Raw genomic sequence first — 57671 nt, 5'->3', positions numbered from 1 at the left:
CGATGCGGCCAAAACCCGCTCTGGCGGTCGTCGGTTACCACCGCTACCATCCCGCAGTCCCGGCTTCACGCTCGGGCGGAGAGCCGGTCGGATGAAGGCGCACGACGCGGGAGAGGACATCCCCCCGCCGCCCGGCAAGGCTCCGTTCCTGCTCGTCGGTCTCGTGGGGATTGGTCTGCTGGCCTGGGGCGGCTACGGCCACTGGCGGCGGGACGCCGAGGCGACCGCCACGCTGGAGCAGACCAAGTCCCTGATCCCGCAGGTCCGCACGGTCGTGGCGGAGCGCGCGGCGGGGCCGCTGGACTTGGTACTGCCCGGCGAGATGCAGGCCTTCACAACGGCGTCGATCGCTGCCCGCGCCACCGGCTACATCGCGGAGCGGCGCGTCGATATCGGCTCCCGCGTCAAGGCCGGAGACCTTCTGCTGCGGATCGCCGCCCCCGACCTCGACCAGCAACTGGCGCAGGCCGAGGCGCAGGTCGGCCAGTTGAAGGCGCAATTGCTCCAGGCGCAGGCGCAGGTCGAGCAGGCCCGCGCCAACGTGAACCTCGCCAACCTGACCAACAACCGCACCACGACGCTGGCCGTTCAGGGCTGGGCCTCGCGGCAGAACGCCGACAACGCGCAGGCCGGCGTGCTCTCCCAGGCGGCGACCCTTGCGGCCGCGGAAGCCGGCGTGAAGGTGGCGACCGCCAACATCCGGACGCAGGAGGCCGCGGTCGAGCGGCTGAGGGCGCTGACCGCCTTCGAGCGGGTCGTAGCGCCCTTCGACGGCGTGGTCACGACCCGCAACGTCGATGTCGGCGATCTCGTGCGGGCCGACAACGGCGGCACGCCGCTTCTGAGCATCGATCAGGACAGCATCCTGCGCATCACCGTCAACGTGCCGCAGAACGATGCAGTCGGGGTCAAGCCGGGCGTCGAGGCGGTGATCACCGTGCCGCAGCTTCCGGGTCGCAGCTTCGACGGCTTCGTGGAGCGCAGCTCGGTCGCATTGAACGCCGCATCGCGCACCCTCACCACGCAGGTCGACGTGCCCAACCCGGACCGGATCCTCCGGGCCGGGCTCTACGCCTACGTGACCCTGAAGATCCCGCGGGGCGCGCCGTCGGTCTCGGTCCCCGCGGAGGCCACGGTGTTCAATACCCAGGGCCTGCAGGTCGCCGAGGTCGGCGGCGACGATCGGGTGACGTGGCGGACCGTGCGGGTGCGGCGCGATCTCGGGCGGACCCTGGAGCTGGAATCCGGCCTGTCGGCGGACAGCCACATCATCTACAGCCCGCCGCCGGACCTCCGCGACGGTCAGGCGATCGAGCGGGTGACGCCGGCGACCGGGGCGCCGGCGATACGCTCGGCCCAGCGCTGACGGGGCTCAGTCCACGCGGACGACGAGCTTCATCTTCGGATGGATGCCGCAGAGGACCTGGAAGGTTCCACGCTCGGTGAAGGTGACCGGCGTCCGGCTGCCGGGTTCCTGATCGCCGGAATCGAAGCTGAAGCTGTCCGATTCGACGAAGACGTGATGCAGCAGGTCGCTGTCGTCGTTGACGAAGGTAATCGTGTCGCCGCGGCCGACGACGAGATTGCCCGGATGGAACATGCGTCCTTTCTGGGACACGGCCGTTCCGGCGGCCTGCCGGGTTCCCGTCAATACCAAGCCGCACAGCGCACCCGCCACCAGGGCCAGCGCGGCGGGGATCATTGTCGGACAGGGTGCAAAGTCGGACACCCGCAGTTTCGAGGCGAACATGTTAGTCCCCGGCATCACGAGATCAGCTTTGCCGGTACTTCCTTGAGAAACCATTTTCTCGATGCGCAAACTATCGCGGATCTCCTCGATCAGTCGGCTTTTAGATCGCCCGATGCGGTCGCCATCCCAGGAAATTCTGGAAACGGACGCATAAGCGCCTCTTAACATGTGGCAATTACACGTGATCGGACGTGCGATGCGGCGACCGGTGCGATGCGAGACCCCGACACAGCGGCGGACGGATACGAGCAGCCTCGGCAGGGACGCGCGGCGCGTCGGACCTTCGGGCTGACCACCACGATCCGGGGCCGGATCTTCGTCGCCTTCCTGGGCATGAGCCTGCTGTCGGGGGCGCTCGGGCTCTACGCGGTGATCGCGATCTCCCACATCGGGACGCTGATCAATCGCACGTACGACGAATCCCTGATGTCCATCAATTACGCCCGCGCGACGGCGGCCGATTTCGCCAAGATGCGGATGGCCTTCGCCCGGCGGATCAGCCGTCACGGCGCGGCCGAGACGGCCAAGCTCGACGCGGAGATCGCGGAGCTGTCGACGACGCTGGCCGAGGATCTGACGATCGCGGTCGAGCGCTCCCAGTCCGATCGGGCGGTCCGGACGGCCGGCGCGGTCCAGGCGGCGGTCGCCGCCTGGGAGGAGATGCGCCGGACGTTCGATCCCGCCACGGCCCGGCCGGAGCGCTGGGATGCCCTCGACCAGCAGGCCAGCGTGGTGGACAATCAGATCGACCTGCTGGTGAATCACACGGCGGGCGACGGCTTCACCTTCCGGCAGGCGGCGCGCACGCTGGTCGCCTGGGAGATGCGGCTCAACGCCATCGCGGCCGCCCTCGCCATCGTGACCTGCGCGCTCATCGCGTGGCTGCTCCACCGGCGCATCAGCGGGCCGCTGGCCGCGGCTTCGGCCGCCGCCGAGCGCATCGCCAGCGGGCGCCTCGAAGACCGCATCCCGGCGGGCGGTCGCGACGAACTGGGCAGCCTGCTGCAATCCATGGCGGCGATGCGCGACAACATCCGGGCCATGATGGCGCGCGAAGTCAGCCAGCGTCGCCGGGCCGAGGCGCTGGTCACCGATGCCCTCCAGACGTCCCGCGAGGCGGTGGTGATCGTCGACGCGGCCGGGCGCATCGCCCTCGCGAACGATCAGGCCCTGCACTTCTTCGACGGCCTCGAGGCCGCCATGGAAGCGGGAACCCGCCTGGACATGCCGGCCGGCGGACCCGAATCCGCCGAAGCCGAGGGCCTGGCGGATTGTTTCCGGGCGCTCGCACGGGATGGCGACCTCCGCCTCGACGACGGCCGCTGGCTGCGGGTCAGCCGCAGCGCCACCCAGCAGGGCGGGTTCATCGCGGTGTGCAGCGACATCAGCCTGCTGAAGGAGCAGGAGGATCGCCTCAGGCAGACCAACCTTCGTCTCGACGCCGCCCTCGACAACATGTCGCAGGGTCTCTGCCTCTACGACGCGCAGGACCGCCTGATGGTGGTCAACCGGCGCTACGGCGAGATCTACGGCCTTCCGCCGCGAGTCGTCGTCCCGGGGATGACCGCTGTCGAGGTCCTCTCGGCGAGCTTGGCGGCCGGCAATCACCCCGGCTGCGACCTGGACACGCTGATCCGGCAACAGGGCGAGTCCTACCTGAACGGTGTGTGGCGCACCCACTTCCAGGAGCTGGCCAACGGACGCATCGTCGCCATCGACCGTCGCCAGACCGCGGACGGCGGCTTCGTGGCCACCTACGAGGATGTCACCGAGCGCCGACGCGCCGAGGCGCGCATCGCGTTCCTGGCCCACCACGACATGCTGACGGGGCTGCCGAACCGCGTAGCCCTGAGCCAGCACATCGAGGCGGCGATGGCCCAGGCCGGGCGCGAGCACGGCTTCGCGGTCTTCGCCGTCGACCTGGACGATTTCCGGCCCGTGAACGAGACCCTGGGCCACGGCGTCGGCGATGAACTGCTGGCCGCGGTCGCCAACCGGCTCACCGCCTGCGTGCGCGAGATCGACTGCGTCGCCCGCCTGGGCGCCGACGAGTTCATCATCGTCCAGCGCGGCATCGACCGCCCGGAGGACGCCGCCGTGCTGGCGCGCCGCATCATCGAGGTGGTGGGTGCCCCCTACAGCCTGAGCAGCCACGAGATCAGCGTCGGGCTGACCATCGGCATCACGCTGGCGCCGGGCGACGGGTCCGGCGGCGAGAAGCTCCTGAAGAACGTCGAGGTCGCCCTCGACCGCGGCAAGGCCGAGGCGCGGGGCTCGTTCCGGTTCTTCGAGCCCGAGATGGATGCCCGTCTCCAGGCGCGCCGCGTTCTCGAACGCGACCTGCGCGACGCCCTCTCCCGCGAGGCCTTCGAGGTCTACTACCAGCCGATCTACAGCCTCGACACGGACCGGATCTGCGGCTTCGAGGCCCTGCTGCGCTGGAACCACCCGCAGCGCGGCTTCATCTCGCCGGCCGAATTCATCCCGATCGCCGAGGAACTCGGCCTGATCGTGCCGCTGGGCGAGTGGGTCCTGCGCCAGGCCTGCGAGGAAGCCACCCGGTGGCCGGACGGGCTCAAGGTCGCCGTCAACGTCTCGGCGGTGCAGTTCACGTCGGCGAGCCTCGTCACGGCGGTGCGCGAGGCCCTGCGCTGGACCGGACTGCCGGGCCGGCGCCTGGAGCTGGAGATCACCGAATCGGTGCTGGTGGCCAATCCCGGCGCCACAACGGCGATCCTGCACAGTCTCAAGGCGCTCGGCGTGCGGGTCGCGATGGACGATTTCGGGACCGGTTACTCGTCGCTGAGCTACCTGCGCAGCTTCCCCTTCGACAAGATCAAGATCGACCAGTCCTTCGTGCGGGATCTCTGCATCAAGGACGGGACGGATTTCATCGTCCGGGCCGTGATCGGCCTGGGCGCGAGCCTCGGCATGACGACCACCGCCGAGGGTGTCGAGACCGAGGCCCAGCTCGCGCAGCTGCGTGCCGAGGGATGCGACGAGGTTCAGGGCTACCTCTTCAGCCGCCCCGTGCCGGTCTCCGAGGTCGCCGCGGTGATCCTGCGCTGGAACGGGGCCAGCCGGGCCATCGCCTGAGCGGATCGAGGGCCTCGGCGACCGCGCTCCAGGGCGGTTCCCCGCCCCCGGCGCGCGGGACAGCGGCGGCGTCGCCCCGGAACCCGGCGCCGGTCGTCGCGCCGCCTCGCTGTCGAGACGGGAGCCGCCCGCGGCCCCGTGCCGTCCGTCCCGGTCCGGGTCCTGCTGTCGCGTCGTCCGTCCGGGACAGGGCCGGCGCGGGCCTGCCGCCCGCGCCCCCGCCCTACTCCGCCGCGTCGAGGCGCGGCCGCTCCACGTGGCTGCGCTCGGCCTTGACCAGCTCGGCCGTGCGGAACGCCACCTCCAGCGCCTGCTCCGCGTTGAGACGCGGGTCGCAGTAGGTGTGATAGCGGTCCTGCAGGTCGTCAGCGGTCAGCGCCCGGGCGCCGCCCGTGCACTCGGTCACGTCCTTGCCGGTCATCTCCAGGTGGATGCCGCCCGCGAAGGTGCCCTCGGCCCGGTGAACGCCGAAGAAGCCCTCGATCTCCTGCATGACCCGCTCGAAGGGCCGGGTCTTGTAGCGGCCCGCCGCCACGGTGTTGCCGTGCATCGGATCGCAGATCCAGACGACCTTGCGGCCCTCGCGCTCCACGGCCCGGATCAGCGCCGGCAGGTGGTCGCCCACCTTGTCGGCCCCGAAGCGGCAGATCAGGCTCAGGCGTCCGGCCTCGTTGTCCGGATTGAGCATGTCGATCAGCCGGATCAGGCCGTCGGCCTTCATCGACGGACCGCATTTGAGGCCGATCGGGTTCTTGATGCCGCGGGCGTATTCCACGTGGGCGTGGTCCGGCTGCCGGGTCCGGTCGCCGATCCACAGCATGTGGCCGGAGGTGGCGTACCAGTCGCCCGTCGTCGAATCGACGCGGGTCAGCGCCTCCTCGTAGCCGAGCAGCAGGGCCTCGTGGCTGGTGTAGAAATCGGTGGTCCGCACCTCCGGATGGGTCTCCGGATTGATGCCGATCGCCCGCATGAAGTCGAGGGCGTCGGTCATGCGGCCGGCGACATCCTGGTAGCGCGAGGATTGCGGCGAATCCTTCACGAAGCCGAGCATCCAGCGATGCGCGTTCTCCAGGTTGGCGTAGCCGCCGGTCGCGAAGGCGCGCAGCAGGTTCAGGGTCGCGGCCGACTGGCGGTAGGCTTCCAGCTGACGCCGCGGATCCGGCACGCGGGACTCGTCCGTGAAGCCGATGCCGTTGACGATGTCGCCGCGGTAGCTCGGCAGACTGACCCCGTCGAGGGTCTCGGTGGGCGAGGAGCGCGGCTTCGCGAACTGCCCGGCGATGCGCCCGACCTTCACCACGGGCGAGCCGCCCGCGAAGGTCAGCACCATCGCCATCTGCAGGAACACGCGGAAGAAGTCGCGGATGTTGTCGGCGGAATGCTCGTCGAAGCTCTCGGCGCAGTCGCCGCCCTGCAGCAGGAAGGCCTCGCCCGCTCCGACACGCGCGAGCGCGGCCTTCAGCTTGCGGGCCTCACCGGCAAACACCAGCGGTGGAAAGCTCGCGATCTGCGTCTCGACGGCACCCAGCGCGGCGGCGTCCGGATAGGCGGGCACCTGCTCGATCGGCAGATGTCTCCAGCTCTTCGGTGTCCAACGCTCGCCCATGACCTCTCTCCGCGCACCTTTCGTGCGACCGCGCTTCGTGCGCGAAGCGCGGCTTATAGAGGGGTTCCCGCCGCGTTGCGAGTGCCGGGCGTGCAGGGGCAGGCACGCCGACGCGTCAGGCCTCGCCGTCCTCGACCTCGATCCCGTGCTCGGCGAGGATCCAGAAGATGGCCTCGAGATCCTCCGCCGAGACGTCGCGGGGCGGCAGGGCCTCCTCAAGGTCGTCGTAGGTCAGGCAGCGGCTGCGCTGGGATTCTGCCTTGGCGAGGAGCTGGTCGATGGCGTGCCGGATGTCCGGCGGCAGCGCCTCGTGGCTCGGCGGCCGGTGGAAGGCCGGGCGCAGGGCGTCGGCCAGCAGGCCGTCGATGACCGCCTGTCGACGCGCATGCGCGTCGTCGCCGCCCCGTCCCTTGCCTGCGCCCTGCTTGCCCATGACCCTGATATGGCTCGGGCGAGCACCGCGTCGAGGGCCTGCGCCGCGGAGTCCTCAGCCGACGCCCACCGGATGCTTGGTGACCTCCGGGACCCGCATGGTCACGAGTTCCTCGGCGGCGGTGGGATGGACCGCGATCGTGCGGTCGAAATCGGCCTTGGTGGCGCCCATCGTCACGGCGATGCCCACCGCCTGGATGACCTCGCCGGCGTCGTGGCCGAAGATGTGGACGCCCACCACCCGGTCGGTGGCGCAGTCGACCAGCACCTTCATGAAGATCCGCTCCTCGCGGCCCGACAGGGTCGCCTTCATGGGGCGGAAACGCGCCTTGTAGACGTCGATCTTCCCGTAGACCTCCCGCGCCGCCGCCTCGGTGTGGCCGACCACGCCGATCTCGGGGGTGGAGAACACCGCGGTCGGGATCAGGCGATGGTCGACGCAGGCCGGCTTGCCGCCGAAGACCGTGTCGGCGAAGGCGTGCCCCTCGCGGATCGCCACCGGGGTCAGGTTGGCCCGGTTCGTCACGTCGCCCACCGCGTAGATCGACGGGACGCAGGTCTGGGAATAGGCGTCGACCGGGATCGCCCCCGCGGCGTCGGTCCCGATGCCCACCCGGTCGAGGCCCAGCCCGGCGACGTTCGGACGCCGCCCCGTGGCGACCAGCACCTGATCGACCGGGATCGCGCTGCCGTCATCGAGCTCGGCCCGGAGGCTGCCGTCGTGGCGCTCGATCCGCGTGAGCGTCCGCCCGAGCCGCAGGTCCATCCGGTGGCCGTAGGCTTCCGCGAGGGCATCCCGGACCTCGTCGTCGAAGCCGCGCAGCAGGCGGTCGCCGCGGTGCAGCAGGGTCGTCCGGCTTCCCAGCGCGGCGAAGACGCCCGCGAACTCCACCGCGATGTAGCCGCCGCCGATGACCAGGATCCGCTCCGGCAGGCTCTCCAGCTCGAACACCTCGTTGGAGGTGATCGCACCCTCGATGCCGGGCACCGCGGGCTCCTTCACCGGATGCCCGCCGACCGCCACCAGGATCCGTTCGGCCCGGACGGTCCGCCCCGATCCGACGAGGCGCACCATGTGCGGATCCTCGATCACTGCCCGCTCGGGCACGATCTCGACCCCGGCGCGGATCAGGTTGGCGTCGTAGATGCCTTCGAGGCGGGTCACCTCGGCGTCGCGGCGGCGCTTGAGGGTGCCCCAGTCGAAGCGGGGCTTCTCCACCGTCCAGCCGAAGCCGGCCGCGTCCTCGAACTCGTCGGCGAACCGGCCCGCGTAAACCATCAGCTTCTTCGGGACGCAGCCGCGGATCACGCAGGTGCCGCCGACCCGGTACTCCTCGGCGAGCATCACCCGGGCGCCGTAGCCGGACGCGATCCGCGCCGCGCGGACGCCCCCCGAACCGCCGCCGATGACGAAGAGGTCGACGTCGTACGCGCTCATGCCGAATCGTCCATCCCGGATCCCGTGATCGCGCCGGGCTTCGAGGCGGCGCGCATCCACGAGATGGCAGCGCCGAGCCCCGCCGTCCACCACGCGGCCCAGCCGTTGTGCTCGACGAACGCGATCGCCGCCGTGCCGGCGACGAGACCGAGGGCCGCGGCCCGGTCCGGCTGGGGCAGCCGGGCGATCCGGGCGAGGAGCAGCATCAGCGCGAGGCTGGCGAGGACCGCGCCGGGCAACCCCAGTTCGGCCCAGACCTGGAGGAAGCTGTTGTGCGGGTGCCCGACCCCGAGCAGGACCCGCATCTCGGGCGGGACCGTCCCGGCGACGGGTGTCTCGGCGAAGCGCGCGCTGGTGCCGACGCCCGCGCCCCGCCAGGGATCGGCGGCGACGCTCGCCCCGAAGCTCCGCGCGATGGCGACCCGCGCCCGCGACGAGGACTGGACGAGGCGCTCGTGGGCGGCCTCCGGCATGATGCGGGCCAGGAGATCGCCCTCGACCGGGGCGAGGGCCACCGCGAGGCCGAGGCCGAGGCCGGCCAGCCCGATCCCGATCCGCGGCGGCAGCACCCGGGCCAGGGCGAACATCGCGGCGCCGGCCAACAGGCCGAGCTGCGCGGCCCCGCTGATCGAGCGCAGCACCCCGAGCGCCGCCAGGGCGATCACCGCCGTCGCGGGGCCGCGGGCGCGCCGCCGCCACAGGACCAGCGCCACCGGGCCGGCCACGAGATCGAGCGTCAGCGCCGGCCTGTTGTGCACGAAGGCGGCGACGCGGCGCCCCAGCGCGCGTTCCAGGGCGAGATCGGACGCCAGATCCCCCGCGATCAGCAGGCCCGCGAGGCCGATCACGCCTGCGGCCAGGCGCGGCGCGAAGGCCGGGATGCGGCCGGGCGCCAGGGCGGCGAGCAGGTAGGCGGCGGCCAGGGTCGGCAGGAACTCGCCGAGCACCCGGAGCGCGCTCGCCGGGAACGGGGTCCAGCTCAGCGAGACGAGACACCAGGCCAGGAACGCCAGGGCCGTGCCCCCGAGCGCGCTCGCGAGGGGCCGGAGGAGATGCTCCCGGCAGGCGGCGGCGTCCTCAAGGCAGCGCCCGGCCAGGAAGGCGAGCGCGGCGAGGCCGACGACCGCCGGGCTCGACCGGTTGGCGAGCACCATCGCGAGCGGCATGACGGCAAGCAGCCCGCCACCCGCCGCGAAGAGGCGGCCGGCCGCGACCATGCGGTCCGTCACCGTGACCCGCTCCCGGGCGCGGCCGTCCTCACTGCATCTGGTGTCCGCGCTTGCCCATCTCGGCGCGGACGCGGACCATCACGTATTCCGAGACGTCCTGCGTCCAGTCCTGCATCTCCTGCACCATCTCGTCGAGGAGCTGCGGCTGCGCCTCGACGTAGTGCTTGCCGGCGGGCGAGCGGAAGAAGGTTGCGATCTCCTTCAGCTCGGTCTCCGAGAACTTGGTCGCGTAGGTGCGCGCCGCGATGCCGATCATGCGCTGCTTCTGCAGCTCCATCTCCGGCTGGAGCGAGGCTAGGACCTCGTCGAGGTCTTTGGCGAGTTCGGGCCGGGTGACCGCCTGCTTGCGGATCTGCTCCGCGAAGGACGGCAGCACCGAATCGAACGAGCGGGCGATGCCGGAACTCAGCATCACCTCGCGGGCGAGCGCGAGGTGGCTCTGGGAATAGGTCTCGCCGGGCGTGTTGGCGGCCGCCGTGCCGGGCGTCGCGGCCGGCTTGGCGGGCGCGGGCTTGTTCGCCTGGGCGGAGGCCGCCTGCGGAGACGCGAGGAGCGCGAGGCCGAGCGCGGCGATGAGGCGTCGGGACATGCGGGGCTTTCTTGAGACGATGGCCTGAGGGGAGCGCGGCGCCTCAGGCGAGGCTGCCGAGAACGGTGACTTCGGCCGTCCCGTCGCGGGCGGCGGCCAGGATCGCGGCGTCGGCGATGCCGAGGAACAGGCCGTGTTCGACGACGCCCGGCACGGCCCAGAGCGCGGCGCCCAGGCCTTCCGGATCGAGGATCGTGCCGAGATGCGCGTCGAGGATATGGTGCCCGCCGTCCGTGACGACGGCGCCGCCGTCCGGCCCGTGCCGGAGGCGGACCGGGCCGGCGCAGCCGGCGCGTGCGACCGCCGCCTCGACGGCGCGCTGGGTGGCGGTGAGGCCGAACGGGTTCACCTCGATCGGCAGGGGAAAGGCGCCCAGCGTCGCGACCCGCTTGGCGGCGTCGGCAATCACCACCATCCGGCGGCTGGCGAAGGCCACGATCTTCTCGCGCAGGAGCGCGGCGCCGCCACCCTTGATCAGGCGCAGCTCAGAATCGACCTCGTCGGCGCCGTCGATCGTCAGGTCGAGGTCCGGCTGCTCATCCAGGGTGGCGAGGCGGATGCCGAGGCCCTCGGCCTGCAGGCGCGTCGCCTCCGAGGTCGGCACCCCGATGATGTCGAGCCCGTCGCGCACCCGCTCGCCAAGGAGCGCCACGAAGGCCGCGGCGGTCGAGCCGGTTCCGAGGCCGAGCCGCATGCCGGGCTCGACGAGATCGAGGGCGCGTGCCGCCGCCGCGCGGCGCAGGTCCGGCCCGCTCACCGCGCGGGGTTCCTGTCGGCGATGTCGGTCGAGGGAGCGCGCATCCTGTGCCGATCGTCCTTCCGCTGAGTCCGGCCGGCCCCTAGCATGGGACAGGTCCGATCGGAACGCCCGCTCCGACAATGCCGCGACAATGCCGCGTCACCGGCGGCCGGCGCGCGTCGGCCGCCTCAGGGGCGCCCGCCCTGCGTCGGCGTGGCGCTGGCCCCGGCGCGGCCGGGCGCCGAGCCGGTCAGCGGCGCGTCGGATCCGGCCTCGGCTCCGGGCTTGCCCTGCTGGGTGCAGACCACCTGCTCCTTCTTCACGAGCACGAAGCAGATGCTCATCTCGCCGGTCCGGTAGTTCACGCGGAAGACGCCGGCCTCGCGGCTGTGGCGGCTCGCCACCAGCCCGTATTCCGACGGGGTCTGGGCGCCCGCGCCCTCGCCCGGGCCGAAGCAGACGGTCTGGCCGATCCCGCCCACCGATTCCTGCAGGCCGTACTGGCAGGAGGTCACCTCACCGGTGACCTTGTCGACGCGATACATGCGGTTGAGGTCGGTCTGGGGCGCGGGCACGAACTCGTAGGACGCCGCCGCGGCCGGCAGGGCGTGGAGCGCGGCGCACACGGCCAGGAGGGGCAGAGACGGTTTCATCGCGGATCCCTCGGGGCGGGTGAACGCAGCCTCTCGCGCCGCTTTCGGGCGAGTCTGGGGCGTGGCGTCCCATATACCGGGCCCGTCCGGAAAGGTACCTGCACGCGCCCGGACCCGCGTCGCGGCGTCGGGTTGCTCCGCGTGCCGCGCACCGCTAGCGAGACCGGACCCAACAGGAGCCCCGCATCCATGTCCGCCGAACCGTCGTCCCGCCCGCCGATCGCCGTGTTCGACCTGGACGGGACCCTCGCGGAGACCGCGGGCGACCTGATCGGCACCCTCAACGTGCTGATGAAGCGTGAGGGGTTGGCCGAGCTGCCCCTGTCGCAGGCCAGGGGCCTGATCGGGGCCGGCGCCAAGGCGCTGATCCGGCGCGGCTTCGAGGCTGAGGGGCGCGCCCTCTCGCCGGAGGATCACGAGCGCCTGTTCGACGACTTCATCGCCCATTACGGCGACCACCTCGCCGACACGTCGCACCTCTACCCGGGCGTGGTCGAGGCCCTCGACGCGCTGGAAGCGGCGGGCTTCCGGCTCGCGGTCTGCACCAACAAGTACGAGGGACAGTCGGTCGAGCTGCTGCGGATCCTCGGCATCGGCCACCGCTTCGCGGCCATCTGCGGCCGCGATACGTTCCCGCAGTTCAAGCCCGATCCGCGCCACCTCGCCGGCACGATCGCGCAGGCGGGGGGCGACCCGGCCCGGGCCGTGATGGTCGGCGATTCCCGCACCGACATCGACACCGCCAAGGCGGCGGGGATCCCGGTGGTCGCCGTCACCTTCGGCTACACCGACCGCCCGGTCGCCGAACTCGGGCCCGACCGGGTGATCGAGCATTTCGCGCAGCTGTTCGAGGCGGTCGGCGATCTGGTGCCGGTGGAAGCCGCCTGACCGTCAGCGCAGCCAGGCGCGCAGGCGGGAGACCGCCTCGCGGCACTCGGCCTCCGAGCCCGCGAACGAGAACCGGACGTGGTGGTGACCCTCCTCCGGGTCGAAGTCGAGCCCCGGCGTCGCCGCGACATGCGCCTCGTCGAGCATCCGCCGGCAGAAGTCGGAGGCGTCGCCGGTGAGGTTCGCCACGTCGGCGTAGAGGTAGAAGGCGCCGTCCGCCGGGTGGAGGCGCCCCAGGCCGAGGCCGGGCAGCGCGTCGAGCAGGATCCCGCGGTTGCGCGCGTATCCGTCGCGCACGGCGTCCAGTTCCGCCGTGGCATCGAAGGCCGCCAGCGCGGCGACCTGCGAGAGGTAGGGCGCCGAGATGTACAGGTTCTGCGCCAGGCGCTCGATCGGGCGGACCAGCGCCTCCGGCACCACCATCCAGCCGATGCGCCAGCCGGTCATGCAGTGGTACTTCGAGAACGAGTTGATCACCACCGCGTCCGGATCGAACTGGAGGGCCGTGACGGTGGGCAGCCCGTAGCTGAGGCCGTGGTAGATCTCGTCCGAGATCAGTGGCAGGCCCAGGGCCCGGGTCGTCGTGCAGAGGTCGCGCAGGGCTGCCTCCGTGATCACCGTGCCGGACGGATTGGCGGGGCTCATCACCAGCACGCCGGCCACCGCGGCACGCGCGTGGGTCTCGCGGAGGAGGGCGGCCGTCGGCGCGAAGCGATCCTCGGCGCGCAGGATCATGGGCGCCGGGACGAGGTCGAGGGCCGACAGGATGTTGCGATAGGCCGGATAGCCGGGCTGCGGCACCGCCACGCGGGCTCCGGCGTCGAACAGGCTCATGAAGGCCAGGATGAAGCCGGCCGAGGACCCGGTCGTGATCACCACGCGCTCCGGACCGACCGCGACGCCGTGCCGCTCCGCGTAATCCCGGGCGATCCGCGCGCGCAGGGTCGGCAGCCCGAGGGCTTCCGTGTAGGGCACGCGGCCGGTGGCCAGGGCCGCCTGCGCGGCCGCGATCACCGCCTGCGGTGCCGGCGCGGAGGGCTGGCCGACCTCCATCCGCACCACGTCGCTCCCGGCGCGGGCCTTCGCGGCGGCGGCGGCCATGACGTCCATGGCGAGGAACGGCTGGACGGCGGCGGCGCGCCGGGAAATCGGGGTCATGCGGTTGCCATTCTGCGCCGGGCGAGGCCGGCCCCCCGGGGTAGCCCCTCGCGGTGCCAGCCTCAAGCGGAGGGCCCGCTGGGCCGCGTCAGGACCTTGGCCGCCTGGGCCCGGCCGCCCGTACCCTCGGCCGCAAAGCCGTGCCTGATCCCGCCCTTGCCGTCCCGCCTGTCGTCAGTGCTGGCTGAGCGCCTTGGCCCCGGTGCGACCGAGCCGGTCCTCTGGCCGGGCGCGGCCGCCCGGCTTCTGGATTCGGGCGCTGCCGGACCGACGGCGGCCGCTGTATCGCCCCGCGAAGTCGTCACCGGATTTGACCGGGTGCCGTGAAAACGCCAAACCCGGTTCCTACCGCTCGCCCCACGCGCGGGCCGGCTTGCCCCGCAAGCGAGGATCCATGCCGTTCATCCGCCCCCTGCCCGCTCTGATCCTCGCGCTCGGCCTCGCGGCCGCGCCAGCGCTCGCGCAGACCGCGCAACCGCCCGCGGCGGCGCCGTTCACGGACGCGCAGCGCGCCGGTATCGAGGCGATCGTCAAGGATTACTTGGTCAAGCACCCCGAGGTTCTCCAGGAAGCGCTCGCCGAGGCCGAGAAGCAGCAGACCGAGACGCAGCGCCTCGCCCAGGCCGCCGCTCTCAAGGAGTCGCGCGAGGCGCTGCTCAACGGCCCGCACGACGTGGTCGCCGGCAACCCGTCGGGCGACGTCACGCTGGTCGAGTTCTTCGACTATAATTGCGGCTACTGCCGCAAGGCGCTGGGCGACGTGCAGGCGCTGATCAAGTCCGATCCGAAGCTGCGGGTCGTGATCAAGGATTTCCCGGTGCTCGGTCCGGAATCCCTCGAGGCCAGCCAGGCTGCCGTCGCGGTGCGTCAGCAGCTTAAGGGCGAAAAGCTGTTCGAATTTCACCAGAAGCTTCTGGAATCCAAGGGCCGGGTGAACGGCGCCAAGGCCATCCAGGTGGCCAAGGACCTCGGCGTCGACACCGCCAAGTTGCAGAAGGACATGGCCTCGCCCGAGGTGAAGGCCGCGCTCAGCGAGAATCGCGGTCTCGGCGACCGGCTCGGCCTGTCGGGCACGCCGGCCTTCATCATCGGCGACGAGGTGATCCCGGGCGCGGTCGGCGTCGAGCCGATGCGCAAGACCATCGCCGACGTGCGTCAATGCGGCCACGCCTCCTGCTGAGCGGCAGGGTCGGCCCGCCGCATGACGGAAGGTGCTCCGCGTGGCCTTGTCGCGCCGGGCTGCCTTCGTCTAAGAGCCGCCAGCCGCAGGGCCACGGTCCAGCGCCGTTCCGGATGAACCGGGCGGCGCGCCGCGATACGAAGTAGGCCGGATGCCAAAGAACGACGCCATCGATCCCGAGCTCGTGCGCGAGCTCGCCAACCTCGTCACCGAGACCGGCTTGTCCGAGATCGAGGTCGAGAAGGGCGACCTGCGCATCCGCGTCGTGCGGCGGCTCGAACCCGTGAGCGTGCAGGTCGCGGCCCCGGCGCCGATGGCGGCGATCGCCGCCCCCGTGCCGGCGGCGCCCTCGGCTTCGTCCGCCCTCGCCCCCGCCGAACCCGTGCGGACGCAGCCCGGCAGCGTGCCGTCGCCGATGGTCGGAACCGCCTATCTGCGGCCCTCGCCCGACGCCAAGGCCTTCGTGGATATCGGCTCGACGGTCGCGGTCGGCGACAAGCTGCTCCTCATCGAGGCGATGAAGACCTTCAACGAGATCGTGGCGCCCCGCGCCGGCACGGTCACCGCCATCTTCGTGGAGGACGGCCAGCCGGTCGAGTTCGGCGAGGCCCTGCTCGTCATCAGTTAGGACGTCCGCCGGGCTCGCCGTTCAGTCCTGGAAGACGCCGCACAACAAGAGGATAGTGCCTCCTGCGCGGTTCGGATCGCCAGGACGCCCTAACGGGTCCGATGTTCGACAAGATCCTGATCGCGAACCGCGGCGAGATCGCCCTGCGCATCCTGCGGGCCGCGAAGGAGCTCGGGATCGCCACCGTGGCGGTCCACTCGACGGCGGATGCCGACGCCATGCATGTGCGGCTGGCCGACGAGAGCGTCTGCATCGGGCCGCCGGCCGCCCGCGACAGCTATCTCAACATCCCGTCCCTCATCGCGGCCTGCGAGATCACGGGCGCGGACGCGGTGCACCCCGGCTACGGCTTCCTGTCGGAGAATGCGCGCTTCGCCGAGGTTCTGGCCCATCACCAGATCGGCTTCATCGGCCCCAAGGCGCAGCACATCCGCACCATGGGCGACAAGATCGAGGCCAAGCGCACGGCGCTGAAGCTCGGCATCCCCTGCGTCCCCGGCTCCGAGGGCGGCGTCGAGGATGCCGTCACCGCCAAGCGGGTCGCCGCCGAGATCGGCTACCCGGTCCTGGTCAAGGCCGCGTCGGGCGGCGGCGGGCGCGGCATGAAGGTGGCGCGCACCGAGGCCGATCTGGAGCAGGCGATCGGCATGGCCAAGTCCGAGGCGAAGGCGGCGTTCGGCGACGACGCGGTCTATCTGGAGAAGTACCTGGAGAAGCCCCGCCACATCGAGGTGCAGGTCCTGGGCGACGGGCGCGGCGGCGCGGTCCACCTCGCGGAGCGCGACTGCTCGCTCCAGCGGCGTCACCAGAAGGTCTGGGAGGAAGGCGGATCGCCGGCGCTCAACGAATCGATGCGCGCCGAGATCGGCGGCATCTGCGCCAACGCCATGAAGGAACTCGGCTATCTCGGCGCCGGCACCGTCGAGTTCCTGTACGAGGACGGCCGGTTCTACTTCATCGAGATGAACACCCGGATCCAGGTGGAGCACCCGGTCACCGAGATGATCACCGGCATCGACCTCGTCATCGAGCAGATCCAGGTCGCGTCGGGCGGTCCGCTGTCGGTGTCGCAGGCCGACATCAAGGTCGAGGGCCATGCCATCGAGTGCCGGATCAACGCCGAGCACCCGGAGACCTTCCGCCCGTCGCCGGGCGAGATCACCCACTACCACACGCCGGGCGGTCTCGGCGTCCGGGTCGATTCCGCCGCCTTCCAGGGCTACCGGATCCCGCCGCACTACGACTCGCTGATCGGCAAGCTGATCGTCCACGGGCGCACCCGCAACGAGTGCCTGATGCGCCTGCGCCGCGCGCTGGACGAATTCGTCATCGACGGCGTCGACACGACCCTGCCGTTGTTCCGGACCCTGGTTCGTAACGCGGACGTGCAGAACGGGCTTTACGACATCCACTGGCTGGAGCATTTCCTGGAAGACGGCGGCATGAAGGCCTGACCGGCTCAGGCCGGATCTGCGGCGACCGCGCCCCGCCCGGGCTCTGGTCTTCGCGCCGCCCGCGCGCGACACTGAGGCCATGCACGATCCCAGCCGCGTGGACATCACCCCCGAGATCCTGCTGAAGGCCTACGCGGCGGGCATCTTCCCGATGGCCGAGGATGCCGACGACCCGACCCTCTACTGGGTCGAGCCCAAGGCGCGCGGCGTCCTGCCCCTCCACGATTTCCGCGTGCCCCGGCGCCTCGCCCGGACGGTGCGGTCCGACCAGTTCGAGGTCCGCTGCGACACGGATTTCCACGGGGTGATCGACGGCTGCGCCGCGCCGCGCCGGGACAGCGAGCGCACGTGGATCAACGGGCGGATCCGCGACCTCTACGGCGCGCTCTACGATCTCGGCTACGTCCACACCGTGGAGGTCTATGCCGGGGAGGACCGCCGCCTCGTCGGCGGCCTGTACGGCGTCTCCCTCGGGGCGGCCTTCTTCGGCGAGAGCATGTTCCACGAGGTGCGCGACGCCTCGAAGGTCGCTCTCGTCCACCTGATGGGCCGCCTGCGCGCCGGGCGATACCGGCTCGCCGACACCCAGTTCGTCACCGAGCACCTCTCGCAGTTCGGCGCCGAGGAACTGCCCCGCCATATCTACAAGCGGCGGCTCGCCGAGGCCCTCGAACAGGCCGCGGATTGGCACGTCTGGCCCTGCGACGGCTCGGTCAGGGGCGCCCGGGTGCTCGCGGCCCTCGGGAGCGGCGACGAGGCTTAGGCGCCGCGACGGGTGCGTCCGATGGCGCCGCGCTTCCGGGGGCAAGCTGTCGGGCCGTCACGGCCGGCCCCGTCCGACCCGAGGCCCTCAGGCCGAGCTTCAGGATGAGGGTGGGCTGGAGCGTCCGCCCATGGGTCCGAATCCCGGCACCGGACGCGTTTCAGGGTTCGGGATCTGTCCTATCGGAACAGCGCGTCGAACAGGTTCTGCGGCTGCTGCTGCACGGGTGGCGGCGCCGGCGCCGGGCCCTCGTTCGACGGGAAGAATTTGCGCGACGGCTTCTGGCGGGGCTGGACCGGCACTCCGCGGGGGGCCTCCACGTCCACCTGGCCGGCGGCGTTGAGCTGCTGGGCGGTCTTCGTGGCGTCCCGGCCCGGGCGCTTGGCCTTCTCGGGCTTGGCCGCGACGGCGGGAACATCCTCCTGCTCCTTGGCCTCGGCGATCACGTCGCTGCCGCCTTTGCAGTCGACCAGCCACACGTCGTAGATCGGATGCTCGATGGCGTGCAGGCCGGGGCTCGACGCGAACATCCAGCCGGTGAAGATCCGGCGGTACTTGCTGTCGAGGGTCACCTCGTCGACTTCGAGGAACGCCGTGGTCTTCACGCTCTCGGTGGGCGGCCTCGTGTAGCAGACCCGCGGGGTGAGCTGCAGGGCGCCGAACTGCACGGTCTCGTCCACCGCGACCTCGAACGACACGATGCGGCCGGTGATCTTGTCGAGACCGGAGAAGACGGCGGTCGGGTTCTTGATCTTGTCGGCGGCGGCCGGGCTCGCGCAGAGAGCGAGCGCGAGGCTCGGGGCGAGCACGCGGCGTGCGAGGGTTGTGATGCGGCTCAAGGCTCGGACCCCTAGACGAGGGTGGCCGGCCGCGCCGTCAGGTGCGCGGCGGACGTTCGGGATTGGCCCGCCATGAACACCGCAACGGTGGCGGCAAAAGGGCGCCGCAGCGGCCGGAGCGCCGCGTCCTACTCGCCCGGCGTCCAGGACACGTAATCGCCGGTGGTCGCCGGCCGCTGCCCCCAGGAGAGCTGCGATCCCGCGGGCCGGTAGGCGTTCGGCGTCCCGGTCTGGTTCTCGACGTGGGACTTCTGCCACGCGCGCGGCTCGTAGGTCTCCTCGCTCGGGGCCACGTCGACGTTGTGGCAGAGCCAGCCGCGCCAGCCCGGGGGCACCTTCGAGGCGTCGGCGTAGCCGTTATAGACCACCCAGCGCCGCTCCGAACCGACCGAGCGGTCGATCAGGGCGCCCTCGGCCTTGTAGTACTTGTTCCCGAACTCGTCCTCGCCGACGAAGATGCCGGTGCGCGCGGTCTGCATGGCGAGGGAGACGGTCTGACCGTTCCACCACGTGAAGACGCGCAGCAAAGTGTCCTTCAGCGCCATCGCCGATCCCGAGGTCGTGCCGCGCCGCCACGGCGCGTCTGGGCGCCGTTATGGTCAGCGCGCACGTCCAAGTCCAGCCGCCTGGCGGTTGTGTCGCTCTCCGGCAACGCACCGACTCCGGATCGGGCCTTCCGCCGCACCCGATGGACCCCGGCTTCGCGTTGCGCTGTGAATCCAAAATTTTCCCGAGGCGATTCCGGGAAGCCGGAAGGACACTTATCCGGACCGCCCGGGATATCCACAGGCTTTTGCGAGCCGGCACAACATCTAGCGTGGAACAGAGTCGCCGCACACCACTTGTTGACGTGAGTGGCTTGGCGGCGGTAGTGTCCCTGCATCGGTCGCGCCCTTGAGTGGTGCGTTAGAGCAGGGCTGGCCGTTCCAAGATTCCATTCGCGGATCCGCCTCGCGCCCGGCCTTCGGGCGCGGCGGACTCCGAGTCCCATCATCGGGCACAGACCCCGCTTCGAGGCGGGGCCGGGACCGTCGTGTCCCGTCGGGAGAGGTGTGTTTCATGCGGTTCGAGCGTCGCTACACCACGGCCGGACAATCGCCCTATTCCGGCATCCCCTTCCGCAAGGCGCTGAGCGAGATCCGCAACCCGGACGGATCGATCGTCTTCCGCCTCGACGGCATCGACGTGCCGGAGAGCTGGAGCCAGGTCGCGAGCGACGTGCTCGCGCAGAAGTACTTCCGCAAGGCGGGCGTGCCGGCCCGGCTGCGCAAGGTCGAGGAGAACGCGGTCCCGTCCTTCCTCTGGCGCGCGGTGCCGGACGACGCGGCGCTGGCCGAACTCCCCGAGGATGAGCGCTTCATCTCCGAATCCTCCGCCACGCAGGTCTTCGACCGGCTCGCAGGCTGCTGGACCTACTGGGGCTGGAAGGGCGGCTACTTCTCGTCCGAGGACGATGCCGCGGCCTTCATGGACGAGCTGCGCTTCATGTTCGCCCGCCAGATGGTGGCGCCGAACTCGCCGCAATGGTTCAACACCGGCCTGCACTGGGCCTACGGGATCGATGGCCCGAGCCAGGGCCATTATTACTGCGACCCGAAGACCGGCGTGCTGACCAAGTCGGCCTCGGCCTACGAGCACCCGCAGCCGCATGCCTGCTTCATCCAGTCGGTCCAGGACGACCTCGTCAACGAGGGCGGCATCATGGACCTGTGGGTCCGCGAGGCGCGGCTGTTCAAGTACGGCTCAGGCACCGGCTCCAACTTCTCGATGCTGCGTGGCGAGAACGAGAAGCTCGGCGGCGGCGGCAAGTCGTCGGGCCTGATGAGCTTCCTCAAGATCGGTGACCGGGCGGCCGGCGCGATCAAGTCGGGCGGCACCACCCGGCGCGCCGCCAAGATGGTGATCGTCGACATCGACCATCCGGACATCGAGTCCTTCATCGACTGGAAGGTGAAGGAGGAGCAGAAGGTCGCCGCCCTGGTGACGGGCTCGAAGGTGGTCTCCAAGCACCTCAACCTCGTGATGAAGGCCTGCACCCAGTGCGAGGCGGAGGGGGACGCCTGCTTCGATCCGGAGCGCAACCCCGCCCTCAAGCGGGAGATCAAGGCCGCCCGCCGCGCCTCCGTGCCGGACGCCTACATCAAGCGCGTCGTGCAGTTCGCCCGGCAGGGCTTCACCAAGATCGACTTCCCCGTCTACGACACCGACTGGGACTCGGAGGCCTACCTCACGGTCGCGGGCCAGAACTCCAACAACTCGGTCTCGCTGACCGACGACTTCCTGCGCGCCGTCGAGGCGGATGCCGACTGGAGCCTCCAGGCCCGCACCACCGGCAAGGTCACCAAGACCCTGAAGGCCCGTGAGCTGTGGGAGCGGATCGGCGAGGCGGCCTGGGCCTCGGCGGATCCGGGCCTGCACTTCAACAGCACGATGAACGACTGGCACACCTGCCCGGCCGGCGGGCGGATCCGGGCGTCGAACCCGTGCTCCGAGTACATGTTCCTCGACGACACGGCCTGCAATCTCGCCTCGGCGAACCTGCTGACGATGTACGACCGGGAGACCAAGCGCTTCGACGTGGAGGCGTTCGAGCACCTCAACCGCCTCTGGACGGTGGTGCTCGAGATCTCCGTGATGATGGCGCAGTTTCCGTCGAAGGAGATCGCGGAACTCTCCTACCGCTACCGCACGCTGGGTCTGGGCTACGCCAACATCGGCGGCCTGCTGATGACCATGGGCCTGCCCTACGATTCGGACGCCGGCCGGGCACTCGCCGGCGCGCTCACGGCGATCATGACCGGCGTCGCCTACGCGACCTCGGCCGAGATGGCGGCCGAACTCGGCACCTTCCCGGCCTATGAGGAGAATGCCGACGCGATGCTGCGGGTGATCCGCAACCATCGCCGGGCCGCGCACGGCGAGGCGGAGGGCTATGAGTTCCTCAACGTCGCGCCGGTCGCCCTCGACCACGCCAACATCCCGCAGGCCGATCTCGGCGACCATGCCCGCGCCGCCTGGGACCGGGCGCTGAAGCTCGGCGAGGAGCACGGCTACCGCAATGCGCAGGCCACCGTGATCGCGCCCACCGGCACGATCGGCCTCGTGATGGACTGCGACACCACCGGCATCGAGCCCGACTTCGCCCTGGTGAAGTTCAAGAAGCTCGCCGGCGGCGGCTACTTCAAGATCATCAACCAGGCCGCGCCGGACGCCCTGCGGGCCCTGGGCTACCGCGAATCCGAGATCGCCGAGATCGAGGCCTACGCGGTCGGTCACGGCTCCATGGGGCAGGCGCCGGGCGTCAACCCGACGACGCTGCGCGCGAAGGGGTTCTCCGACGACAAGATCGCCGCGGTGGAGAAGGGCCTGAAGTCGGCCTTCGACATCAAGTTCGTGTTCAACCGCTGGACGCTCGGCGACGACTTCCTGACCCAGACCCTCGAGGTCCCGGCCGAGAAGCTGTCGGACCCGACCTTCGAGCTGCTGCCCTTCCTCGGTTTCTCGAAGAAGGAGATCGAGGCCGCCAACACCCATATCTGCGGGGCGATGACGCTGGAGGGCGCGCCCTTCCTCAAGCTCGAGCACTACGCGGTCTTCGATTGCGCCAATCCCTGCGGCCGGATCGGCAAGCGCTACCTCTCGGTGGAGAGCCACATCCGCATGATGGCGGCGGCGCAGCCCTTCATCTCGGGGGCGATCTCCAAGACCATCAACATGCCCAACGACGCCACGGTGGAGGATTGCAAAGCGGCCTACCTGCTGTCCTGGCGCCTCGCCCTCAAGGCGAACGCCCTCTACCGCGACGGCTCGAAGCTGTCGCAGCCGCTGAACGCCGCCCTCATCTCGGAGGAGGACGACGAGGCGGACGAGGGCATCGAGGCGCTGCTCCAGGCGCCGGCGGCCGCCAAGGCCGCGGCGGTGGCGGAGAAGATCGTCGAGCGGGTGATCGAGCGCGTCGAGCGGATCCGGTCCCGCGAGAAGCTCCCGACCCGCCGGAAGGGCTACACCCAGAAGGCGGTGGTGGGAGGCCACAAGGTCTACCTGCGCACCGGCGAGTACGACGACGGCCGCCTCGGCGAGATCTTCATCGACATGCACAAGGAGGGCGCGACCTTCCGGAGCCTGATGAACAACTTCGCCATCGCGATCTCGCTGGGCCTCCAGTACGGCGTGCCCCTGGAGGAGTACGTCGAGGCCTTCACCTTCACGCGGTTCGAGCCGGCCGGCTTCGTGCAGGGCAACGACGCGATCAAGAACGCGACCTCGCTCCTCGACTACGTGTTCCGGGAGCTGGCGGTCTCGTATCTCGGCCGTGCCGACCTCGCCCATGTCAGCCCCGCCGAGATCGGCGGCACGGTGATCGGCGGCGGCGAGAGCGGCGACACGACCCGCGAGGGTCCGAAGCCGGCGCCGGCCTCCTCGGTGGTCTCCCGCGGCCTGCTGCGCGGCTCGGCCGACCGTCTGACCCTGATCCAGGGCGGCCCGGCCGGCGGGACTGTCGGCGTCGGCGCGGTGAGTGCCGGCCAGTCGGCCCCGGCCGGCGGCGTCGTCCACGCGATCCGCGGCAGCGCGGCGCTGAAGGCCGAGCCGGCGGCTGCCGGCCACGCCGAGACCATCGCCGACACCCTCCCCTTCGCCAAGGCGGAGCGGAGCGTCGCCGACCGCCGCGCCGAGGCGAAGATGAAGGGCTATGTCGGCGAGGCCTGCCCGGAATGCGCGAACTTCACGCTGGTCCGCAACGGCACCTGCCTGAAGTGCGACACCTGCGGCGGCACCACCGGCTGCTCGTGATCGGAGCCGTCTGATCCGGCGGGCGAGCAGCGCAGGCTGCGCGCCCGCCCGGAAACCGTGTCGAACGCGTCCCGGCGGGGCGCGGTCGGCTACAGCGTCCGGACGACCGACGGCGATGCGCCCGAACGGGCACCGGACCTTACGACCGCCCGTCGCACCGGCCGCCATGCCGCGGAAAACCGGGAGCGTCCGCAGGCATTTCGCTGGAATACCAATTCCCGCTACCCGCCGGCGCCCTCTTGCACTAGCCTGGCCGCAGGGTTCGGCCGAAACGACCGGTTGGGCTCACCCATCCCGTACGGGGGCCCCATGCGTTCAGGCGACACCAAGACAGTTCGTGGCGGTTCCACCCGCCGGAAGCTCCTGCAGACCGGCCTCTCGGTCGCTGCCCTCGGATCGCCCCTGGTCTGGTCCCGCTCCGCACGGGCTGAGGCCGGCGAGCTGCGCATCGCGAAGCAGCCCGGCCTGTCCTACCTGCCCGCCGTGATCGCCGAGAAGCTCGGCCTCGTCGAGAAGCACGCGAAAGCCGCCGGGATCGACAATCTCCGGGTGAGCTGGACGCGCCTCACCAACGGCGGCGCCAGCAACGACGCGCTGCTGTCGGGCGGCGTCGACATGGTCATCAGCGGCGGCCCCAACATGCTGATCATGTGGGGCAAGACCAGCGGACGGGTGAAGGGCGTCGTGGCGACCGGCGCGCTGCCGATGAAGCTCGTCACCAACAATCCGAACGTGAAGGCGCTGAGCGATTTCGGGCCGAACGACCGCATCGCGGTTCCGACCATCCGGGTCGGGACGCAGCCCGTCGTGCTGGGGATCGCCGTCGAGAAGCAGTTCGGGGCCGGAGCCCTGGAGAAGTTCAACGCGATGACCGTCGGGATGGGTCACCCCGACGCGATGATCGCGCTCCAGAACAAGAACAACGGCGTCACCGCGCACTTCTCCCAGCCCCCCTACCAGGACCAGGAGCTGGCCATGCCGGACGTCCACGAGGTCCTCGACTCGGTGGCGGTGATGGGCGGTCCGCTGACGAACGGCTGCGTCTACAGCACGACCACCTTCCACGACGCCAATCCCAAGATCATCGCGGCGTTCGTCGGGGCCATCAAGGAGGCCATCGCGCTTATCGAGACGGACAAAGCGGCGGCGGCCGGGATCTATCTCGAGATCAACAAGGAGAGCATCTCCGCGGACGCGCTCGCCGCCCTGATCGCGCGGCCCGGGATGGTGTTCTCGGCGGCGCCGCAGAACCTCCTGCCCGCCGCCCAGTTCTTTTCCCGGGCCGGCTACATCAAGCAGAAGCCGACCAGCTGGAAGGAATTCTTCTTCGAGGAGGTCCACGATCTCCCCGGAAGCTGAAGCGCCGGCGCGGATCCGGCCGTCCTGACGGGCGCATCGACGAGGCGGGTGGGTTGGAGGGCGCCTCCGGCCGCTCGCGTCCGGCGTCGCAGATCGCTGGCGGGGACGATGGCGTCCGCCCGATCCTAACGCGGTCCTTATAAGTTCACCCCCGCGGCCGTCTCGAACCCTCACGCGGTTCGGGGCCATTCTTCCGGCCGGCCAAGACCGCCGCCGGACCTCCGCGGCCGGTCCGCCGAACCGGACCGGATCACCATGCTCGACATCGTCTTTCTCGCGGGGGGGCTCGCCGCCTTCGCGGCTTCCGCCGGCTACGCCGCCCTGTGCGAGCGGCTCTGAGCGAGGCCGCCGTGACCCTGGACCTCGCCCTCGGCGCGTGCGTGACCGCCGGCCTCCTCGTCTACCTCACCTACGCCCTCGTCCGCCCCGAGCGGTTCTGAGCGGCTGAGCACGGACCTCCCCCATGAATCTCGACGGCTGGATCCAGATCGCGCTCTACGGCGCGGTCGTTCTGGCGCTCGTGAAGCCCCTCGGGTCGTACATGACCCGCGTCTTCACCGGTGAGCGCACCCTCCTCTCGCCCGTGCTCGGCCCCGTCGAGCGCGGGCTCTACCGGGCTGCGGGGCTCGATGCCCGCCAGGAGCAGCACTGGCTGGCCTACACCGGCGCGGTGATCCTGTTCCACCTGCTGGGCTTCGCGGTGCTCTACGCGATCCTGCGCCTGCAGGCGGTCCTGCCGCTCAACCCGGCCGATCAGGGCGCGGTGGCGCCGGACCTCGCGTTCAACACGTCGACCAGCTTCATCACCAACACCAACTGGCAATCCTACGGGGGCGAGACCACGCTCTCGTACCTGTCCCAGATGCTGGGGCTGACGCACCAGAACTTCCTGTCGGCGGCGACCGGCATCGCGGTGGCGGTCGCGCTGATCCGCGGCTTCGCCCGCGCCTCCTCGGGCACGATCGGCTCGTTCTGGGTCGATGTCACCCGCGCGACCCTCTACGTGCTCCTGCCGATCTGCGTGCCCTACACCCTGTTCCTCGTCTGGCAGGGCATGCCGCAGACGCTCGGCGCCTACGCCGACGCCACGACGCTGGAGGGGGCCCACCAGACCATCGCGCTGGGGCCGGTGGCGAGCCAGGTGGCGATCAAGATGCTCGGCACCAACGGCGGCGGCTTCTTCAACGCCAACGCCGCGCACCCGTTCGAGAATCCCACCGCCCTATCGAACTTCGTCCAGATGGTGTCGATCTTCGCGATCGGCGCCGCGCTCACCAACGTCTTCGGCCGCATGGTCGGCGACGAGCGCCAGGGCTGGGCGATCCTCGGCGCCATGGGGATCCTGTTCCTGGCGGGCGTCGCCGTCACCTACTGGGCCGAGGCCCACGGCAGCTCGGTGCTTAACGGCTTCGGGCTGACCGGCGGCAACATGGAAGGCAAGGAGACCCGCTTCGGCATCGCGGCCTCGGCGCTGTTCGCGGTGATCACCACGGCGGCCTCCTGCGGCGCCGTCAACGCCATGCACGACTCGTTCACGGCGCTCGGCGGCCTGATCCCGCTGCTCAACATGCAGCTCGGCGAGATCATCATCGGTGGCGTCGGCGCCGGCCTGTACGGCATGCTGATCTTCGTGATCGTGGCGATCTTCGTGGCGGGCCTGATGGTCGGCCGCACCCCCGAATATCTCGGCAAGAAGATCGAGGCGAAGGAGGTGAAGATGGCCATGCTCGGCATCCTCTGCCTGCCGCTGATGATGCTGGGCTTCACGGCGCTCGCCACCGTGCTGCCGGCGGGTCTCGCCGGCCCGGCCAATGCCGGCCCGCACGGCTTCACCGAGATCCTCTACGCCTACACGTCGGCGGCGGCCAACAACGGATCGGCCTTCGGCGGTCTGTCGGCCAACACGCTGTTCTACAACAGCACCCTGGCCATCGGCATGCTGGTCGGGCGGTTCTTCGTGAAGATCCCGGTCCTGGCGATCGCGGGTTCGCTCGCGGCCAAGAAGACGGTTCCGGCCTCCGCGGGCACGTTCCCGACCCATGGCGGCCTGTTCGTCGGGCTCCTCGTCGGCGTGATCCTGATCATCGGCGGCCTGACCTTCTTCCCGTCACTGGCGCTGGGCCCCGTGGTCGAGCACCTCGCGGGCGCGGCCGGCCAGACCTTCGCGACGGGGGGCTGAGATGCCCCGCGCCCTCCCCGCCCGGCGTCTGCCGCGCCACCACCTCGCGCTGCGCCGGCAACCACGGCGGCGCGACCGCGCCGCGTCCCAGCCGGTGCGGACCTCCGACCTCGTTCTGGCGCTCCTCGGCGTGGTGCTGCTCGGCGGCTTCGCCCTGCTGGCCGCCTACGCGCTGACGGCCGGCAGGCTGGCCTCCTGATCCCGACAGTGCCCGGCGCGCGGCGCCGAGTTCCCCATCCCTTCCGGACATCCCCCATGTCGCGTCAGACATCATCCCTGTTCAGCGCCGCCCTGATCGGGCCGGCCCTCCTCGGCTCCGTCAGGAAGCTCGATCCCCGCGCCATGATCCGCAACCCGGTCATGTTCGTGGTCGAGGTCGTGGCGGCGCTGACCACGGTCCTGTTCGCCCGCGACCTCGTCGCCGGCGGCAGCGACCTCGCATTCTCCGGCCAGATCATCCTCTGGCTCTGGTTCACCCTGATCTTCGCCAACTTCGCCGAGGCGCTCGCCGAGGGCCGCGGCAAGGCCCAGGCCGACAGCCTGCGGCGCACCCGCACCGAGATGACGGCCAAGCGCCTCAAGGGCCCCGGCGCGACCTACGAGACGGTGCCCGGCACCGCCCTGAAGGTCGGCGACGTCGTCCTCGTGGAGGCCGGCGACCTGATCCCCTCCGACGGCGAGGTGATCGCGGGCGTGGCCTCCGTGAACGAGGCCGCCATCACGGGCGAGTCCGCCCCGGTGATCCGCGAATCCGGCGGCGACCGCTCGGCCGTCACGGGCGGAACGCAGGTCCTCTCCGACACCATCAAGGTCCGCATCACCGCTGCCGCCGGCTCGACCTTCGTGGACCGCATGATCGCCCTGGTCGAGGGCGCCGCGCGCCAGAAGACGCCGAACGAGATCGCCCTGAACATCCTGCTCGCCGGGCTGACCATCGTGTTCGTCTTCGCGGTGGCCTCGATCCCGAGCTTCGCGAGCTACGCCGGCGGTGCGATCCCGGTGATCGTGCTGGTGGCCCTGTTCGTCACGCTGATCCCGACGACCATCGGCGCGCTGCTGTCGGCGATCGGCATCGCCGGCATGGACCGCTTGGTGCGCTTCAACGTCCTCGCCATGTCGGGCCGGGCTGTCGAGGCGGCGGGCGACGTCGACACGCTGCTCCTCGACAAGACCGGCACCATCACCCTGGGCAACCGGCAGGCCACCGAGTTCCGCCCGGTCTCCGGCGTCACCGAGCAGGAACTGGCCGACGCGGCGCAACTCGCCTCCCTGGCGGACGAGACGCCGGAAGGCCGCTCGATCGTGGTGCTCGCCAAGGAGAAGTACGGCATCCGCGCCCGCGACATGGCCGCGCTCAACGCCAGCTTCGTGCCGTTCACCGCACAGTCGCGCATGTCCGGCGTCGATCTGGAGACCGCGTCGATCCGCAAGGGCGCGGTCGACGCGGTGATCGCCTCCCTGTCCGGGGCGCCCATGGCGAGCCGGGGCTCGAACGCCGCTCTGGCCTTCCGGCCGGACCCGGAGACGGCCGCCGCCACGGAAACCCGCGCCATCGCGGAGGCGATCGCCAGGGCCGGCGGCACCCCGCTCGCGGTCGCCCGCGACGGGCGGCTGCTCGGGATCGTCTACCTGAAGGACATCGTGAAGGGCGGCATCCGCGAGCGCTTCGCGGAGCTGCGCCAGATGGGCATCCGCACGGTGATGATCACCGGCGACAACCCGATGACCGCGGCCGCCATCGCGGCCGAGGCCGGGGTGGACGACTTCCTCGCCCAGGCCACCCCCGAGGACAAGCTCGCGCTGATCCGGAAGGAACAGGCGCAGGGCAAGCTCGTCGCCATGTGCGGCGACGGTACCAACGACGCGCCCGCGCTCGCCCAGGCCGATGTCGGCGTCGCCATGAACACCGGCACGGTGGCGGCCCGCGAGGCCGGCAACATGGTCGACCTCGACAGCGACCCGACCAAGCTCATCGAGATCGTCGGCATCGGCAAGCAGCTGCTGATGACCCGCGGCGCGCTGACGACATTCTCCATCGCCAACGACGTGGCCAAGTACTTCGCCATCATCCCGGCGATGTTCCTGGGGCTCTATCCGCAGCTCCAGGCGCTCAACGTCATGCACTTGGCCTCGCCGCAGAGCGCGATCCTGTCGGCGATCATCTTCAACGCGCTGATCATCGTGGCGCTGATCCCGCTGGCCCTGCGCGGCGTGACCTATCGCGCCGTCGGCGCCGCCGCGCTGCTGCGGCGCAACCTCCTGATCTACGGCCTCGGCGGCGTCCTCGTGCCCTTCGTCGCCATCAAGGCCATCGACCTCGCCGTCACCGCCCTCCATCTCGCGTAAGGTCCCGGAGACCGCCCATGCCGAACCAGCTTCGCCCCGCTCTGGTGCTGCTCACCGCGCTGACGGTGATCACCGGCCTCGCCTACCCCCTCGCCATGACGGGCCTCGCCGGGGCCCTCTTCCCCGCCAAGGCCGCCGGTAGCCTGATCGAGCGCGACGGCAGGGTCGTCGGATCCAGCCTGATCGGTCAGAGCTTCACGGGTGCCGGCTACTTCCACGGAAGGCCCTCGGCCACCACGGCCCCGGACCCCGCCGATGCCTCCAAGACGGTGCCGGCGCCCTACAACGCCGCCAACTCGTCGGGCTCGAACCTCGGGCCCACCAGCGCGGCGCTGGCCGAGCGGGTCAGGGGCGACCTCGAGGCGCTGAAGGCCGAGAACGCGAAGACCCCGGTGCCCGTGAACCTCGTGACCACCAGCGGATCCGGCCTCGACCCGGACATCTCGCCCGAGGCGGCCTATTTCCAGGTTCCCCGCGTCGCCGGGGACCGCCACGTCCCGGAGGACCGCCTGCGCGATTTCGTGACGTCCCGCATCGCGGGCCGCACGTTCGGCATCCTCGGCGAGCCGCGCGTCAACGTGTTGGCGCTGAACCTCGCGCTGGACGAGCTCGCCCGCCGCTGAAGGCGAGCGGGGTCCGGTCCGCTCCCGCGTGGGATCGCGATCCTGTCGCCCGGTCCCGGTGCGGCGGAATCGTGAGATGTGGACACCGCTTACCCGCGACCGCATCCTGTGACGTCGCGCCGGTCGCGCCGACGGAGGCGTTCCGGGATCGCGCGGCGGCCGGAGGCCTCCGTCGAGGGCTCCGTTCGCCGTCGGCCCCACAGGATGCGGTCGCCGGGGGCGTGACGGAGCCGAACAGGCGCGCCGTGGAGAATCATGCCCGAGACCGGACGCGACCCGAACCGCCCCTCCCCCGAAGCGCTCCTCGAGGCGGCGCGTCGGGAGGAGCGGACCCGCGGCCGGCTCAAGGTCTTCCTCGGCGCGGCGCCCGGTGTCGGCAAGACCTACGAGATGCTCACCATCGGTCGCGCCCGGCTGAAGGCCGGAATCGACGTGGTGGTCGGCGTCGTCGAGACCCATGCCCGGGCCGAGACCGAGGCTCTGCTCGACGGGTTGGAGACGGTAGCCCGCCGCCCGGTGGCGTATCACGGCACCGTCCTCGACGAGATGGATCTCGACGCGTTGCTGGCCCGGCGCCCGGCCCTGGCCCTCGTCGACGAACTCGCCCACACCAACGCGCCGGGCTCACGCCACCCGAAGCGCTACCAGGATGTCGAGGAGCTGCTCGACGCCGGCATCGACGTCCTGACGACGCTGAACATCCAGCACGTCGAGAGCCTCAACGACGTGGTCGCGTCGATCACCCGTATCCGGGTTCGCGAGACGGTCCCGGACGGCGTGCTCGACCGGGCCGACGACATCGAGGTGGTGGATCTCAACCCCGACGACCTGATCCAGCGCCTCAAGGACGGAAAGGTCTACGTTCCGACCAACGCCGAGCGCGCGTTGAAGCACTACTTCTCGCGCGGCAACCTCACGGCCCTGCGCGAACTGGCGCTTCGGCGCACGGCCGATCGCGTCGATGACGAGCTGCTCGGCCACATGCGGGCCAACGCCATCCCGGGGCCCTGGGCGGCGGGCGAGCGGGTGCTGGTCTGCGTGAACGAGGATCCGCGCTCCGCCGGCCTCGTCCGCTACACCAAGCGGCTCGCCGACCGCCTGCACGCGCCCTGGACGGCGCTCTCCATCGAGGGCGCGCGCACGATGTCCCTGCGCGAGGCGCAGCGCGATCGGATCGCCGAGGCCCTGCGCCTGGCCGACCGGCTCGGGGGCGATGCCGTCACCCTCCCGGGTGGCCGCCGGATCGCGGACGACGCCCTGGCCTATGCCCGTTCGGCCAACGTGAACCACATCGTGGTGGGCAAGGCGAACCGGTCGCGGCTGTTCGAACTGCTGCACGGCTCGGTGGTCCACGACCTGCTGCGCGACAGCGGCAACATCAGTGTGCACGTGGTTCCGGGGGAAGCGGCGCCCGCCGACAGGCAGACGCGCCGCGCGATCACGATGGCCGCACCGCGCCGCGGCTTCAGCCTCGGTCCCTATGCCGGGGCGCTCGCCGCGATCGCGGCCGGCCTGGCGAGCGCCATCCTGGCCCAGCCCTACGCGGGCGTCGAGAACGCCGACCTGTTCCTGCTCACCGCGGTCGTGTCGGTCGCGGTGCGCTGGGGGCTCGGCCCGGCCCTCGCCAGCGTGGTGGCGGCTTCGCTCGCCTACAACTTCTTCTTCCTGCCGCCGGTCTACACCCTCACGATCGCCGACCCGACCAACGTCGCCGCGTTCCTGCTGTTCACGCTCGTGGCGGTGCTGGTCTCGAATCTGGCCGCCCGCGCCCGCCGGGTCGCCGTGGTCAGCCAGGGCCGAGCCCGGGCCACCGAGCGCCTGTTCGGCTTCTCCCGGAAGCTCGCCGCCTGCGGTACCCTCGACGACGTGCTCTGGGCCACGAGCGCCCAGGTCGCCGCGATGCTGAAGGTCCGCGTCGTCCTCCTCCTCCCCGACGGCAAGGCCGTGACGGTCATGGCCGGCTATCCGCCCGAGGACAGGCTCGACGAGGCCGACGTGGCGGCGGCACAATGGGCCTTCGACAACGAGCGTCCGGCCGGCCGCTGCGCCGACACGCTGCCGGGCGCCAAGCGCCTGTTCCTGCCGATGCGCACCGGCCGGGGCACGATCGGGGTGATCGGCCTCGACGCCGACGGCGCTGGTCCGATCCTGACGCCGGAGGGCCGGCGCCTGCTCGATGCGCTCGCCGACATGGGCGCGCTCGCCATCGAGCGCGTGCGCCTCGTCGAGGATCTCGACCGGGCCGAGCGGGCCGCCGAGACCGACCGGCTGCGCCAGGCGCTGCTCACCTCGATCAGCCATGACCTGCGCACGCCGCTCGCCTCCGTGCTGGGCGCGGCCAGCACCCTGCGCGACCTCGACGCGGCCCTCGCGCCCGACGCGAAGGCGGAGCTGCTCGGGACCGTCATCGGCGAGGCGGAGCGCCTCAACCGCTTCATCGCCAACCTGCTGGACATGACCCGCCTGGAGGCCGGCGCGGTGGCGCCGAACCTGTCCGCCCAGGACGTCGCCGAGACGATCGATACAGCCCTGCGCCGGACCGACAAGATCCTGGCCGGGCATGCGGTGGCGGTCGAGGTCGCGCCGGACCTGCCGCCCCTCGCCCTCGATCCGGTCCTGTTCGAGCAGGTCCTGGTCAACCTGCTCGACAACGCCGCCAAATACGCGCCGGCGGGCTCGACCGTGACCCTACGGGCCGCGCGCGAGGGCGAGTCCGTGACAATCCGGGTGCTGGACGAGGGCGACGGCCTGTCCGGGGCGGATGCCGAGCGGATCTTCGACAAGTTCTACCGCGTCCAGAAGGGCGACCGGGTCCGGGCCGGCACGGGGCTGGGGCTCGCCATCGCACGCGGCTTCGTCGAGGCGATGGGCGGGACCGTCACAGCCGGCAACCGCCCCGATCGCCGCGGGGCCGGCTTCACCGTCACCCTGCCGGTTCCGGCTCGCGGCGCCGCCGAGGGCATCGCCGCCTGACGCTCGCCTTCCGCTCGGGGCCGGCGCGGCCGGGCCGGTGGCTCAATGCGCCCCGCCCGTCTCCACGAGCTTGAACAGGAACACGGCCGCGATCACCCAGACCACCGGCTTCACCTCACGGGCCCGCCCGGCCAGCAGCTTCAGCACCGCGTAGGTGATGAAGCCGAACGAGACGCCGGTGGCGATCGAGTAGGTGAACGGCATGAACAGCGCCGTGACGCAGGCGGGGATCGCCTCGGTGCGGTCATCCCAGTCGAGCGCCACCAGCTCCCGGATCATCAGGCAGGCCACGTAGAACAGGGCCGGCGCCGTGGCGTAGGGCGGCACCGCCGCGGCCAGCGGGGCGAGGAACAGGCAGGCGAGGAACAGCAGCGCCACGGTGGCGGCGGTCAGGCCGGTGCGGCCGCCCTCCTCCACGCCGGAGGCGCTCTCGAGGTAGGCTGTCGCGCTCGATGTGCCGAGCAGCGAGCCCGCGAAGACCGAGACCGAATCGGCCATCAGCGCCCGGTCGAGCCGGCGCATCCGGCCCTCGGTCAGCAGCCCGGCGCGGCTCGCCACCGCCATCAGCGTGCCGGTAGCGTCGAACAGCTCGACCAGGAACAGCACGAGGATCACGTTGAGCAGGCCTGCCGACAGGGCGGCCGGCACGTCGAGGGCGAACAGGGTCGGGGCGATCGAGGGCGGCAGGGCGACGATCCCCTGGAAGGCGTTGTCCGTCATCCCGAAGCTCAGCGCCGTGACGGTGAGGATACTGGCGAGCAGGGCCGCCCGCACCTTCCGGGCGGACAGGACGGCGACCATCAGGAAGCCGATCACCGCCAGCACCGCCTCGGGCTTGTGCAGGTCGCCCAGGGTGACGAGGGTCGCCGGGCTCGCCACGACGAGACCGGCGTTCTTGAGGGCGATGATCGCCAGGAACAGGCCGATCCCCACGGTCATCGCGACGCGCATCGAACGCGGGATCCCGTCGACGATGAGCGCGCGCAGGCCCGTCAGGGTGACGATCAGGAAGCACAGGCCGGAGATGAACACCGCTCCGAGGGCGGCCTGCCACGTGAAGCCCAGCCCCTGGACCACCACGTAGGTGAAGTAGGCGTTGAGCCCCATGCCGGGGGCCAGGGCGATCGGGTAGTTGGCGCTGAGCGCCATGATCAGCGAGCCCAGGGCCGACACGAGGCAGGTCGCCACGAAGACCGCCCCCCGGGGCATGCCGGCCTCCGCCAGGATGCTCGGGTTGATGAAGACGATGTAGGCCATCGTCAGGAAGGTCGTCAGCCCGGCCAGCACCTCCGTACGGACGGTCGTGCCGTGCTCCGCCAGCCGGAACCTGCGCTCCAGGAGGCCGCGCAGGCCGGACATCCGCGCCGGGTCCGCGGGCCGCGCCTCCGTCACAGCGTTTCCGCCAGGCCGCCCGCCAAGCTGCCGGCCACGGCCCGGTAGATCCGGTCGGCCGCGAACGGCGTCGCCGTGAGCCGGGCGCCGGTGGCGTCGCGGATGGCGTTGCCGAGCGCCGCCGCGACCGGGTTGAACGGCGATTCGCTCATGGATTTGGCGCCGAGCGGCCCCACGCTGTCATACGTGTCGGCGAACAGGACCTCGGTCTCCGGAACGTCGGCGCAGGTCGGGATGTGATAGTCGCGGAACGTCTGGGTGACGACCCGGCCGCCGTCGTCCAGCGTGAGATCCTCGTAGAGCGCGGCGCCGATCGCCTGTGCCACGCCGCCCTCGACCTGGCCGCGGCACTGCATCGGGTTGATCACGCGCCCGGCATCGGCGGCGTGGATGCTCCGGAGGATGCGGACCTCGCCGCTCACCGGGTGGACGGCCACCCGGAAGGCCTGGACGTTGAACGCCACCGAGCGCGGGCTGCCGTCGGCCCGGCCGCTCGCCTCCAGCGGGCCGATCGCCGCGAGCGGAACCGCTGCCACCGGCGTCTCGACCGCCGCGCCGGCCAGCCGACACGCCGTCGGCGCCGCGCCGGTGAGCTCCGAGGCGCGGCCGCGGATCCGATTCAGCAGGGCCTCGGCGGCGCGCAGGGTCGCGAGGCCCGCCACCACGATGCCGGTGCTGCCGTAGGCGCCCGTATCGTGGCCGACCGCGTCGGTGTCGGCGCCCACGATGCGCACGCGCTCCGGCGCGATGCCGAGCGCCGAGCCGGCGATCTGCCGGTGCACGGTGCTGGTGCCGTTGCCGAATTCGGCCGTGCCCACCCGGATGGTGACACTGCCGTCGACGGCGAGGCTCGCCCGCGCCTCGGCGTGATGCCCGCGAGGCGGGATCGTGTCGATCATCGCCATCGCCATGCCGGAGCCCGCGCACCAGCCGGGCTCCGGCTCCGGTCCGGGATCGGCCTTGAGCGCGTCCTCCACCAGGGACAGGCACTGATCGAGCCCGTAGCTGCCGTACTGGACGTCGTGCGGGGCGAGGCTGTGCGCGACCAGCGGGTCGCCGGGCTTCACGGCGTTGATCCGGCGCAGGGTGAAGGGATCGATCCCGAGGGCGCGGGCGACCTCGTCGAGGGCGGATTCCAGCGCGAAGATCGTCTGGCTCAGGCCGTAGCCCCGGAAGGCGCCCGCCGGCAGCGTGTTGGTGTAGACCGCGCGGCCCGTGACCCGCTTGTTCGGGCAGGCATAGGCGGCCAGAACCTCGTTGCAGCCGTGATGGAGCACGCCGCCCGCGTGGTTGGCGTAGGCGCCCGTGTCGGCCAGCACGTCGAGGCTGAGCGCCGTCAGGGTGCCGTCCCGGCGTGCGCCGACCTTGACGCCGACGCGCATCGGGTGGCGCGTCGGCGTCGCGATGAACTGCTCCTGCCGGGTCAGCTCCCAGCGCACGGGACGGCCGGTGCGCAGGACCGCCAGGGCGACGAGATCCTCGGTGAGCATCTCCTGCTTGCCGCCGAAGCCGCCGCCGACGCGACCGCAGACGACGCGCACGGAATCCCGCTCCAGGTCGAACAGCGCGCACAGGGCGTCCCGGGTCAGGAAGGGCACTTGGCTGCTCGTGCGCAGGGTCAGCCGCCCGTCCGGATCGCGCCAGCCGACGCAGCCGTGCGTCTCCAGGGCGGCGTGCTGCAGGCGCTGCGACTGGAAGGTCTGCGCGTAGACGAAGTCGGCCCGCGCGAAGCCAACATCCACGGCGCCGACCTCGCCCCGGACCTCGGCGGCGAGGTTCGGGTGGCCTGCGCCGGCCTGCGGATCCCCCTCCGGGCGGTCGGCGGGATCGTGGACGCGGGGCGCGTCGGGCAGAAGCGCCCGGGCCGGATCCAGGAGCGCGGGACGCAGGTCGTAGCGCACGCGGAGCGCCCGGCAGCCGGCCTCGGCGGCGGCCTCGGTCTCCGCGACCACCGCGGCGACCCTCTGGCCGACGAACCGCAGGATCGGGTCGAGGACGAGGGTGTCGGCGGCGTCGTCGCGGGGGTCCTGATGGCGGGCGGTGGAGAACCGGCGCTGCGGCGCGTCCGCGTGCGTGAGCACCGCCACGATTCCCGGGATCGCGAGCGCCGCCGACGCGTCGATCGCCGTGACCCGGGCATGGGCGTGGGGCGATCGCAGCACCTTGAGGTGCAGCGCCGCGTCGGCCGCGCTATCGAAGGTGAACCGGGCTTGCCCGCGCACCACGGCGGGCGCCGCCGGTGCCGGCAGGTTCTGTCCCACAGGGTCACCCGCTCCGCACCATTGATCTGCCTGCGCGATCCCCGCGACGGCATCCCGGACGGCGCGATAGCCGGTGCAGCGACACAGGTTGCCCTTGAGGGCGGTGCCGAGATCCTGCCTCTGTCCCTGGTCGAGGCAGGCAACCGTCATGATCATGCCGGCCGTGCAGAAGCCGCACTGGAAGCCCTGCGCCGCCAGGAAGGCGGCCTGCACCGGGTGGAGCGCCGGGGCCTCGGCATCCCCGGGTCGGCACGGTCCTGCGAGCCCCTCGATGGTGGTGACGCTGCGTCCCTCGGCGCGGAAGACCGGGATCAGGCAGCTCTGCACCGGTTCGCCGTCGAGATGGACCGTGCAGGCGCCGCAATCGCCTGCATCGCAGCCCCTCTTGACGCCGAACCAGCCGGCCTCGCGCAGGAACGTGCGCAGGCACTGCCCGGGCCGAGCCGCGCCGTCATGGACGTGCCCGTTGACGGTAAGCCTCACGGGCCGGCTCCCTCGGCCGGTGCGGCGCCGAGCGCCGCGTGGATCTCGTCGGCCGGTGCGTCGCCGAGCGCGGCGCGGATCTCGTCGGCGAGGTGCCGGGTGACGTGACGGCGCCAGTCCGGCCGACCGTGCACGTCGTCGTGATAGAGCGCCTCCGGGATCGCGTCGTCGATGGCCCGCGCCAGGGCCGCGGGCCCGGGCAGCCCCTCGAAAGTGAGGCGCAACGGCCGCCGCACCGAGGCCGTGACGGTGAGCGCGAAGGCGCCGTCCGCATCGCGGGTCCCGATCAGCAGCGCTCCCGATCGCCCGTTCGCGCTGAGGCTGGTGCGGCGGAACGCCGTGCGGCGCGCGAGGGCCACCGCCGGGATCCGCACGTCCCGGAGAATCTCGCCCGGTTGCAGGATCGTGTGCCGCGGACCGAGGACGAACTCCGTCGTGGCGAGGCCCCGCTCGCCCCCGCCCGGGGACCAGATCGTGCAGGTCGCCTCCAGGGCGGTGGCGAGCGCGATCATCGGCCCGGCCGGGAGGGCCAGGCACAGGTTGCCGCCCACGGTGGCGGTGTTCCAGATCTTGAAGGAGCCGAGCAGGGCCCGGCAGCACTGCCCTATGAGCGGGGCGGCGATCCAGGCCGGGGGCAGCGCCAGCCGGTCGAGCTGCGCGATCGTGCAGGTCGCCGCGAGGGTCAGGCCGTCCGCGGTGATGGTGTGCGGCGGCCAGCCGAGGCTCGCGAGGTCGAGGAGACGCCGCGTCGCGGGTTGCGGCTCGGAGAACAGCCACGTACCGCCGCCCAGGCACGCATCGCCGTCCCGCCACGCCGGCAGCTCGCCCCGGCTGCGCGGCTGAAGGATGGCTTCGATGGTGTTCAGGTCCATGCTCTCTCCTGAACCGGAATCACGCGTCCGAGCCGGGCAGTATGCGGACCGGCCGACGGCCGCGGTCAAGTCGCACGCCAACCGGTCTTGGAGCCGCCGCCACCCAGGCCCTAAGCTCACGCATCGTCCGTGCCGCGGTTTGCCGAGGAGATCCCCATGCCCCTGATCGCGTCCCGCTACGGCAAGGAACGGGTTCGGGTGCTGCGCCTCGCCCGCGACGGCGACCACCATGTTCCGCGCGAGCTGACGCTCTCCGTGATGTTGACCGGCGACTTCGACGCAGCCTGGACCGCGGGCGACAATCGCGCCTGCATCGCCACCGACAGCGTGAAGAACATCGTCAACGTCACCGCGGCCCGCCACCTCGCCGCCGATGCCGAGGGCTTCGTCACCGCCGTGGCGCAGGTGCTGCTCGATACCTATCCGCAAGTGGAGGCGGTCTCGATCGAGGCCGAGGAGACCCGGTGGAAGCGGCACCTCGTCGACGGCGTGCCGCACGGACACACCTTCACGCGCGACGGCAACGGCTTCGGCTTCGTCGGGCTGGGGGCGAGCCGGGCGGGCTCGTCCCTGCATTCGGGGCTGCGCGGTTTCACCTTCATGAAGACGACGCAGTCCGGCTGGTCCGGCTTCGTCGATGACGGATACCGCACCCTGCCCGACACGGAGGATCGCATCGCCGCGACCAGCATGGACGCGACCTGGACGTGGTCGGGCACCCCGCCGGACTACGCCGCGGCGAATGCCCGGATCCTGGCGACCATGCTGACGGTATTCGGCACCACGTACAGTCGAGGTGTGCAGGACAGCATGTACCGGATGGGCGAAGCAGTGCTCGCCGAGGTCGCGGATCTCGCGGCCATCACCTTCGTCATGCCCAACAAGCACTACCTCCCCGTCGACCTCAAGCCGTTCGGGCTCGCGAATGCGGGCGCCGTCTTCCTGCCGACCGATGAACCCTACGGTCGGATCGAGGCGACGGTCAGTCGCAGCCGCTGAAAATGTCGCAGCCCGTCTTCCGACGGACCGTCGGATGCGTCCAAACTTGGATATGCAACCACAGGTGGGCGATATTTAACAACATGCGCTAAGGTCTTGCAATCTCCAGATGCGTTGAAACGGGGCGCTACACAACCGTTGGCGCAAGTTTACGTGGGCGCCCAAGATCAGATCGGGCGTCTTAACTGTTGTTCAAGGCACCATCTGATAGATCCGATGTGAAACGGGTCGGGTCAGCTGCGTGGCGGTCTGCATCAATCCAGTCGCTACTGAAATTTACATCGCAGATCTGATCGGTTCGAAAAAGCGCGCGCTCTATCGCGTAGAACGCTCAAATACTTGGAGGAAGCCATGTTCGCGCGCTTGAGGAGCCGCCGAGACCAGCATGCCAAGCTGGCCGCGCTGAGTCGATCGCTCGCCACGATCGAGTTCGCGCTGGACGGCACCATCCTGGATGCCAACCAGAACTTCCTCGGGGCGATGGGCTACACGCTGGAGGAGATAAGAGGCCGCCATCACGGTCTGTTCGTCGAGCCGGGCCACCGGGAGAGCGAGGCCTATCGACAGTTCTGGGAGCGGCTGCGGCGCGGCGAGTTCCAGACCGCCGAGTACAAGCGCATCGCCAAGGGCGGCCGGGAAGTCTGGATCCAGGCGAGCTACAACCCGGTGCTCGACGCGACCGGGGCGCCGGTCAAGATCGTGAAGTTCGCCACCGACATCACGGCGCACAAGTTGCGCTCCCTGGATCTCGAAGGGCAGATCTCCGCGCTGCACCGCTCCCAGGCGGTCATCGCCTTCGGCCTGGACGGAACCGTGCTGAGTGCCAACCAGAACTTCCTCGACGCGGTCGGGTACCGCCTCGACGAGATCGTCGGTCGCCACCACGGCATCTTCGTCAGCGAAGCGGATCGTGCCAGCGAGGCTTACCGCGCCTTCTGGGCTGCGCTGGCCCGCGGCGAATACCAGTCCGGCGCGTACAAGCGCCTCGCCAAGGGCGGCCGGGAGGTCTGGATCCAGGCGACCTACAACCCGATCACCGATGCCGACGGCCGGCCCGTCCGGGTCGTGAAGTTCGCCACCGACATCACCGTGCAGGTCAACGAGCGACAGCGCCGGGCGGAGACCCAGCGGGCGATCGGCCATGACCTCGATGCCATCGGTCACGCCGTCGCGGATGTCACGCGGCAGACGGGCGAGGCGGCGGCCACGGTCGGTCGGGTCTCCGACGACATTCGGTCCGTGGCATCCGGCGCGGAGCAGCTGTCCGTCTCGGTGGACGAGATCAGCCAGCAGGTGAGCCACGCCGCGGGGATTGCCGGTCAGGCGGTCGATCAGGCGCAGCGCACCGGACGCATCGTCGCCGGCCTCAGCGAGCAGGCCACGCAGATCGGCGACGTGGTCGGGCTGATCTCCGGCATCGCCGCGCAGACCAACCTGCTGGCCCTGAACGCCACGATCGAGGCGGCCCGCGCGGGCGAGGCGGGGCGCGGCTTCGCGGTGGTCGCCAGCGAGGTCAAGACCCTGGCCGAGCAGACCGGCCGGGCGACCGACCAGATCCGCGGGCAGATCGCGTCGACCCAGTCGGCGACCCGCGAAGCGGTCGACGCCATCGGCATCATCCAGGGCACGATCAGCACGCTGAGCCAAGTGTCCTCCACCATCGCGGCGGCGGTGGAGGAGCAGTCGGCGGTGACGCGGGAGATGTCCGGCAGCATGCGGGCCGCGTCGCAGGGCGTTTCGGCGATCTCGTCCGGTATGGACACCATCGCCCAGGCGAGCGAACGGGTCGACCATGCCACCCGGCAGGTGCGCGAGGCCTCGCACGCCCTCGCCTGAGCGGGTCTGAAGTCTCAGTCCGCCTCGCCGTTCTCCTCGGCGCCGGTCTCGTCGACGACGCGTCCCACCCGGGAAACGAGGGGAAACGTCACGGTGCAGCGCAACCCGTCGGGCTCGAAGGCGAGGGCGACGCGGGCGCCGAGCTCGTAGTTCAGCATGTCGTTCAGGACCTGCATGCCGAAGCCCTGCCGCGTCGGCGGGGCGATGCCGGAGCCGCCCGTCTCGTTCCAGACGAGGCTCAGGACGCCCGGGCCCTTCGGGTCGTCGCCCTCCACCACCCACGCCACATCGACCTCGCCCCCGGCGCGGCCGAAGACTCCGTGCTCGACGGCGTTGCTCGAGAGTTCGTGGATCGCGAGCGCCAGCAGTTGCGCGGCCTTCGGCCGGAGCTTCACCGATGGCCCGGACAGCGCCGCCTGTTCTCCCTCGCGGATGAGGTGAATCATCAGCTCGTCCGAGATCAACGTGTGCAGGTTGACGTCGCCGAACGTGTCGGTGGCGACCCGGACCCGCGCGATGGCGTCGAGCCGTCCTTCGAGGTGGGTCGCGTAGCCCTCGACGCTCTCCGCCGTCTCGGCTGAGAGGCGCAGAACCGCCCGCAGCATCGCCATTGTGTCGCGCAGGCCGTGGCGCAGTCCGTCGGGTGTGCCCGTCGTATCCAGGAGGCGGCGCAGGCGCGCATTATCGGCCTCCAGCCGCGCGAGGCGAGCCGCCATGTCGTCAGCCTCTGCCATGCAGGCCTACTCCGCGGGAAACGCTCTGACGGTGGGCGGCTCAGAGGATACTGGCGACGCCCGGGAAAGCATCACGCCTCGACGAATGGGGGTCAACTGTGCCGACGGGCGGGCCCGTGCGCCGACCGTCTGCTCGGCGCGGCGTTGCCGGCGTCACGGTTCTCCCGGAGCTGCGGTCTCGCGGCGGTCTGACGCAGCGCGCGGGGCTGATCCGCGGGCTCGAAACAGCCGGCCGGCGGCCTTCATAGCCGGCGAGAACCACGGGACGAAGCTGACTCTCCGGTAGGATTAAAAAAATTGTTTCATCCCTAGGTTTTGACAAAGCTCGGTCATGAATTTTGATTTAAAGAAAATGGCGCTAATATTGTATGGTATTTATCAATATATATGTGTCTGTATATGCTGACCGCGTCATGGGAGACGTTTGCAATCAGTTTGATCGGAAGATAAAATCCGGTCCATAAGCCCAGGGTTGTGACCATATCTGGGTTTTTTGGAACTGTCGGACGATGAATGTTTCAGACCAAAAGATTTGCCTCTCGATGATCGTCAAGAATGAGGCGCACGTTATCCGTCGGTGTCTCGACTCGGTCCGGCCGATCATTGATCATTGGGTGATCGTCGACACCGGATCGTCGGACGGGACGCAGGACGTGATCCGGGCCGCCATGGACGGCTTGCCCGGCCGCCTCGTGGAGCGCCCCTGGGTCGATTTCGCCTTCAACCGAAGCGAGGCGCTGACGCTGGCGCGGCCGCACGGTCACTATTCACTGATCATCGACGCCGACGACGAACTCGTCATCCCGGCAGGCTTCACGATGCCGAGGCTCGATGCGCCGGGCTACGTCTTCACGATCCTGGATAGTTTCACCCGTTACACGCGGATTCAGTTGGTCGATAACGCCTATCCCTGGCGCTACCGCGGCGTGCTGCACGAGTTCCTCGCCTGCGAAGGGGCGTCCGGGACGGCAACCCTCCCCCTCGCGATGCGGCGCGGCGAGGACGGCGCGCGGCACCGCGACAGATCCACGTACGACAGCGACGTCGCGGTTCTCGAGAAGGCCCTCGCCACCGAGAAGGATCCGGCTCTGATCTCCCGGTACACGTTCTACCTCGCCCAGAGCTACCGGGATCGTGGTGATCGGCGGAAGGCGCTTGAACTGTACATGAAGCGCGCCGAACTCGGGTTCTGGCATGAGGAGGTCTACATCAGTCTCCTGAGCTCCGCCTATATCATGGAGGGCTTCGACGAGCCTGAGGGCGCGACCCTCGCCGTCTATGACCGGGCGATCGCGATCTGTCCGGAGCGCGCGGAGGCCCGCCACGGCGCCAGCCGGTATTGCAGGGAACGTCGCAACTACGTGAAGGGTCTGCATTACGCGGAGGCCGGCTTGCGTCTGCGCATGCCGGCCGACGCGCTGTTCCTCCAGCCGTGGATCTACGCTTACGGTCTGCAGGACGAGTATGCCGTCAACGCGTACTGCACGGGCCAGTATCGGGCGGCCCTGCAGACCTGCCTCGATATCCTCAAGCACCCGGACGTCCCGGCCGAGCATCGTGCGCGGATCGCGAGATTGTCCCAGGAGGCCTTGGACAAGATGTTGGATCCCGTCTGGGGCTTCTCGAAGACATCGTATCGTTCTGAATTCATGCCGCTGTGGCAGTTCTGACCCACGTGCAGCCGGCCCGTGCCGCGTCGCGACTTGCCGTTCCCCGGCCCTCGCCGGCCCGTTGCCGCCGATATCTCGCACGGGGGACGGTACGGGAGATCGGATGCGGCGGAAGGTGAGTCCGCGTGGCGTCGCCCGCGACAGGCCGCTGCGCGGTCCCCGGCGTGACGCTGACGTCGGCAGCGCCGTCCCGGGGGGATCGCCGCGGGACTCGTCACCGTCGAATCGTTTGTCCGTTCGTGGATGGCACGGGCTGGCTTGATGTGGCTCGGGCGGCGGTCGCGGCCGCTCTGAGGCTGCTCCGTCCCAGGGTTCGATGGCGCGTCGCGCCGGCCGCGGACAGTCGCACCCCATGCCGAGGCACTGGAAGGCCGGAAGCCACGTGCGGGCGGCGCGCCGTCAGCCCAACTTCGTCACCCGGTCGTCGCGCCGGCGTCGGGGTCTGGCGATGCCGTGGGCGGCCGATCACTCGGTCTCTCCTCGCGGGAACGATCGAATCGGGCTCGATCGAAGCGAATCGTACATGCTGATCCCGAAAACTATTTTGGGTCCGCAGATAGTATATGTGCGGATTGGATGTGACGTAGCTGATCCAAATGTATCATTAGTCGAACAAAATTTGCGCTCCTGGGGTCGGTCATTTAGATAAGACGTTCCGCTGCGTCGGTACCTGGCTGAATGTCTCTCGAGAAAATCAAATCTGCTCGGACGTCTATCTCCAGTTTGCGCGTCATCATCATCGGCACGACCCTCCTTCTGTTCGGCCTCTCTGCCGGGACCGGAGCCTTCTCGATCGCGCGTATCGGCACGATCAATGCCGTCGGCCGGGCGCTGGCCGGCGAGGTCAAGGCGTTGACGATCCTCGGGACGATGAAGCAGCTGAGCCAGGAGCTGCGCGCCCTCGATCTGCTGGCCCACAACGCCCCGTCCGAGGCGACGCGTCGGGGTTATCGTGAGCAGGCCGCCCGGGCGGCGAAGGCCTTCGCGGCGGCCTGGAGCGCCTATGCGCCGACGGTCGCCGGTGCGGACGAGCAGCGGCTCGCCCACGAGCTGAGGGAGTCGTGGCAGCACTTCATGGCGGTGGAGGCCGAGGCCGCCGCCCTCGACCGGGCCGGGGAGCGCGACTTGGCCGAGACGGTCTTCACCGCCGCGCTGCAGGATGACGCCGCGACCTTCACGCGGGCCGTGGATGCCGTGCTCGTTTTCCGGCAGGCCCGGACATCCGAACGGACGGCCGAAGCCGATGCCGTGGGCGCCAACGCATGCTGGGCGGTCATCGTGGCCGCTTCCGTCGCCGGCTCGATGACGCTGGGGGTGGTCTGGTTCGTTCTTCGCCGGGTCGCGGCACCCATCGGCACGATGACCCGCGTGATGGAACGGCTGGCCGAGAACGACCTCACCGTCGCAATCCCGCACGCGGAGCGAACCGACGAACTCGGCGCTATGGCGGGGGCCGTGCGGGTGTTCAAGGACAACATGCTGCGCGCGCGGTCGCTGGAGGTGGAGGCGGTGCAGGCCCGCATGGCGGCCGAGCAAGAGCGTCAGGCCGCTTTGCGTGCGATGGCGGAGGGCTTCGAGACCGCGGTCGGTGGAATCGTCGGTACGGTGACGTCGGCGGCGGTGGAACTGCGCGGAACGGCTGACGTGATGAGTCAGTTTGCCGGAGAAACCGCGAGCCGGTCGACGGACGTTGCGGCCGCGGCTGAACAGGCCCGATCCCACGTTCGCATGATCGCCGCCGCCGCCGAAGAATTCGGCAGCTCCGTCGGTGAAGTGGGACGTCAGGCCGAGATGACGGCCGCGATGGCCATGGCCGCCGCCGCGGAATCCGGACAGACCACGGCGCTGGTCCTGGCGCTGAGCGGTGCGGCGGACCGGATCGGCGACGTGGTGCGCATCATCGCCAAGATCGCAGCCCAGACCAACCTGCTCGCCCTCAACGCGGCGATCGAGGCCGCCCGCGCCGGCGAGGCGGGCCGCGGGTTTGCCGTCGTCGCCGCCGAGGTGAAGGCGCTGGCCGCCCAGACCAAGCAGGCGACGGACGACATCGCCGGGCACGTGGCCGTGATCCAGGGCTCCACCACCCAGGCCGTCGGCGCCATCGCGGGGATCACCACGCGGGTCGAGGACATGAGCCGGGCCGCAGCCTCGATCGCCGCGGCGGTCGAGGAACAGGGTGCGGCCACCCGGGAGATCGTCCACAGCATCGCGCAGGCCGCCCATGGCGCCGGCGAAATCAGCGCGCATATCGCGGGCGTTGCCGGCACCGCCGATCGGGCGGATGCCACCGCGCACGGGGTCCTCGCGGCGGCGAGCGCCCTGTCCCACGACGCGGAGCGGCTGAGCGCTGAACTGGACCGCTTCCTCGAGCATGTCAGGGCCGCCGGATGAGGGCGATGGCGATCAACCACGGGGCGGCAGCCGGCAGGGACCTCTCACACCCCCCACGTGCCCTCACCCGGATCGTTCGCATCGCCGCGGCGGTCGTGCTCCTCGTCGTTTCGGCGCCCGCCTGCGCCACCACGATCGGCGTCACCATGAGCCCGCCGGTGGCCTTCATGCGGCTTCTGCGGGACAGCATCGCCGAGCACGCGGCGTCCCGCGGCCTCACCGTGGACTTCGCCCATGCGGCGGACGGCGCCGGTGAGCGGCAGATCGCCCAGGTCCGGCAGTTCATCGCCGCGAAGGTCGATGCCCTGCTGGTCGTACCGGTCGACGCCGCGGCCGGCACGACCATCACGCGCCTCGCCCAGGAGGCCGATATCCCCTTGATCTATATGAACAACGGTCCGCGGGAGGACTGGGTCACCGGTCGCGTCGCCTTGGTCCTGCCGAACGATCTCGTGGCCGGGCGTCTGCAGATGCGCAAGCTCGCCCAGATGCTGAACGGAACGGGACGTGTCGCGATCCTGTCGGGCCACCCGGCCCATGCCGGCGCGGCGTTGCGCACGCGTGGCGTCAAGGAGGTGATCGCGGAGTTCCCCGGACTCCGGCTCGTTGCGGAGCGCGCGGCCGATTGGGATCGCGCGAAGGCGCGGATCTGCGTCGCGGACTGGCTCACCCGAAACATCGCCATCGATGCGATCGCCGCCAACAACGACGAAATGGCCCTCGGCGCCGCCGAAGCGCTGGAGGCCGCCGGCATTCCCACCGGCCGCATTCTGATCGGCGGAGTGGATGCCACTGCCGACGGCATCGCCGCCATGCAGCGCAAGCGCCTTGCCGTGACGATCTATCAGGACGCGGCCATGCAGGCGCGACGGGCGATCGAAGATGCCCTGGCGTCGATCTGGCGCGAGCCTGTGCAGCAATACGATTGGGTGCCCTTCGAGCTGGTGACCGATCGCATGTCGACGACGCACTTCGCCAGATGAGGCCTCGGAGGGCCGCGTTCCGGAACGCTGCCGGCGAAGCCGAGACGTGGACAGGCCGGGAGCAGGACGTGTCCGCGCACCCGGCTCTACCCCGTTAGGATATGCCGCAGCACCTTGAAGGCGCCCCTGCGCCTTCTCGCGCGGGCAGCTCCCCATTGGGGGCGGGCGTGACGTCCGACCCGCTCGACGAAGCGGACGAGTGGGCTGAAGCTGCGGCGGCGGCCGTTCCCTGCCCCGTCCGCGACGCGGCTCACCGCATCACGAACGGATTGTCCGGCGCGTCGCGGCTGGTCGAGATCCAGACGCTCTTGGTCTCCAGGTATTCCCGGATCGCCTCGATGCCGCTCTCGCGGCCGATGCCCGAGCGCTTCATGCCGCCGAACGGCATCATGTAGCTCACCGCCCGGTAGGTGTTCACCCAGACCGTGCCGGCCCGCAGCCCCTTCGACATGCGCATCGCCCGGCCGATATCCTGGGTCCAGACGCCGGCGGCGAGCCCGTAGATCACGTCGTTGCCGACCCTGAGCGCCTCGGCCTCGTCCTCGAAGCCGATGATCGACAGGACCGGGCCGAATACCTCTTCCTGGGCGATGCGCATGTCGTTGGTGACGCCGGTGAAGATCGTCGGCTCGACGAACTGGCCGCCGAGCACGCCGGGACCGGAGGCGGGATTGCCGCCGAAGACGCAGCGCGCGCCCTCGCTCTTGGCAAGCGCGATGTAGTCGAGCACCTTGGTGTACTGGGGCGGCGTCGTGATCGGCCCGATATTGGTTTCGGCCTGCATCGGGTCGCCGAGCTTGGCGGTGCGGGCGAGCTCGACCAAGCGGTCGGTGAATTCCTGTCGGATGCTGTTCTGCACCAACAGGCGCGAGCCGGCGATGCAGGTCTGCCCGGTGGCCGCGAAGATGCCCGAGATCGCGCCCGCCGCAGCGGCTTTCAGGTCGGCATCAGCGAAGACGATGTTGGGCGACTTGCCGCCGAGCTCCAGGGACACCCGCTTGATCTGCCGCGCGGCTGCCTCGTAGACCTTCGCGCCGGTCACGTCCGAGCCCGTGAAGGTGATCTTGGCGACGTCCGGGTGCTCGACGATCGCCGTGCCGGCCTCGCCGCCGAAGCCGGTGACGACGTTGAACATCCCGTCCGGAAGCCCGGCCTCCTTCGTCAGCGCGGCGAATTCCAGCGTGCTGGCAGAGGCAAATTCCGAGGGCTTCACCACGACCGCACAACCGGCGGCGAGCGCGGGGGCGCATTTCCAGGCCACGAACAGCAGCGGCGAGTTCCAGGCGGTGAGCGCCCCGACGACGCCCACCGGCTCGTGCCGGGTGAACGCGAAGGTCTCGGGTTTGTCGATCGGCACCTGCGCGCCCTCGACCTTGTCGGCGAGGCCCGCGTAGTACCACCACCATTCCGGCTGGTAGCGGGTCTGGCCGTACATCTCCGCGAAGAGCTTGCCGTTGTCGCGCACTTCGACTTCGGCGAGGGCCTTCGCGTCGCGCTCGATGAGATCGCCGATTCGGCGCAGCACCTTGCCGCGGGCCGAGGCCGTCATGGTCGCCCAGGGTCCGTCCCACATGGCGCGCTTGGCGGCAGCCACGGCCCGGTCGACATCGGCCCGGGAGGCGCGGGGGATGCGGGCCCAGGGCTCGCCCCGATAGGGATCGATCGACTCGAACCACGAGCCCTCGACCGGATCGACGTGCCGGCCGTCGATGTAGAGCTGATAGGTCTTCACGGCGCGCATCTCCGAGGCTGGACGCGCGCCATATGGACCGGGAGGCGGGCCTCGGCGAGCCCGGCCGGTCAGGCGTTGGCGCTGAGGCGCTTGATGTCGGCGTCGACCATCTCGGTGATCAGCGCCTCCAGGCTCGTCTGGGCCTCCCAGCCGAAGGTCGCCTTGGCCTTGCCGGGATTGCCCAGCAGCACCTCGACTTCCGCCGGCCGGAACAAGGCCGGGTCGATCACGAGGTGATCGTCGATATTCAGGCCGACATGCTTGAACGCGATCGCGCACATGTCGCGCACGGTCGTGGTCCGCCCGGTGGCGATGACGTAGTCGTCCGGCCGGTCCTGCTGCAGCATCAGCCACATCGCCTGCACGTAGTCGCGGGCGTGGCCCCAGTCGCGCTTGGCGTCGATGTTGCCGAGCCGCAACTCCTTCTGCTTGCCCAGCTTGATCCGCGCCACCGCGTCCGTGACCTTGCGGGTCACGAACTCCACGCCCCGCAGCGGGCTCTCGTGGTTGAACAGGATGCCGTTCGAGGCGTGCAGCCCGAAGCTCTCGCGGTAGTTGATCGTCATCCAGTGGGCGTAGAGCTTGGCCACACCGTAGGGCGAACGCGGGTAGAACGGCGTGGACTCGCTCTGGCGCTCCTCCTGGATCAGCCCGAACATCTCCGAGGTCGAGGCCTGGTAGTAGCGCGCGTGCGGCGCGGTCGAGCGCAGGCACTCCAGCATGTGCACGGCGCCGAGACCCGTCACCTGCCCGGTGAGCAGCGGCTGCTGCCAGGAGGACGTCACGAACGATTGGGCGGCGAGGTTGTAGATCTCGTCGGGTTTGGCGGCCTGGACGATGCGCAGCAGCGCAGACTGGTCGAGCAGGTTGCCGTCGACCAGCTCGACATCGTCCAGGATGCCGAGCCACTTCAACCGATGGTCGAATACGCCGGCATGGCTGGAGCGGCGCACGATGCCGGTGACCGCGTAGCCCTTCTCCAGCAGCAGCTGCGCAAGATACGCGCCGTCCTGGCCCGTCACCCCGGTGATCAGCGCTCGCTTGGCCGTCATGTACCCGTCCTGTCCCGACAACGTCCGGCTGCTACGACCGCGACGGCATCCGCGTCAAGGCGAGGTGTCTACGGCAATACTCGCTGAAGTCGTGCGCCGCCGGAGCCGGGTGGATGTTCGAAGGCGTGACGCGGACACATCGCGGGGTCAGATCTCGCAAGACGAGGATGCCGGACCTAATCCTGGCGCAGCCAGTCGATCACGCCCGCGAGCGACCGGAACTCATCGACGGCGTGGATTCGGGCCTCCGGGAGCGCGGTGCGCGCCATGGTGGCCAGGGCGTGGCCGGGGCCGAGCTCGAGCACGCGGTCCGCGTCGAACTCGCGGCAGGCTTCCAGGCAGGCCGCCCAATCGATCGCGTGCGAGATCTGGAGCGCGAGCTTCTCGAGACCGTCCGCGACACGAAAGACGGCCGCGCCGTCCAGTCCGCTGAGGAGGCGGGGTGCGGAGGGCGGCGGCGGGCGCTGCGGCGTCGCGGCCAGCGCGGCCCGGAACGCATCCGTGGCCGCAGCGAGGAGCGGCGTGTGCGAGGGCGTGTGGACCGGAAGGACCACCGCCCGTTGCGCGCCCGACGCCTGCGCGTCCCGGCACAGGCTCTCCAGGACCTCGCGCGGGCCGCCCACGACCCCGCTGTCGGCGGCGTTGCGGATCGCGAGATGGCACCCGCGTCCCGCGGCGAGGCCCGCGAGGGCGTCGAGGGACAGGCCGCGGATGCCCGCCAACCCGAAGCCCGCGCCGGAGGCCGCGTCCATCGCCTCCGCGCGCCGCGCGGCGAGTCCGAGCAGATCCGCCGGATCCAATCGTCCGACGATGCCCCAGGCCGCGAGGTCACCGACGCTGTAGCCGGCCGCGATGGCGCGAACCGGCCGAGCCGCGCCGAGGGCGCGCCAGGTGGCGAGCGCGGCGACGCAGCACAGGATCTGGCCCGTGCGGTTCTCGTGCAGGCGGTCGCCGCCGGACCGGGCGAGGTCGCGCGGGTCGACCCCGCCGAAAAGGGGCTTCGCGAACGCGAAGATCTCCTGCGCCTCGGGAGCGTCCGCCGTGAGGTCGAACATCCCGGGGTGCTGGCCGCCCTGGCCGGACAGGAGGATCGCGAGAGTCATGCGGGTGTCGCTGCACGGAGCGGATCGGCGGGCCGAATGGTCAGCCGGTCCATGCTCTTGGCCAGGACCGAACCGCCCGCCGGTGCCTCCAGCAACTCCCGCCAGTGCAGGCCGAAACCGTCCGGGAACAGGATCTCTCCGTCGACGCGCATCGGTGCGGCGGCCGCGACAACGCCGATCCGTTCGAGCAGGCCGGGCGGCACGCCGCGGTGGCAGGGCCAGAGCAGGTCGAGATCGGAGGTCGTGCTCAGGTAGGTCAGGCCGGTCACGGCCTGCCACAACAGACTGCCGAACGGCCGCGGCGTGATCTCGTGGGCCGATCCGATCGCGTCGAGAGCCCTGATGGTCGACCGCCAGGCCGGAGGGGCTTCGCCTGCGACGTCGCTCAGGCTGATCCGAGCCAGCGGCGTGAGGGCCGTCGTGGGAAACGCCAGCGCGATACGCCGCTTGCCGTCCGCGGGCGGGAGGGGCAGGCCCAGCGGGACCGCCTCGTCGCCCTCACCCGGCATTCGGCGCCGAACGATCAGCGGGCGACCCGCATCGGCCCAGCCACGAAGTTGGCGCAGGCCGGCGAGTTCGGGGTGGGCCGCGAGCCACGCCGCCCAGGCCGCCGGATCGGCCCGGACGAGGTCGTGACGCTGCAGGGGCTCAGCCAAGGCGAGCCTGATCGGCCACGGCCGCCGCGACGGCGCGGGCAACCGGCCGGCCGCCGCGCTCCTCGCCGAGCCGGTCCCGGACATCCCCCGGCTGCATCCCGGCGATGAGCGCGCCGATCTGGCCGGGGAGTGGTTTGCCGGGATCGAGGACGACGTGGACGGCGCCGGTGGCCACCATGTTGTCGAGGCCGGGCGCGAAGACCGGCGTCGACGTCGCCATGTCCTGCAGTTTCTCCAGGGGCAGCTTCGTGACGCGCGCCACCGAGGGCAAGTCCATCACGCTGGGATTGGCACCGGGCAGCGCCGCCAGCACCCGCGTGGCGAGCGCCGTGGCGATGAACGCTCCCGCGGCCGAATGGCCGTAGATCAGCCCGATGGTCGGATGTCCCGACCGGTCCGCGAGCAGCAGCGCCTTGGCGAGGTGGGCGAGGTACTCGTTCAGGCCTAGGAGTTCATCCCGCCGGCTCATGCGCTGGCTGTCGGAATCGACGGCGACCAGGATCGGGGCAACATCACCTGCCCGCACCGCGTCGAGCACGGCGCGCGACAGCGTCAGCGCCCCCTCGATGCCCAGCGGCGCGTCGCCGTCGACGCCCACGACGTGGATCCGGCCGTCCCCGAACGGTCCGCTGCCGGTCACCAACCCGTCGCGGACGGCGACCGCGTGCCCGTCCGGGAACAGGCCGAGGAGAATCTCAGCGAGCGTCATGATCGGCCTCCCCGACCCGGGCCACAATGGCCTCGAAGGCCGCCGTGTCCATGCCCGGCACCGTCGCGGGGTCGTTGACGCCGAGCCGGGCCCAGACCTCCGTGGCGTCGCGGCAATCGCCGAAGCGCGCAATCCGCGCCGCGAGCCGGGCCTGCTCGGCCTCCAAACCCGCGAGGTCGAAGGCCGGTGCACGGTCGATCAACGCGACGGCCGCCTGCCTGAAGGCCGCGACCGTGTCGGCGCAGAAGGCGTCGGCACCGCCGGTGAGTCGGCGGTGCTTCCCGCCCATGGTGCGCCAAACCAGGGCGCGGTCCCGGGAGTCGAATTCCTCGGCGCCCTTGTTGGTTTCGATCACCTCGGGTCCTGAGACCGAGATGCGACCGCCCTCTGAGACGGCCAGCCTCGAGCAGGTGCCGGCGATCAGGCCGCCGCCGCCGTAGCAGCCGGCGCGGCCCCCGATCAGTCCGACGACCGGGATTCCGGCGGCGCGGACATCGACGATGGCGCGCATCGCCTCGGCGATCGCGGTCTCGCCGGCATTGGCCTCCTGCAGGCGCACGCCGCCTGTGTCGAACAGGATCAGGACGGCCCGCGGCTTCAGGTCGAGGGCGGCGCGCAGCAGCCCGACCAGCTTGCCGCCATGCACCTCGCCGAAGGCACCCCCCATGAACCGGCCCTCCTGGGCGGCGAGCAGGACCGGTGTGCCGGCGATGTCGGCTCGACCGATCACGATGCCGTCGTCGAAGGCGCGGGGCAGGTCGAACAGCGGCAGGTGCGGGCTCATGCGCCGCTCGGTCGGCCCGAGGAACTCCCGGAAGCTGCCTGGATCGACGAGGGCCGTCACGCGCTGGCGGGCGGTGGCCTCGTACCAGCTCAGGGCATCCGGATCGATGCTCGCGGCGCGATCACCCGCCATGGTCAGGCCTCCATCAGCCGGGCGCCCTGGAGCAGGCGCAGTGACACGGTGTCGGGGCGGGCGCCGCCGTCGTTGATGCTGATGCGGATGCCGCCGGGCTGCGCCCGCGCGACGAAGTCCGCCACCACCGCCGCCCAGACATCGCCGTAGCCGGCGATCGGGGTGTCGATGGCGACCTCGCAGGCATCCGGCGGGAGCACCCGCTCCAGCAGGACCTCGAGATTGCCGGAGGCCACCACGCCGGTGACCGCGCTCGGTTGGGTGCCGGGCAGCGGCGTCTTCGTGGTGTGGCGGAAGGTCAGGGATTCCATCCGACGATTCCTTGAAGGCCCCTCACCGCGCGGAGAGGGGAACTGTTGTGATCCAACCTACCAGTTCCGAAAGCGAGCCGGCGGCTCGTAGAGCCCCCCGGACCAGTGGACGAGATCCTTGATCGACTTCGCGGCCAGCAGCGCCCGATCGGCGTCGAGCGGCTCGATCCCGAGATCCTCCGGACGGCGGATGACGCCGCGGGCCCGCAGAGCCTCGACCTTGGCCCGGTCGCGGCCGCGGCCGACCTCGGTGTAGCCGGCCACGCCCCGGATCGCCTGCTCGCGCTCGTCGGCATCGCGGCACAGGAGGAGGTTGGCGATGCCCTCCTCGGTGACGATGTGGGTGACGTCGTCGGCGTAGATCATGACGGGTGCAAGTTCGAGCCCGATCTTTCTCGCCAGCTCCAGCGCATCCAGCGTCTCCACGAAGGTGGGGACCAGCTTGTCGCCGAAGGTCTCGACCAGTTGGACCACCAGCTTGCGCCCGCGCATCAGCGCCGGATCGCCGACGATCTGCCCTTCGCGCCCCGCCTTCATCCAGGCGTCGGTGGGGTGGCGCCGGCCGTGCGGATCCGAGCCCATGTTGGGCGCCCCGCCGAAGCCGGCGACCCGCGACTGCGTGATCGTGGACGAATGGCCCATCAGGTCGATCTGGAGCGTCGCGCCGATGAACATGTCGCAGGCGTAGAGCCCGGCGGTCTGGCAGAAGGCCCTGTTCGAGCGCAGGCTACCGTCCGCGCCGGTGAAGAAGATGTCGGGCCGCTCGCGGATGTAGCGGTCCATGCCGACTTCCGAACCGAAGCAGTGGACCTGCTTGACCCAGCCCGACTCGATCGCGGGGATCAGGGTCGGGTGCGGATTGAGGGCCCAGTGCGTCGCGATCTTGCCCTTGAGGCCGAGCTTCTCCCCGTAGGTCGGCAGCAGCAGTTCGATGGCGGCCGTCCCGAAACCAATGCCGTGATTCAGACGGCGGATGCCGTACTCCGCGTAGATCCCCTTGATCGCCATCATGGCGATCAGGATCTGGGTCTCGGTCATCGCCGCCGGATCGCGGGTGAACAGCGGTTCGACGTAGAACGGCCTGTCGGCCTTCACCACGAAATCGATCCGGTCGCCCGGGATGTCGACCCGCGGGACCGTCTCCACGATCTCGTTCACCTGCGCGACGACCACACCGTTCTTGAAGGCGGTCGCCTCGACCACCGTGGGCGTGTCCTCGGTGTTCGGCCCCGTGTACAGGTTGCCGTCCCGATCGGCCGAGACGCCCGCGATCAGCGCCACGTTCGGCGTCAGGTCGACGAAGTAGCGGGCGAACAGCTCGAGGTAGGTATGCACCGCCCCGAGTTCGATCTGGCCGCCGTAGAGCATCCGGGCGATGCGCGCGCCCTGGGGCCCGGAATAGGAGTAGTCGAGCCGGCGCGCGATGCCGGTCTCGAACACGTCGAGGTGCTCCGGCAGCACGATGCCCGACTGGACCATGTGGAGATCGTGGATCTTCTCGGGATCGCAGGCGCTCAGCGCCCGGGCGAGGCAGTCCGCCTGCTTCTGATTGTCCCCTTCGAGGCAGACCCGATCACCGGGCCGCAGGATCGCTTCCAGCAGGTCGACCGCGGCGGTGGCCGGTACGATCTTGCCGGCCGCGTGGATGCGGCCGGCCGCGATACGGGCATCCCGTGCCTGCCGTTCGCCCCGCCACTCCGTCATCTGCCGACCCCCGGTTGGTATGCTGCTCATCACATAACGCGCGTGCCAGTATTATGAAAGCACCTGAGACCGTTGTTCGGTATGCGCGATTGCCGATCTGTTCATATACTGCATACTCGGTGCGGCGGTTGAAACGATCCGGGGCTCCCCGCCATGCGCGCGCCACCGCGTGCGCCGTCGATGCCGCGTCGCCGGTGCCGCACGAGGGTCAACGCCGATGGTCGTCCGGGGTGTCGCCCAGCCCGCGGCCCGCACGCTGATCGGCGTGGGTCCCCGTGATCCTCTCGGCATCGCCCTCGGCGTGAAGGCCGATATCGGTGGCGTCGGCGGCCCGATCGGTCGAGGCGGTCGCCGCGGTGGCCGGTCCGCCCCCGGTGGCGCGGCTGATCGGGCTCGACACTCCGCGTTGCGCCGGGGCGTGTGGCGGCCTGATGGGGAGGGTAAGCGGCGTCGCCCGGGGGGCTTGCGGCGACCGCTTTGACGCGGGTGTCCTGCGACGCGCCGACGGCCGCCTTCCACACGGGCACCGGCTATCCCGTCGGCCCCTCGGTCTTGGTCGCGACGGCGCGGGCCCTCGTCGGCTGAGTGTCCGGCCCGACGGATGAGGGTGTATGCCTGCATCGTCTGCCCAGACGAATGGCGGCCGCCGCGCGGTATGGTCTAGGAGGGTCGGATGCACGGTGATTTCCAGAAGATCGACAGCGGATTGTTGTCGGACCGGATCCGCGACGCGCTCACGGACGCCATTGCGTCGGGGACCATCGCGGCCGGTACCGCCCTCGACGAGCAGAACCTCGCGCAGCGCTACGGCGCCTCCCGCACGCCGGTGCGGGAGGCGCTGCGGCAGCTTGCGGCTTCGGGCCTCGTGGAGATCCGGCCCCGGCGCGGTGTCGTGGTGGTGCGGCTGACGCCGCAGCGCATCGCCGACATGTTCGAGACCACCGCCGAGATCGAGGCGATGTGCACCCGCCTCGCCACCTATCGGATGACGCCCCTCGAACGGGGCGGGCTCATGGAGCTCCACGAGGAGTCGGCCGAAGCCGTGGAGGCCGGCGACCTCGACGCCTACGACCGGTTCAACCGGACTTTCCACGAGGCGCTCTACGCGGGTACCCACAACGCCTTCATGGCCGAGCAGGCCCTGGCGATCCGGGAGCGGCTCGCAGCCTTCCGCAGGACGCAGCTGCGCCACGCCGACCGGATCCGCCGCTCCCGCGAGGAGCACGGCGACATCCTGACGGCGATCGCCGAAGGCGACGGCGAGACAGCGGCCCGGCGCATGCGCGCCCATATGCTCCGCGCGGCCGCCGCGCTCGGGCGCTACATCGCCGAGACCGGATAGCGGTTACGCGGCGCCTTCGATCGGCGCGGAGCGACCGTCCGGCGGGTCGACGGCCATCCGGCGGATGCGCGGCCCGGCGAGAATGGCCCGGCCCCGATCCTCAGCCGCGGGAGGCCGGTCCGCCGAGGGCCTCAGCCAGCTTGCCGATCCGCTCGGCGGCGCGCCCGATGCCGGCTGCCGCTCGTCCGGCGTCGTCGGCTCGCGCGCGCTCCGCAGCCTCCGCGGCGGCGCGAAGCTCCGTGACGTTCGCCTCCAGCCCGGCGAGCCGCCCCCGCAGTTCCGCCAGCTCGTCCGCGATGGTCAGCGCCGCCATCACCTGCAGGCGCATGTCGCCGATTTCCCCGAAGCTCTTGCGCATCTCGCCGATGCGGCCGTCCAGGGTCTCGGCAAGGCCCGTCAGGTGAGCCTCCTCTCCCGCCCCGCAGGCCATGCGGTAGAGGCGGCCGTCGATGGTGACGTTGATCTGCGGCAAGGGGGGCTCCGACGGGCGCTCCGGTTGTCAGGACATGCCGATCAGGCGCGATGAAGCACATCTTGAACGGTCTCGATCGCCCGGTCGAGCCGCTGGCCGACCTCGCCGGTCGTGGCCGTGACCTCGGCGAGGCGCGCGCTCGCGGCGTCCAGGGCGGCGGCGAGGCGGGCGCGATCCTCGTCCATCAGGGCGAGTTCCGCGTCGCGGCCGTCCGGCTGTGCCGCGGCCTCGAGCCGACGCGTCACGACGGCGTCCAGGCGGTTCACCGCCGCATCGAGGCGCGCGAGGGCTTCGTCGATGGCGCTGGGATCTGTCTCGTCGGCCATGGCTGTACGTCCGCTGCGACGGGTAGCTTTCCGTCGAATGCCGCCGGATTTCCAGCCCGAAATGGCATCCGATGCCGGGATCCCTGGGATCGGATGATGGAAACGCGCGAACCTGTTTATTGGTCGGTGGATCGAAGGTCTTTGTCACGGTCTCGCGTTTGACAGGTGAAGGCGCCATGTTAGACAGCCGCGCGCTCCCGAGAGGGGCCGCACGAGACATGCCGAATGGCCGGTCCGCGACAGTCCCGAGGCCTCAGCCGCGCCGTCCGATCCGACGGCCATGGGCGACGAAGCCCGGCCTCTCCCGGCCCGGTTCATCGCAGGTTCAAACCCGCCCGCCCAGACCGCCCGGCTTGCTGGCGGGCCGCCGAGACCGCTCCGTTTCCGCGGGGCCGGCGCGCGCTGAGCCGCATCAGGAAGGAGTGACGCCGTGACGAAGGTAGCCATCAACGGGTTCGGACGCATCGGCCGGAACGTCCTGCGCGCGATCGCGGAAGCGGGCCGCAGCGACATCGAAGTCGTGGCGATCAATGATCTCGGACCGGTGGAGACCAACGCCCACCTCCTCCGCTACGATTCCGTCCATGGCCGATTCCCCGGCGAGGTCGCGGTCGACGGCGAGTTCCTGGTGGTGAACGGCAAGCGCATCAAGGTCACGGCCGTGCGCAATCCCGCCGAGCTGCCGCACCGCGACCTCGGCGTCGACATCGCGCTGGAATGCACCGGCATCTTCACCTCGAAGGACAAGGCGAAGGCCCACATCGATGCCGGCGCCAAGCGCGTCCTCGTCTCCGCGCCGGCCGACGGCGCCGACCTGACGGTGGTCTACGGCGTCAACCACGACAAGCTGACGGGCGAGCACCTCGTTGTGTCGAACGCCTCCTGCACCACGAACTGCCTCGCGCCGGTGGCGAAGGTCCTGGACGAGGCCGTGGGCATCGAGCGCGGTTTCATGACCACGATCCACTCCTACACCAACGACCAGCCGTCGCTGGACCAGATGCACAAGGACCT

The 57671-nt window shown here is 70.6% G+C and carries 49 protein-coding genes (1 of these 49 cut by a window edge); 23 read left to right on the top strand and 26 right to left on the bottom strand.

What is annotated here, in order from left to right:
- Positions 1-91: 91 nt before the first annotated feature.
- The gene (locus MKK82_RS19375; RefSeq protein ID WP_238286540.1) at positions 92-1366 is read left to right on the top strand and encodes an efflux RND transporter periplasmic adaptor subunit; all 1275 of its coding nucleotides are present in this window, start codon (positions 92-94) and stop codon (positions 1364-1366) included.
- A gap of 6 nt (positions 1367-1372) precedes the next feature.
- Here the strand turns inward: MKK82_RS19375 and MKK82_RS19370 are convergent, their stop codons facing one another.
- Entirely contained in the window at positions 1373-1819 is a 447-nt protein-coding gene (locus MKK82_RS19370; RefSeq protein ID WP_243986476.1) for a plastocyanin/azurin family copper-binding protein, read from the bottom strand.
- 144 nt (positions 1820-1963) lie between these two features.
- Between MKK82_RS19370 and MKK82_RS19365 the strand changes: the two genes are divergently transcribed.
- Positions 1964-4846, top strand: coding sequence for an EAL domain-containing protein (locus MKK82_RS19365; protein WP_238286537.1), 2883 nt, complete (start codon positions 1964-1966; stop codon positions 4844-4846).
- Between the two features lie 223 nt (positions 4847-5069).
- On the opposite strand, the gene MKK82_RS19360 is transcribed toward MKK82_RS19365, so the two are convergent.
- The 7 genes from MKK82_RS19360 to MKK82_RS19330 form a co-directional block, all read right to left on the bottom strand.
- Positions 5070-6452: a class II 3-deoxy-7-phosphoheptulonate synthase gene (locus MKK82_RS19360; RefSeq protein WP_238286535.1), complete on the bottom strand. Its 1383-nt coding sequence runs from the start codon at positions 6450-6452 to the stop codon at positions 5070-5072.
- 115 nt (positions 6453-6567) lie between these two features.
- Positions 6568-6885, bottom strand: coding sequence for an RNA polymerase sigma factor region1.1 domain-containing protein (locus MKK82_RS19355; protein WP_238286534.1), 318 nt, complete (start codon positions 6883-6885; stop codon positions 6568-6570).
- Positions 6886-6939: 54 nt separating this feature from the next.
- Positions 6940-8322, bottom strand: a complete 1383-nt coding sequence (gene gor / locus MKK82_RS19350) for a glutathione-disulfide reductase (RefSeq protein WP_238286533.1) — start codon at positions 8320-8322, stop codon at positions 6940-6942.
- On the bottom strand, positions 8319-9539 hold the full coding sequence (locus tag MKK82_RS19345) for an O-antigen ligase family protein (RefSeq protein ID WP_243986511.1): 1221 nt from the start codon (positions 9537-9539) through the stop codon (positions 8319-8321). The genes gor and MKK82_RS19345 overlap by 4 nt, the downstream gene beginning before the upstream one ends.
- A 40-nt stretch (positions 9540-9579) precedes the next feature.
- Entirely contained in the window at positions 9580-10140 is a 561-nt protein-coding gene (locus MKK82_RS19340) for a DUF2059 domain-containing protein (protein ID WP_238286531.1), read from the bottom strand.
- 43 nt (positions 10141-10183) lie between these two features.
- Positions 10184-10897, bottom strand: a complete 714-nt coding sequence (gene rpiA, locus MKK82_RS19335; protein WP_238286529.1) for a ribose-5-phosphate isomerase RpiA — start codon at positions 10895-10897, stop codon at positions 10184-10186.
- Positions 10898-11067: 170 nt separating this feature from the next.
- Positions 11068-11532 (bottom strand): hypothetical protein, encoded by a 465-nt coding sequence (locus tag MKK82_RS19330; protein WP_238286527.1) that lies wholly within the window; start codon positions 11530-11532, stop codon positions 11068-11070.
- A 189-nt stretch (positions 11533-11721) separates the two neighbouring features.
- On the opposite strand from MKK82_RS19330, the gene MKK82_RS19325 reads away from it, so the two are divergent.
- Entirely contained in the window at positions 11722-12420 is a 699-nt protein-coding gene (locus MKK82_RS19325) for an HAD family hydrolase (RefSeq protein ID WP_238286526.1), read from the top strand.
- 3 nt (positions 12421-12423) lie between these two features.
- Here MKK82_RS19325 and MKK82_RS19320 read toward each other — a convergent pair whose 3' ends face one another.
- Positions 12424-13578: an aminotransferase class I/II-fold pyridoxal phosphate-dependent enzyme gene (locus MKK82_RS19320; protein ID WP_238286525.1), complete on the bottom strand. Its 1155-nt coding sequence runs from the start codon at positions 13576-13578 to the stop codon at positions 12424-12426.
- A 394-nt stretch (positions 13579-13972) separates the two neighbouring features.
- On the opposite strand from MKK82_RS19320, the gene MKK82_RS19315 reads away from it, so the two are divergent.
- The 4 genes from MKK82_RS19315 (at position 13973) to aat (ending at position 17603) form a co-directional block, all read left to right on the top strand.
- Entirely contained in the window at positions 13973-14758 is a 786-nt protein-coding gene (locus MKK82_RS19315) for a DsbA family protein (RefSeq protein WP_238286524.1), read from the top strand.
- A gap of 151 nt (positions 14759-14909) precedes the next feature.
- Positions 14910-15386 (top strand): acetyl-CoA carboxylase biotin carboxyl carrier protein, encoded by a 477-nt coding sequence (gene accB / locus MKK82_RS19310; protein WP_238286523.1) that lies wholly within the window; start codon positions 14910-14912, stop codon positions 15384-15386.
- A 101-nt stretch (positions 15387-15487) separates the two neighbouring features.
- Positions 15488-16840, top strand: a complete 1353-nt coding sequence (gene accC, locus MKK82_RS19305) for an acetyl-CoA carboxylase biotin carboxylase subunit (RefSeq protein ID WP_238286522.1) — start codon at positions 15488-15490, stop codon at positions 16838-16840.
- 79 nt (positions 16841-16919) lie between these two features.
- The gene (aat, locus tag MKK82_RS19300; protein ID WP_238286521.1) at positions 16920-17603 is read left to right on the top strand and encodes a leucyl/phenylalanyl-tRNA--protein transferase; all 684 of its coding nucleotides are present in this window, start codon (positions 16920-16922) and stop codon (positions 17601-17603) included.
- Positions 17604-17782: 179 nt separating this feature from the next.
- Here aat and MKK82_RS19295 read toward each other — a convergent pair whose 3' ends face one another.
- Together MKK82_RS19295 and MKK82_RS19290 are read right to left on the bottom strand one after the other, a co-directional pair.
- Positions 17783-18442 carry a DUF2155 domain-containing protein gene (locus MKK82_RS19295; protein WP_238286520.1) on the bottom strand — a complete coding sequence of 220 codons (660 nt, stop codon included), beginning with the start codon at positions 18440-18442 and terminating at the stop codon, positions 17783-17785.
- Positions 18443-18570: 128 nt separating this feature from the next.
- Positions 18571-18987 (bottom strand): NADH:ubiquinone oxidoreductase subunit NDUFA12, encoded by a 417-nt coding sequence (locus MKK82_RS19290; RefSeq protein WP_238286519.1) that lies wholly within the window; start codon positions 18985-18987, stop codon positions 18571-18573.
- Positions 18988-19501: 514 nt separating this feature from the next.
- Between MKK82_RS19290 and MKK82_RS19285 the strand changes: the two genes are divergently transcribed.
- The 8 genes from MKK82_RS19285 to MKK82_RS19250 all read left to right on the top strand — a co-directional run bounded on the left by MKK82_RS19285 (position 19502) and on the right by MKK82_RS19250 (position 32713).
- Positions 19502-23233, top strand: coding sequence for a vitamin B12-dependent ribonucleotide reductase (locus MKK82_RS19285; RefSeq protein ID WP_238286517.1), 3732 nt, complete (start codon positions 19502-19504; stop codon positions 23231-23233).
- A 309-nt stretch (positions 23234-23542) separates the two neighbouring features.
- On the top strand, positions 23543-24592 hold the full coding sequence (locus MKK82_RS19280) for an ABC transporter substrate-binding protein (RefSeq protein WP_238286516.1): 1050 nt from the start codon (positions 23543-23545) through the stop codon (positions 24590-24592).
- Between the two features lie 350 nt (positions 24593-24942).
- Entirely contained in the window at positions 24943-25032 is a 90-nt protein-coding gene (locus tag MKK82_RS19275) for a K(+)-transporting ATPase subunit F (protein ID WP_020091582.1), read from the top strand.
- A 23-nt stretch (positions 25033-25055) separates the two neighbouring features.
- Positions 25056-26771, top strand: a complete 1716-nt coding sequence (kdpA, locus tag MKK82_RS19270; protein ID WP_238286515.1) for a potassium-transporting ATPase subunit KdpA — start codon at positions 25056-25058, stop codon at positions 26769-26771.
- A 1-nt stretch (position 26772) separates the two neighbouring features.
- Positions 26773-26970, top strand: a complete 198-nt coding sequence (locus MKK82_RS19265) for a hypothetical protein (RefSeq protein WP_238286514.1) — start codon at positions 26773-26775, stop codon at positions 26968-26970.
- A gap of 56 nt (positions 26971-27026) precedes the next feature.
- Complete coding sequence (kdpB, locus tag MKK82_RS19260; protein ID WP_238286513.1) at positions 27027-29117, top strand: potassium-transporting ATPase subunit KdpB; 2091 nt, start codon at positions 27027-27029, stop codon at positions 29115-29117.
- A 17-nt stretch (positions 29118-29134) separates the two neighbouring features.
- Positions 29135-29740, top strand: a complete 606-nt coding sequence (locus tag MKK82_RS19255) for a K(+)-transporting ATPase subunit C (RefSeq protein WP_238286512.1) — start codon at positions 29135-29137, stop codon at positions 29738-29740.
- Between the two features lie 255 nt (positions 29741-29995).
- Entirely contained in the window at positions 29996-32713 is a 2718-nt protein-coding gene (locus tag MKK82_RS19250; protein WP_238286511.1) for a sensor histidine kinase, read from the top strand.
- 42 nt (positions 32714-32755) lie between these two features.
- Here the strand turns inward: MKK82_RS19250 and MKK82_RS19245 are convergent, their stop codons facing one another.
- The 3 genes from MKK82_RS19245 to MKK82_RS19235 are packed head-to-tail and all read right to left on the bottom strand — an operon-like array spanning position 32756 to position 37721.
- A complete protein-coding gene (locus MKK82_RS19245) occupies positions 32756-34072 on the bottom strand; it encodes an NCS2 family permease (RefSeq protein ID WP_243986474.1) in 1317 nt (438 codons plus the stop codon).
- Positions 34073-34101: 29 nt separating this feature from the next.
- On the bottom strand, positions 34102-36849 hold the full coding sequence (locus MKK82_RS19240; RefSeq protein WP_238286509.1) for a molybdopterin-dependent oxidoreductase: 2748 nt from the start codon (positions 36847-36849) through the stop codon (positions 34102-34104).
- The gene (locus tag MKK82_RS19235; protein ID WP_238286508.1) at positions 36846-37721 is read right to left on the bottom strand and encodes an FAD binding domain-containing protein; all 876 of its coding nucleotides are present in this window, start codon (positions 37719-37721) and stop codon (positions 36846-36848) included. Before MKK82_RS19235 ends, MKK82_RS19240 begins: the two co-directional genes overlap by 4 nt.
- Before the next feature lie 156 nt (positions 37722-37877).
- Between MKK82_RS19235 and pucL the strand changes: the two genes are divergently transcribed.
- Entirely contained in the window at positions 37878-38720 is an 843-nt protein-coding gene (gene pucL, locus MKK82_RS19230; protein WP_238286506.1) for a factor-independent urate hydroxylase, read from the top strand.
- A 351-nt stretch (positions 38721-39071) separates the two neighbouring features.
- Positions 39072-40556, top strand: a complete 1485-nt coding sequence (locus tag MKK82_RS19225; protein ID WP_238286504.1) for a PAS domain-containing protein — start codon at positions 39072-39074, stop codon at positions 40554-40556.
- Positions 40557-40570: 14 nt separating this feature from the next.
- Here MKK82_RS19225 and MKK82_RS19220 read toward each other — a convergent pair whose 3' ends face one another.
- Positions 40571-41290 (bottom strand): sensor histidine kinase, encoded by a 720-nt coding sequence (locus MKK82_RS19220; protein WP_238286502.1) that lies wholly within the window; start codon positions 41288-41290, stop codon positions 40571-40573.
- Between the two features lie 509 nt (positions 41291-41799).
- Between MKK82_RS19220 and MKK82_RS19215 the strand changes: the two genes are divergently transcribed.
- The 3 genes from MKK82_RS19215 to MKK82_RS19205 all read left to right on the top strand — a co-directional run bounded on the left by MKK82_RS19215 (position 41800) and on the right by MKK82_RS19205 (position 46334).
- Positions 41800-42960, top strand: coding sequence for a glycosyltransferase (locus MKK82_RS19215; RefSeq protein WP_238286500.1), 1161 nt, complete (start codon positions 41800-41802; stop codon positions 42958-42960).
- Between the two features lie 723 nt (positions 42961-43683).
- Complete coding sequence (locus MKK82_RS19210; RefSeq protein WP_238286499.1) at positions 43684-45351, top strand: methyl-accepting chemotaxis protein; 1668 nt, start codon at positions 43684-43686, stop codon at positions 45349-45351.
- Between the two features lie 146 nt (positions 45352-45497).
- Positions 45498-46334 carry a substrate-binding domain-containing protein gene (locus MKK82_RS19205; RefSeq protein WP_243986472.1) on the top strand — a complete coding sequence of 279 codons (837 nt, stop codon included), beginning with the start codon at positions 45498-45500 and terminating at the stop codon, positions 46332-46334.
- Between the two features lie 250 nt (positions 46335-46584).
- Here the strand turns inward: MKK82_RS19205 and MKK82_RS19200 are convergent, their stop codons facing one another.
- The 9 genes from MKK82_RS19200 to MKK82_RS19160 all read right to left on the bottom strand — a co-directional run bounded on the left by MKK82_RS19200 (position 46585) and on the right by MKK82_RS19160 (position 54917).
- Positions 46585-48066: an aldehyde dehydrogenase gene (locus MKK82_RS19200; RefSeq protein ID WP_243986470.1), complete on the bottom strand. Its 1482-nt coding sequence runs from the start codon at positions 48064-48066 to the stop codon at positions 46585-46587.
- A 68-nt stretch (positions 48067-48134) separates the two neighbouring features.
- A complete protein-coding gene (gmd, locus tag MKK82_RS19195; protein ID WP_238286496.1) occupies positions 48135-49118 on the bottom strand; it encodes a GDP-mannose 4,6-dehydratase in 984 nt (327 codons plus the stop codon).
- Between the two features lie 176 nt (positions 49119-49294).
- Positions 49295-50221 carry an acyltransferase domain-containing protein gene (locus MKK82_RS19190; RefSeq protein WP_243986468.1) on the bottom strand — a complete coding sequence of 309 codons (927 nt, stop codon included), beginning with the start codon at positions 50219-50221 and terminating at the stop codon, positions 49295-49297.
- Positions 50218-50877, bottom strand: a complete 660-nt coding sequence (gene mdcG, locus MKK82_RS19185; RefSeq protein WP_238286494.1) for a malonate decarboxylase holo-[acyl-carrier-protein] synthase — start codon at positions 50875-50877, stop codon at positions 50218-50220. Before mdcG ends, MKK82_RS19190 begins: the two co-directional genes overlap by 4 nt.
- A complete protein-coding gene (gene mdcE / locus MKK82_RS19180; RefSeq protein WP_238286493.1) occupies positions 50870-51586 on the bottom strand; it encodes a biotin-independent malonate decarboxylase subunit gamma in 717 nt (238 codons plus the stop codon). The genes mdcG and mdcE overlap by 8 nt, the downstream gene beginning before the upstream one ends.
- Positions 51573-52502, bottom strand: a complete 930-nt coding sequence (locus MKK82_RS19175) for a biotin-independent malonate decarboxylase subunit beta (RefSeq protein WP_238286492.1) — start codon at positions 52500-52502, stop codon at positions 51573-51575. The genes mdcE and MKK82_RS19175 overlap by 14 nt, the downstream gene beginning before the upstream one ends.
- A 2-nt stretch (positions 52503-52504) precedes the next feature.
- A complete protein-coding gene (gene mdcC / locus MKK82_RS19170; protein ID WP_238286490.1) occupies positions 52505-52813 on the bottom strand; it encodes a malonate decarboxylase acyl carrier protein in 309 nt (102 codons plus the stop codon).
- Between the two features lie 57 nt (positions 52814-52870).
- Positions 52871-54517 carry a malonate decarboxylase subunit alpha gene (mdcA, locus tag MKK82_RS19165; RefSeq protein ID WP_238286488.1) on the bottom strand — a complete coding sequence of 549 codons (1647 nt, stop codon included), beginning with the start codon at positions 54515-54517 and terminating at the stop codon, positions 52871-52873.
- Positions 54518-54725: 208 nt separating this feature from the next.
- Positions 54726-54917 carry a hypothetical protein gene (locus MKK82_RS19160; protein ID WP_238286486.1) on the bottom strand — a complete coding sequence of 64 codons (192 nt, stop codon included), beginning with the start codon at positions 54915-54917 and terminating at the stop codon, positions 54726-54728.
- Between MKK82_RS19160 and MKK82_RS34440 the strand changes: the two genes are divergently transcribed.
- Positions 54835-55122 carry a hypothetical protein gene (locus MKK82_RS34440; protein ID WP_353959781.1) on the top strand — a complete coding sequence of 96 codons (288 nt, stop codon included), beginning with the start codon at positions 54835-54837 and terminating at the stop codon, positions 55120-55122. The two genes, MKK82_RS19160 and MKK82_RS34440, sit on opposite strands and share 83 nt — an antisense overlap.
- 68 nt (positions 55123-55190) lie before the next feature.
- Positions 55191-55859, top strand: a complete 669-nt coding sequence (locus tag MKK82_RS19155) for a GntR family transcriptional regulator (RefSeq protein WP_238286484.1) — start codon at positions 55191-55193, stop codon at positions 55857-55859.
- Positions 55860-55959: 100 nt separating this feature from the next.
- Here the strand turns inward: MKK82_RS19155 and MKK82_RS19150 are convergent, their stop codons facing one another.
- Both MKK82_RS19150 and MKK82_RS19145 read right to left on the bottom strand, forming a co-directional pair.
- Positions 55960-56331 carry a cell division protein ZapA gene (locus MKK82_RS19150; RefSeq protein ID WP_238286482.1) on the bottom strand — a complete coding sequence of 124 codons (372 nt, stop codon included), beginning with the start codon at positions 56329-56331 and terminating at the stop codon, positions 55960-55962.
- Positions 56332-56372: 41 nt separating this feature from the next.
- Positions 56373-56657: a DUF4164 family protein gene (locus tag MKK82_RS19145; protein ID WP_238286480.1), complete on the bottom strand. Its 285-nt coding sequence runs from the start codon at positions 56655-56657 to the stop codon at positions 56373-56375.
- A 430-nt stretch (positions 56658-57087) separates the two neighbouring features.
- On the opposite strand from MKK82_RS19145, the gene gap reads away from it, so the two are divergent.
- On the top strand, positions 57088-57671 hold the 5' portion of the coding sequence (gene gap, locus MKK82_RS19140; protein ID WP_238286479.1) for a type I glyceraldehyde-3-phosphate dehydrogenase. It continues 421 nt past the right edge of the window; the window shows 584 of its 1005 coding nt (coding positions 1-584); it begins with the start codon at positions 57088-57090; the stop codon falls past the right edge of the window.

This window comes from Methylobacterium sp. E-046 (assembly GCF_022829625.1).
Classification (GTDB): Bacteria; Pseudomonadota; Alphaproteobacteria; order Rhizobiales; family Beijerinckiaceae; genus Methylobacterium; species Methylobacterium longum.
This window is presented reverse-complemented; position numbering and strand designations above follow the sequence as displayed.

Coding starts and splice junctions, on each gene's coding strand:
- accC (WP_238286522.1), top strand. CDS start 15,488: ATGTTCGACAAGATCCTGATCGCGAACCGCGGCGAGATCGCCCTGCGC.
- mdcA (WP_238286488.1), bottom strand. CDS start 54,517: ATGACGGAGTGGCGGGGCGAACGGCAGGCACGGGATGCCCGTATCGCG.
- MKK82_RS19145 (WP_238286480.1), bottom strand. CDS start 56,657: ATGGCCGACGAGACAGATCCCAGCGCCATCGACGAAGCCCTCGCGCGC.
- MKK82_RS19290 (WP_238286519.1), bottom strand. CDS start 18,987: ATGGCGCTGAAGGACACTTTGCTGCGCGTCTTCACGTGGTGGAACGGT.
- MKK82_RS19340 (WP_238286531.1), bottom strand. CDS start 10,140: ATGTCCCGACGCCTCATCGCCGCGCTCGGCCTCGCGCTCCTCGCGTCT.
- MKK82_RS19155 (WP_238286484.1), top strand. CDS start 55,191: ATGCACGGTGATTTCCAGAAGATCGACAGCGGATTGTTGTCGGACCGG.
- MKK82_RS19375 (WP_238286540.1), top strand. CDS start 92: ATGAAGGCGCACGACGCGGGAGAGGACATCCCCCCGCCGCCCGGCAAG.
- MKK82_RS19280 (WP_238286516.1), top strand. CDS start 23,543: ATGCGTTCAGGCGACACCAAGACAGTTCGTGGCGGTTCCACCCGCCGG.
- MKK82_RS19360 (WP_238286535.1), bottom strand. CDS start 6,452: ATGGGCGAGCGTTGGACACCGAAGAGCTGGAGACATCTGCCGATCGAG.
- MKK82_RS19225 (WP_238286504.1), top strand. CDS start 39,072: ATGTTCGCGCGCTTGAGGAGCCGCCGAGACCAGCATGCCAAGCTGGCC.
- kdpA (WP_238286515.1), top strand. CDS start 25,056: ATGAATCTCGACGGCTGGATCCAGATCGCGCTCTACGGCGCGGTCGTT.
- MKK82_RS19220 (WP_238286502.1), bottom strand. CDS start 41,290: ATGGCAGAGGCTGACGACATGGCGGCTCGCCTCGCGCGGCTGGAGGCC.
- gmd (WP_238286496.1), bottom strand. CDS start 49,118: ATGACGGCCAAGCGAGCGCTGATCACCGGGGTGACGGGCCAGGACGGC.
- aat (WP_238286521.1), top strand. CDS start 16,920: ATGCACGATCCCAGCCGCGTGGACATCACCCCCGAGATCCTGCTGAAG.
- MKK82_RS19285 (WP_238286517.1), top strand. CDS start 19,502: ATGCGGTTCGAGCGTCGCTACACCACGGCCGGACAATCGCCCTATTCC.
- mdcE (WP_238286493.1), bottom strand. CDS start 51,586: ATGACGCTCGCTGAGATTCTCCTCGGCCTGTTCCCGGACGGGCACGCG.
- MKK82_RS19175 (WP_238286492.1), bottom strand. CDS start 52,502: ATGGCGGGTGATCGCGCCGCGAGCATCGATCCGGATGCCCTGAGCTGG.
- MKK82_RS19250 (WP_238286511.1), top strand. CDS start 29,996: ATGCCCGAGACCGGACGCGACCCGAACCGCCCCTCCCCCGAAGCGCTC.
- mdcC (WP_238286490.1), bottom strand. CDS start 52,813: ATGGAATCCCTGACCTTCCGCCACACCACGAAGACGCCGCTGCCCGGC.
- MKK82_RS19190 (WP_243986468.1), bottom strand. CDS start 50,221: ATGACTCTCGCGATCCTCCTGTCCGGCCAGGGCGGCCAGCACCCCGGG.
- kdpB (WP_238286513.1), top strand. CDS start 27,027: ATGTCGCGTCAGACATCATCCCTGTTCAGCGCCGCCCTGATCGGGCCG.
- MKK82_RS19345 (WP_243986511.1), bottom strand. CDS start 9,539: ATGGTCGCGGCCGGCCGCCTCTTCGCGGCGGGTGGCGGGCTGCTTGCC.
- pucL (WP_238286506.1), top strand. CDS start 37,878: ATGCCCCTGATCGCGTCCCGCTACGGCAAGGAACGGGTTCGGGTGCTG.
- accB (WP_238286523.1), top strand. CDS start 14,910: ATGCCAAAGAACGACGCCATCGATCCCGAGCTCGTGCGCGAGCTCGCC.
- gor (WP_238286533.1), bottom strand. CDS start 8,322: ATGAGCGCGTACGACGTCGACCTCTTCGTCATCGGCGGCGGTTCGGGG.
- MKK82_RS19205 (WP_243986472.1), top strand. CDS start 45,498: ATGAGCCCGCCGGTGGCCTTCATGCGGCTTCTGCGGGACAGCATCGCC.
- MKK82_RS19330 (WP_238286527.1), bottom strand. CDS start 11,532: ATGAAACCGTCTCTGCCCCTCCTGGCCGTGTGCGCCGCGCTCCACGCC.
- MKK82_RS19365 (WP_238286537.1), top strand. CDS start 1,964: ATGCGAGACCCCGACACAGCGGCGGACGGATACGAGCAGCCTCGGCAG.
- MKK82_RS19245 (WP_243986474.1), bottom strand. CDS start 34,072: ATGTCCGGCCTGCGCGGCCTCCTGGAGCGCAGGTTCCGGCTGGCGGAG.
- MKK82_RS19255 (WP_238286512.1), top strand. CDS start 29,135: ATGCCGAACCAGCTTCGCCCCGCTCTGGTGCTGCTCACCGCGCTGACG.
- MKK82_RS19215 (WP_238286500.1), top strand. CDS start 41,800: ATGAATGTTTCAGACCAAAAGATTTGCCTCTCGATGATCGTCAAGAAT.
- MKK82_RS19355 (WP_238286534.1), bottom strand. CDS start 6,885: ATGGGCAAGCAGGGCGCAGGCAAGGGACGGGGCGGCGACGACGCGCAT.
- MKK82_RS19315 (WP_238286524.1), top strand. CDS start 13,973: ATGCCGTTCATCCGCCCCCTGCCCGCTCTGATCCTCGCGCTCGGCCTC.
- MKK82_RS19235 (WP_238286508.1), bottom strand. CDS start 37,721: ATGGACCTGAACACCATCGAAGCCATCCTTCAGCCGCGCAGCCGGGGC.
- MKK82_RS19320 (WP_238286525.1), bottom strand. CDS start 13,578: ATGACCCCGATTTCCCGGCGCGCCGCCGCCGTCCAGCCGTTCCTCGCC.
- MKK82_RS19325 (WP_238286526.1), top strand. CDS start 11,722: ATGTCCGCCGAACCGTCGTCCCGCCCGCCGATCGCCGTGTTCGACCTG.
- MKK82_RS19265 (WP_238286514.1), top strand. CDS start 26,773: ATGCCCCGCGCCCTCCCCGCCCGGCGTCTGCCGCGCCACCACCTCGCG.